The organism is Colwellia sp. MB3u-41 (assembly GCF_014076845.1).
Taxonomy (GTDB): domain Bacteria; phylum Pseudomonadota; class Gammaproteobacteria; order Enterobacterales; family Alteromonadaceae; genus Colwellia_A.
This window is the reverse complement of sequence record NZ_JACGUT010000058.1, coordinates 1-57,671: the sequence shown is the minus strand read 5'-3', so window position 1 is coordinate 57,671 and position 57,671 is coordinate 1. Positions and strand designations below refer to the sequence as shown.

General features: G+C 37.6%; 46 protein-coding genes and 1 pseudogene. 33 read left to right on the top strand and 14 right to left on the bottom strand.

What is annotated here, in order from left to right:
* Window positions 1-280 precede the first annotated feature (280 nt).
* Entirely contained in the window at window positions 281-628 is a 348-nt protein-coding gene (locus tag H4J73_RS05875) for a hypothetical protein (RefSeq protein ID WP_182223767.1), read from the top strand.
* 93 nt (window positions 629-721) lie between these two features.
* On the opposite strand, the gene H4J73_RS05870 is transcribed toward H4J73_RS05875, so the two are convergent.
* Together H4J73_RS05870 and H4J73_RS20200 are read right to left on the bottom strand one after the other, a co-directional pair.
* A complete protein-coding gene (locus H4J73_RS05870) occupies window positions 722-1,057 on the bottom strand; it encodes a DUF5335 family protein (protein WP_182181297.1) in 336 nt (111 codons plus the stop codon).
* A 450-nt stretch (window positions 1,058-1,507) separates the two neighbouring features.
* Window positions 1,508-2,059, bottom strand: coding sequence for a helix-hairpin-helix domain-containing protein (locus H4J73_RS20200; RefSeq protein WP_259366738.1), 552 nt, complete (start codon window positions 2,057-2,059; stop codon window positions 1,508-1,510).
* Between the two features lie 140 nt (window positions 2,060-2,199).
* On the opposite strand from H4J73_RS20200, the gene H4J73_RS05860 reads away from it, so the two are divergent.
* From H4J73_RS05860 to H4J73_RS05840, 5 genes are all read left to right on the top strand, one after another.
* Window positions 2,200-2,874: an HPP family protein gene (locus H4J73_RS05860; protein WP_182181296.1), complete on the top strand. Its 675-nt coding sequence runs from the start codon at window positions 2,200-2,202 to the stop codon at window positions 2,872-2,874.
* A gap of 62 nt (window positions 2,875-2,936) precedes the next feature.
* Window positions 2,937-4,178 carry a glutaredoxin domain-containing protein gene (locus H4J73_RS05855; protein ID WP_182223766.1) on the top strand — a complete coding sequence of 414 codons (1,242 nt, stop codon included), beginning with the start codon at window positions 2,937-2,939 and terminating at the stop codon, window positions 4,176-4,178.
* A 206-nt stretch (window positions 4,179-4,384) separates the two neighbouring features.
* On the top strand, window positions 4,385-4,840 hold the full coding sequence (locus tag H4J73_RS05850; RefSeq protein ID WP_182181294.1) for a cytochrome C: 456 nt from the start codon (window positions 4,385-4,387) through the stop codon (window positions 4,838-4,840).
* Between the two features lie 43 nt (window positions 4,841-4,883).
* Window positions 4,884-5,321 carry a universal stress protein gene (locus H4J73_RS05845; RefSeq protein ID WP_182181293.1) on the top strand — a complete coding sequence of 146 codons (438 nt, stop codon included), beginning with the start codon at window positions 4,884-4,886 and terminating at the stop codon, window positions 5,319-5,321.
* Window positions 5,322-5,716: 395 nt separating this feature from the next.
* On the top strand, window positions 5,717-8,431 hold the full coding sequence (locus tag H4J73_RS05840) for an HAD-IC family P-type ATPase (RefSeq protein WP_182223765.1): 2,715 nt from the start codon (window positions 5,717-5,719) through the stop codon (window positions 8,429-8,431).
* A gap of 61 nt (window positions 8,432-8,492) precedes the next feature.
* Here the strand turns inward: H4J73_RS05840 and H4J73_RS05835 are convergent, their stop codons facing one another.
* The 3 genes from H4J73_RS05835 to H4J73_RS05825 form a co-directional block, all read right to left on the bottom strand.
* Window positions 8,493-9,065 (bottom strand): DUF6363 domain-containing protein, encoded by a 573-nt coding sequence (locus tag H4J73_RS05835; RefSeq protein WP_182181291.1) that lies wholly within the window; start codon window positions 9,063-9,065, stop codon window positions 8,493-8,495.
* 54 nt (window positions 9,066-9,119) lie between these two features.
* Complete coding sequence (locus H4J73_RS05830; RefSeq protein ID WP_182181290.1) at window positions 9,120-9,374, bottom strand: hypothetical protein; 255 nt, start codon at window positions 9,372-9,374, stop codon at window positions 9,120-9,122.
* A gap of 239 nt (window positions 9,375-9,613) precedes the next feature.
* A complete protein-coding gene (locus tag H4J73_RS05825; protein WP_182181289.1) occupies window positions 9,614-9,934 on the bottom strand; it encodes a hypothetical protein in 321 nt (106 codons plus the stop codon).
* Between the two features lie 180 nt (window positions 9,935-10,114).
* On the opposite strand from H4J73_RS05825, the gene H4J73_RS05820 reads away from it, so the two are divergent.
* The 7 genes and pseudogenes from H4J73_RS05820 (at window position 10,115) to H4J73_RS05790 (ending at window position 23,220) form a co-directional block, all read left to right on the top strand.
* Window positions 10,115-10,318 carry a hypothetical protein gene (locus H4J73_RS05820; RefSeq protein ID WP_182181288.1) on the top strand — a complete coding sequence of 68 codons (204 nt, stop codon included), beginning with the start codon at window positions 10,115-10,117 and terminating at the stop codon, window positions 10,316-10,318.
* Window positions 10,319-10,580: 262 nt separating this feature from the next.
* Complete coding sequence (locus tag H4J73_RS05815) at window positions 10,581-11,318, top strand: helix-turn-helix domain-containing protein (RefSeq protein WP_182181287.1); 738 nt, start codon at window positions 10,581-10,583, stop codon at window positions 11,316-11,318.
* A gap of 272 nt (window positions 11,319-11,590) precedes the next feature.
* Window positions 11,591-12,847 carry a diguanylate cyclase gene (locus H4J73_RS05810; RefSeq protein ID WP_182181286.1) on the top strand — a complete coding sequence of 419 codons (1,257 nt, stop codon included), beginning with the start codon at window positions 11,591-11,593 and terminating at the stop codon, window positions 12,845-12,847.
* 266 nt (window positions 12,848-13,113) lie between these two features.
* Window positions 13,114-14,109 (top strand): universal stress protein, encoded by a 996-nt coding sequence (locus H4J73_RS05805; RefSeq protein WP_182181285.1) that lies wholly within the window; start codon window positions 13,114-13,116, stop codon window positions 14,107-14,109.
* Window positions 14,106-22,622 (top strand): GH36-type glycosyl hydrolase domain-containing protein, encoded by an 8,517-nt coding sequence (locus H4J73_RS05800; protein ID WP_182181284.1) that lies wholly within the window; start codon window positions 14,106-14,108, stop codon window positions 22,620-22,622. Before H4J73_RS05805 ends, H4J73_RS05800 begins: the two co-directional genes overlap by 4 nt.
* Before the next feature lie 227 nt (window positions 22,623-22,849).
* Window positions 22,850-23,041 (top strand): annotated as a pseudogene (locus H4J73_RS05795) (hypothetical protein); the annotation flags it as partial.
* On the top strand, window positions 23,038-23,220 hold the full coding sequence (locus H4J73_RS05790) for a hypothetical protein (protein ID WP_182181282.1): 183 nt from the start codon (window positions 23,038-23,040) through the stop codon (window positions 23,218-23,220). The pseudogene H4J73_RS05795 and the gene H4J73_RS05790, both read left to right, overlap by 4 nt.
* 133 nt (window positions 23,221-23,353) lie before the next feature.
* On the opposite strand, the gene H4J73_RS05785 is transcribed toward H4J73_RS05790, so the two are convergent.
* From H4J73_RS05785 to H4J73_RS05775, 3 genes are all read right to left on the bottom strand, one after another.
* Complete coding sequence (locus tag H4J73_RS05785) at window positions 23,354-24,274, bottom strand: universal stress protein (protein ID WP_182223436.1); 921 nt, start codon at window positions 24,272-24,274, stop codon at window positions 23,354-23,356.
* A 224-nt stretch (window positions 24,275-24,498) separates the two neighbouring features.
* Entirely contained in the window at window positions 24,499-28,077 is a 3,579-nt protein-coding gene (locus tag H4J73_RS05780) for a CheR family methyltransferase (RefSeq protein WP_182181280.1), read from the bottom strand.
* A 102-nt stretch (window positions 28,078-28,179) separates the two neighbouring features.
* Window positions 28,180-28,845: a response regulator transcription factor gene (locus H4J73_RS05775; protein ID WP_182181279.1), complete on the bottom strand. Its 666-nt coding sequence runs from the start codon at window positions 28,843-28,845 to the stop codon at window positions 28,180-28,182.
* Between the two features lie 380 nt (window positions 28,846-29,225).
* Here H4J73_RS05775 and lon point away from each other — a divergent pair, with 380 nt between their 5' ends.
* Window positions 29,226-31,682 (top strand): endopeptidase La, encoded by a 2,457-nt coding sequence (lon, locus tag H4J73_RS05770; protein ID WP_182181278.1) that lies wholly within the window; start codon window positions 29,226-29,228, stop codon window positions 31,680-31,682.
* 30 nt (window positions 31,683-31,712) lie between these two features.
* On the top strand, window positions 31,713-32,624 hold the full coding sequence (locus H4J73_RS05765) for a cation diffusion facilitator family transporter (protein ID WP_182181277.1): 912 nt from the start codon (window positions 31,713-31,715) through the stop codon (window positions 32,622-32,624).
* A gap of 383 nt (window positions 32,625-33,007) precedes the next feature.
* Here the strand turns inward: H4J73_RS05765 and H4J73_RS05760 are convergent, their stop codons facing one another.
* Window positions 33,008-33,475 (bottom strand): Hsp20/alpha crystallin family protein, encoded by a 468-nt coding sequence (locus tag H4J73_RS05760; RefSeq protein WP_182181276.1) that lies wholly within the window; start codon window positions 33,473-33,475, stop codon window positions 33,008-33,010.
* Window positions 33,476-34,478: 1,003 nt separating this feature from the next.
* On the opposite strand from H4J73_RS05760, the gene H4J73_RS05755 reads away from it, so the two are divergent.
* From H4J73_RS05755 to H4J73_RS05720, 8 genes are all read left to right on the top strand, one after another.
* Window positions 34,479-35,684 (top strand): efflux RND transporter periplasmic adaptor subunit, encoded by a 1,206-nt coding sequence (locus tag H4J73_RS05755; RefSeq protein ID WP_182181275.1) that lies wholly within the window; start codon window positions 34,479-34,481, stop codon window positions 35,682-35,684.
* Window positions 35,671-36,912, top strand: coding sequence for an ABC transporter permease (locus H4J73_RS05750; RefSeq protein ID WP_182181274.1), 1,242 nt, complete (start codon window positions 35,671-35,673; stop codon window positions 36,910-36,912). The genes H4J73_RS05755 and H4J73_RS05750 overlap by 14 nt, the downstream gene beginning before the upstream one ends.
* On the top strand, window positions 36,905-37,651 hold the full coding sequence (locus tag H4J73_RS05745; RefSeq protein ID WP_182181273.1) for an ABC transporter ATP-binding protein: 747 nt from the start codon (window positions 36,905-36,907) through the stop codon (window positions 37,649-37,651). Before H4J73_RS05750 ends, H4J73_RS05745 begins: the two co-directional genes overlap by 8 nt.
* A gap of 66 nt (window positions 37,652-37,717) precedes the next feature.
* Window positions 37,718-37,972: a hypothetical protein gene (locus H4J73_RS05740; RefSeq protein ID WP_182181272.1), complete on the top strand. Its 255-nt coding sequence runs from the start codon at window positions 37,718-37,720 to the stop codon at window positions 37,970-37,972.
* A gap of 179 nt (window positions 37,973-38,151) precedes the next feature.
* Window positions 38,152-38,322 (top strand): tetratricopeptide repeat protein, encoded by a 171-nt coding sequence (locus tag H4J73_RS05735; RefSeq protein ID WP_182181271.1) that lies wholly within the window; start codon window positions 38,152-38,154, stop codon window positions 38,320-38,322.
* A gap of 496 nt (window positions 38,323-38,818) precedes the next feature.
* Window positions 38,819-38,941 (top strand): potassium channel family protein, encoded by a 123-nt coding sequence (locus H4J73_RS20920; protein WP_182181270.1) that lies wholly within the window; start codon window positions 38,819-38,821, stop codon window positions 38,939-38,941.
* The gene (locus H4J73_RS05725) at window positions 38,938-39,081 is read left to right on the top strand and encodes a hypothetical protein (RefSeq protein ID WP_182181269.1); all 144 of its coding nucleotides are present in this window, start codon (window positions 38,938-38,940) and stop codon (window positions 39,079-39,081) included. The genes H4J73_RS20920 and H4J73_RS05725 overlap by 4 nt, the downstream gene beginning before the upstream one ends.
* Before the next feature lie 59 nt (window positions 39,082-39,140).
* Entirely contained in the window at window positions 39,141-40,154 is a 1,014-nt protein-coding gene (locus H4J73_RS05720; protein ID WP_259366652.1) for a phospholipase A, read from the top strand.
* A gap of 108 nt (window positions 40,155-40,262) precedes the next feature.
* Here the strand turns inward: H4J73_RS05720 and H4J73_RS05715 are convergent, their stop codons facing one another.
* Window positions 40,263-40,691, bottom strand: coding sequence for an organic hydroperoxide resistance protein (locus H4J73_RS05715; protein WP_182181435.1), 429 nt, complete (start codon window positions 40,689-40,691; stop codon window positions 40,263-40,265).
* 111 nt (window positions 40,692-40,802) lie between these two features.
* Between H4J73_RS05715 and H4J73_RS05710 the strand changes: the two genes are divergently transcribed.
* Together H4J73_RS05710 and H4J73_RS05705 are read left to right on the top strand one after the other, a co-directional pair.
* Complete coding sequence (locus H4J73_RS05710) at window positions 40,803-41,243, top strand: MarR family winged helix-turn-helix transcriptional regulator (protein ID WP_182181268.1); 441 nt, start codon at window positions 40,803-40,805, stop codon at window positions 41,241-41,243.
* 240 nt (window positions 41,244-41,483) lie between these two features.
* Window positions 41,484-43,757, top strand: coding sequence for an ABC transporter substrate-binding protein (locus H4J73_RS05705; RefSeq protein ID WP_182181267.1), 2,274 nt, complete (start codon window positions 41,484-41,486; stop codon window positions 43,755-43,757).
* A gap of 70 nt (window positions 43,758-43,827) precedes the next feature.
* Here H4J73_RS05705 and H4J73_RS05700 read toward each other — a convergent pair whose 3' ends face one another.
* Together H4J73_RS05700 and H4J73_RS05695 are read right to left on the bottom strand one after the other, a co-directional pair.
* Entirely contained in the window at window positions 43,828-44,463 is a 636-nt protein-coding gene (locus H4J73_RS05700; RefSeq protein WP_182181266.1) for an HPP family protein, read from the bottom strand.
* Window positions 44,464-44,596: 133 nt separating this feature from the next.
* On the bottom strand, window positions 44,597-44,983 hold the full coding sequence (locus H4J73_RS05695; protein WP_182181265.1) for a hypothetical protein: 387 nt from the start codon (window positions 44,981-44,983) through the stop codon (window positions 44,597-44,599).
* A 180-nt stretch (window positions 44,984-45,163) separates the two neighbouring features.
* Between H4J73_RS05695 and H4J73_RS05690 the strand changes: the two genes are divergently transcribed.
* Complete coding sequence (locus H4J73_RS05690) at window positions 45,164-45,301, top strand: LysR family transcriptional regulator (RefSeq protein ID WP_182181264.1); 138 nt, start codon at window positions 45,164-45,166, stop codon at window positions 45,299-45,301.
* Between the two features lie 57 nt (window positions 45,302-45,358).
* The gene (locus H4J73_RS05685; protein WP_182223435.1) at window positions 45,359-46,072 is read left to right on the top strand and encodes a LysR substrate-binding domain-containing protein; all 714 of its coding nucleotides are present in this window, start codon (window positions 45,359-45,361) and stop codon (window positions 46,070-46,072) included.
* 42 nt (window positions 46,073-46,114) lie between these two features.
* Here H4J73_RS05685 and H4J73_RS05680 read toward each other — a convergent pair whose 3' ends face one another.
* On the bottom strand, window positions 46,115-47,065 hold the full coding sequence (locus H4J73_RS05680; protein WP_182181262.1) for a LysR family transcriptional regulator: 951 nt from the start codon (window positions 47,063-47,065) through the stop codon (window positions 46,115-46,117).
* Between the two features lie 155 nt (window positions 47,066-47,220).
* Between H4J73_RS05680 and purE the strand changes: the two genes are divergently transcribed.
* From purE to H4J73_RS05655, 5 genes are all read left to right on the top strand, one after another.
* Entirely contained in the window at window positions 47,221-47,700 is a 480-nt protein-coding gene (gene purE / locus H4J73_RS05675; protein WP_182181261.1) for a 5-(carboxyamino)imidazole ribonucleotide mutase, read from the top strand.
* A complete protein-coding gene (locus tag H4J73_RS05670; RefSeq protein ID WP_182223434.1) occupies window positions 47,700-48,803 on the top strand; it encodes a 5-(carboxyamino)imidazole ribonucleotide synthase in 1,104 nt (367 codons plus the stop codon). The genes purE and H4J73_RS05670 overlap by 1 nt, the downstream gene beginning before the upstream one ends.
* Window positions 48,804-48,898: 95 nt before the next feature.
* The gene (locus H4J73_RS05665) at window positions 48,899-50,551 is read left to right on the top strand and encodes a SulP family inorganic anion transporter (protein ID WP_220460093.1); all 1,653 of its coding nucleotides are present in this window, start codon (window positions 48,899-48,901) and stop codon (window positions 50,549-50,551) included.
* A gap of 241 nt (window positions 50,552-50,792) precedes the next feature.
* The gene (locus tag H4J73_RS05660) at window positions 50,793-51,236 is read left to right on the top strand and encodes a SirB2 family protein (RefSeq protein WP_182181259.1); all 444 of its coding nucleotides are present in this window, start codon (window positions 50,793-50,795) and stop codon (window positions 51,234-51,236) included.
* 132 nt (window positions 51,237-51,368) lie between these two features.
* Window positions 51,369-51,842: a phosphate-starvation-inducible PsiE family protein gene (locus H4J73_RS05655; protein WP_310649666.1), complete on the top strand. Its 474-nt coding sequence runs from the start codon at window positions 51,369-51,371 to the stop codon at window positions 51,840-51,842.
* Between the two features lie 179 nt (window positions 51,843-52,021).
* Here H4J73_RS05655 and yghU read toward each other — a convergent pair whose 3' ends face one another.
* Window positions 52,022-52,897: a glutathione-dependent disulfide-bond oxidoreductase gene (yghU, locus tag H4J73_RS05650; protein WP_182223433.1), complete on the bottom strand. Its 876-nt coding sequence runs from the start codon at window positions 52,895-52,897 to the stop codon at window positions 52,022-52,024.
* A gap of 367 nt (window positions 52,898-53,264) precedes the next feature.
* On the opposite strand from yghU, the gene H4J73_RS05645 reads away from it, so the two are divergent.
* Window positions 53,265-57,632 carry a PAS domain S-box protein gene (locus tag H4J73_RS05645; protein ID WP_182223432.1) on the top strand — a complete coding sequence of 1,456 codons (4,368 nt, stop codon included), beginning with the start codon at window positions 53,265-53,267 and terminating at the stop codon, window positions 57,630-57,632.
* Window positions 57,633-57,671: the final 39 nt, after the last annotated feature.

Below are 57,671 nucleotides of genomic sequence, written 5' to 3'. Positions count from 1 at the left end.
ACATAGCAACAGGCCTTTGAGTAACATGGCTGAATGTTTCATCTGAAACCAGCTCAGCCCGCTTGCTGTTGATTTTTACTCGTCAGTTTAGATATTATTTTACTTATGTATTAGCTATTTTGATATGAACTGTGCACTTACTGACATTAATCAGTTCATGATCAAAAGTGTTTTGGTAAGTTTTGCGTGTGTCTCATCAATTGTTGATGTTACTTCATTTTAATCGGTTAAAAAATAAGACGTTTATTTATTTTAATTTTAACAAAGCTATGGAGCACTTATGAAATTTCGTATATTGAGAAACTTACCCTCTAACTTGGTTAAAGAAAGAGTACCCACTAAATATAAAGATCTTGCTGTTACCTGCGAATCGCAACTGCTAGATACCTGTTCTTTGATTATCTTCCCGCATGACAAACGAAATGTAGTGAAAAGTGGCCTGGTAGAAAAATCATTAAAGAGTCTTGGGGAATCGTCTGATCCTCAATTGGTTGTTGTAGGAAGTTGTTTTTCTGTTGAAGCGACAAACTTGCTTAATAGAAAAAAGGCGGTTTTCATCTCTTTGTTTGAGGATCATAGAAGAGACTCCTATCAAAATAAGCTTCATTTAGAACATGTGCGATATTAGTATACTATGTTGATCAACACACAAAGTTGATCAATATATAAAATTTGCTTTGCGTAAGGTGAAAGTAAATAAATCAACCTAATTATTGATGTATTACGGGCGCGGGACTAAAAACGGGTCTTTAAATTTAACAACATTCTTTTTAACATGATCATCAAGAATTTCGATTGCATTCATAACACCTTGGTCTTGTTGAAAAGAAATAGTTAATGGTGACTTTATCAAGTGAACCAGGTGGTCACACACAATTTTAACTGTATCTTTTTTATTGTCATAAATCAGCTCTATTAAGGTCATGTCTCGGGCTTTAAATAGATCTCCGATACTTTCTCCTATTATTTCCACGTGAATTGTTTTGTTCTCTAATTCTATTGAAAGCTGATTTAGCAAATATTGCCAATTGAAAGGTTCTATCTCATATTTTGTCATTTACTTATTTCCTTAATGATAGTTTGCCGGTATTAAACTAAATGATGTAATTGATCACTTGAGCAAGATCAGTCGAACGTTTATTTTTTGGATAAAGTGCCAAAAATATTAATGGTTTTGTTTATACAGCCTGCTTTGATGTTTCGTAAAATATTCGACATTCATACTCTCTACCCCTGACTACGCGTTTCCCTATGTTATTACCATGGGTCTTAGTTACAACGGTATGATGGCCTTATTGATGGTGATTATCATAGAAAAAAAATAACCACCCAATCAAAAACTTTGTCTAATTTATGCGCACGTTCGGTATTTGAATAAATAGCAGTAAAATGCCACTTTTCCTGTGTTACATGCAAAATAGGCAGCCATGCTTTATTTTCTAAATTAAATCGTTTAGGCGCAATAAGAGGTCATTTTTTTGCTTGAGCTTTAGTGCGGTATTGGGCATCAATTTTTAGTAACAGAGAAACACTCGGGCCAATTTTTTTTTTCATCGAATCTACTGGTATAGCCGCTGAGATTTTTATTTCGCTCATTAAAAATATTAGAAAGCCAGTCAGTTATTGCTTGTTGGCGTTTTTTTCCTAAATCTTCAACCTGGTTTAGTTGGCCTGTGTGAACGGCACTTTCCAGTTCTTCTAGTGTATTAACATGAAGTTTGTCATGAATTCTTTGAGCCAATTCTCTGCCAACTGTTGGGATCACCTGATATAAAGAGACAGGATCTGATGATCCTTGCAAGTTTTCTAGTTTTGACATTCGACCCGTGCTTATATGCTCGTAAATCAAATGAGCGATACCGGTACCGATAGTGGGAAGATGAATAAGTCCTTGGATACCTTGTTCTTCGAATAATACTCTAAGGTCTCGTGGTAAATTTTCTATTGTTTGAGCGGCATGCAAATAGGCTTGACAGCGAAAATAATTAGCGTCTTGTTCTTTGAGCAACGCCGCTATCTTACGAAGGTTTTGAGCAACTTTTTTATTAAAGGCTGTCATCAAAATCTCTCCATATTAATATAAATGACATTTACTATATAAGAAAATAATAACCGTGCACTGATTTAGATCAGTGTAAATTAGCGAAGATCACAACATCATCAACGCTCACTATTTGAAATACTCATCGAAGCGTGATTATGACTTATTGGATTTATAGCATGGGGTTACCGGTTCCTGTCAGAGATGACCGTTTAAGGATCAAAAAAGAAGTAGAACCATTATCAGCGTTTGCTAGAATGAAAAAACTTTCGGATGAGAAAAAGAATATTTATCAAGAATTAACGGATAATTCTGCTCCGTCCGATAAACATGTAAACGTTATTAATTTAACGTATCAAGACAATACCAAGGACAAGCGCAGATTAGTCCTTTTTGCTGAAGAAATAATGTCGCACCCAGTGGCGTCTTTATCAGAAAAAACGCTTTATGATGAGGCATGGAATAAGTTTCAGTTGCATAAATTTCATCATTTTCCGATATTAAGTGAATATAAATGGTTGATTGGCATTGTTTCCGACCGTGATATGTTAGCTCACGCTGTTCTTCATAAAACAGGAAATCAAGCCAAAAACCCAATTAAAGCGTTGATGAATAACTGGATTGTTACCGCTTCACCAAAAACGAATATTCGAGAAATTTGCCAAGTCATGCTTAGTCAATATTTAGGTGCAATGCCGATAACAAACGATTTAGGCGATTTGCTGGGGATCATAACGCGCAGTGACATTTTGAAAACGATAGTAAAAACGAACCCATTGAGTTTTGGGTTTAGTCCTTTAACGTTGGTAAATTTCACTTGTTTATCATTATAAAAAGGAATGAACAACCTATTTGACTGGGGTGTTATCAATGATATCTATAAGGTTTATTAACGTTGAAAAAAGCACGTAATGTCCAATTTTTTAAGAAAGATACTAGCTCGCTAGATACGAGAAAAACTGGCTATTCAACTCTATTATTAGTGTTTTTATTTATTAAATGTTACTTATTATTTGCCTTTTTATTTTTTACTATACCCACAGCCTATGCGATAGAAAATCAAACAAATGTTGTTGAAAAGCCTTTTCTTGAAGTGTTCGTTCGCGAGGGCTGCCCGCATTGTGCAGAGGCAAAAAAATTCTTACCTATTTTAGTAAACCATTATCCGCATTTACGTATAGTGATCCATTCAATTGACAATAATAGCGTTGCAAGGGAAGCGCTTATCTCACGTTCAAAAAAAGCGGGCGTATGGCCACCTGGCGTGCCAACATTTATTTTTGGCGATAAAATTCATGTTGGTTTTCATAGCGCTGAAGATACGGGTCCAGAATTAGTGGCACTCTTGAGTCGGGAAGGATCATCACAAATAAAAACAGTCATACAGCAACCACAACAGAGTATTGATTCTCAAGTGCTAGGGAATATAAGTGTTGATCGTTTTGGCTTACCCGTATTTACCTTCGTTATTGGCTTGCTTGATGGTTTTAATCCCTGCGCTATGTGGGTTTTACTATTTTTACTCTCGCTCTTAGTTCATTTACGCGACCGAAAGAAAATGGCCATTATCGCGGGTACTTTTGTGGTCGTTAGTGGTCTGGTTTACTATGCGTTTATAGCGGCTTGGCTAAACCTTTTTATGTATATTGGTCTATCAACAACAGTGGTGAGAATGTTGGGAGGGCTGGCGTTATTGATGGCTAGTTTAAATATCAGAGATTTTTTCAGTCAAAGAATAAAATTTTCACTCTCTATTCCCCAAACCGCAAAGCCGGGCCTATATTCGCAAATGAGAAAAATCATCAATGCTCATGCTTTATGGCTTTCGTTATTGGGAGTCATTGTTTTAGCGATTGTTGTCAATTTCATTGAATTATTGTGTACGGCAGGATTTCCGGCGTTGTATACGGCAATTTTGACTCAACAAGAGTTATCGATGCCGATGTATTACGGCTATATTGGTCTCTATATTTTGGGTTATATATTGGACGATACCCTAGCTGTTTCCATTGCGGTTATTGCGTTAAGTAGCCAAAAACTATCTATTGAGGCAGGCCAACGCTTAAAATTAATAAGTGGTAGCGTCATGTTCATCTTAGGACTTGTTATGTTGTTTCGTCCATCGTGGTTGAGTTGACCTTTATTTCCAAATACAACGTGTTCATTCGATAAAAGAACTTTATATTAAAAACTGATCTATATCAGTGTCACTCAAGTTTTTTGGCGTAGTCTACAACGAATGCTTTGTATTCCATTATTTCATGTTAAACGTAATGAGGTTAGTGTTCAGCCGCTATATGGACGGTAAATTCATCTAGCCCAAGCAATTATAATGAGGTATTTATGAAAACGTTAATTATCGGCATTTTTGTTTTATTTATTTTCACCATAGTCAGTTGTGATAATGGCCCTGATTCTCCTAGAGGATTTAGTTTACCGCAAGGAGACGTTGCCAAAGGTAAAGCGGTATTGTTGAAATATGAATGTTTGTCATGCCATGTTTTAGAAGGCGTGCAGCAACCTGATATTAAGAATACCGACAATATATCAGTTAAAATTGGAAGAAAAACGACTAAGGTAAAAACTTATGCGGAGCTTGTGACGGCTATTATTAACCCTTCTCATCGTTTTTCTAGGGGATATGCGTTTACGTTAATTCAAAAGGATGGTCAGTCCTTAATGAAAAATTTCAATGACGTCATGACGGTTGCAGAGTTGGTTGACTTAGTCGTTTTTTTACAACCTCATTATGAATTAGTACCTTACTCTTCGACTAGGTATGAATATTACGGTTATTAAACTTAAATTTTCAGATAACATCAATAATATGACAGGTAAAAAAATGACTAAACATCTATACATAGTAGGGATCGATGGCAGTGAATACTCTGAAAGAGCAGTGGAACGTGCAATTAATCTTGCTGATAAATCGGGTGACCGTGTCAAATTAATTTATGTTCTAAATTGGATAGGGCTACAGCCAATGATGTATGAAGGCATTGGGCCACCGATGATAACGAGAGAGGAAGAAGAAGCTCGAATTGAAGAGAACATCATTAAACCTTTGTTAAAAAAATATAACCACCTAAACGTTCAACTTGATAGTGAGCTTTCTTGGGGTGAACCCGCCGAAATATTGATCAACAAAGTTAAGCATGAGCATGCCAATATGTTATTTGTGGGACGAAGAGGTCGCTCACCCTTTATCGATGCTTTATTGGGCAGTGTTGCAAATAAACTTGCCCATCGTGTTGGTATACCCATTGTACTTGTTCCATGATACCTATTTACAAGGCATTGAGTCAGAAAGCGACAGACATATATATTGCTTTAGCTCCCGGGTAAACGCTAGCCAAAAGTTAGCATAAAGCGATATTACCGCTCGAACCAGAAACTTACCAGCGTATTGCCTGACAAAACTCAAGGCATGAATTTACGGTTGTGCTAACTTATAACATGAATGTTATTGCTATTTTCAGAGCCGTTATAGATGCCTATTCATCATTCATAACGCGTGTATTAACTCTCTGATTTAGTCATGTAGATGAATCGCTAGCGATGAGAGACTGCACGTTTAGCCATGACAAACATTGATGTTATCTATCCCAGCACCCTCATCTATAACACAAACTAAAAATCAATTTCACTTCAATTTTGCCTAGGGTTTTATTAATCATGCAACAAAAAACGGTTAAGGAGCTATTAGTGAATGCCCACAATATTCCTTTAGATGAGCTACTAGAAAAGCTTAGCGCCCGAGAGAACGGTTTAACTAGTGGTGATGTTAATCAACGTCGTGCGCAATTCGGCGCTAATATTTTGGTGGTAAAAAAATCAAAATCTGAAATGATTAAGTTTCTATTACAGTTTAAAAATTATTTTGCAGTGCTATTACTTATTGGTAGTTTACTTGCTTTTCTAGCTGAAAATATTGACCCCGCTCAAGGGAATATTTACATTGCTTATGCCCTGCTAAGCGTAGTTTTTCTCAATGCCACTTTTACTTATCTTCAAGAACGCCACAATGAACATATTATGGAAAGCTTCCAAGATATGTTGCCTCAAATGGTTAATGTCTTACGCGACAATAAAACGGTGAATATCAAAGCCGTTGATGTTGTTGTTGGAGATATTTTGTTGTTGGATGAAGGCGATAGAGTGTGTGCTGATGCACGTTTACTTGAACATAGTCAACTTAAGGTTGATATGAGTAGCTTAACTGGTGAGAGTGAACCACAACTGCGAGACCTTCAACCGTCTGATCAAAGCCTGCTTAAAAGTCGTAATATGGTGTTATCAGGAACACTCGTTCAAAGTGGTAATGGTAAAGCCGTTATTTGTGCAACGGGGATGAATACTCAATTTGGACAAGTGATTAAGCTAACCAAGGAAACAGAGCAAACTGAAACACCCATCCGTAAAGAACTGCGTCATTTTATTCGTATTATAGGATTGATCGCCATTGTACTGGGGATAAGTTTCTTTTTAATCAGCGTTGCTATGGGCAAAGGGCAAATTACCAGTTTAATTTTTGCTATCGGTATTATTGTCGCCAATGTGCCTGAAGGCTTGTTACCCACCGTAACATTATCACTGAGTATGGCGAGTCAACGCATGGCGAAGAAAAATGCGTTAATTAAAAGCCTTGAGAGTGTCGAAACGCTAGGCAGCACTACCGTAATTTGTACTGATAAAACGGGTACCCTTACTCAAAATAAGATCAGTGTTAGTAGTGTTGTACTTAATAATCAGATATTTTCATCACAAGATCGGAACATCTTAACGCAAGCTGGATATCATCAACTCTTTGAAATAATGACCCTGTGTAATAACGCCCACATGGTTAACATTGGTTACAGTGGCGACCCCACAGAAGTGGCCTTATTAAGTTATATTGAAGGCTTGTTTGGTAGAGAAACAGACCGAAGAGATAACAGGATTAGTGAGCTACCTTTTGACAGTGTGACTAAGCGAATGATCACCATCAATAAAATTGATCAGCAATCAAATTACCATGTACTTTTAAAAGGCGCGCCGGAAACCGTTTTAGCAAAATGCAGTTTATATTTTGACAGTGGCGAGTCTAAGCCACTGACCGATAGTTCACGCCTTACCATTTTGAATAACTTTAAAAAGTTAGCGTTACGTGGAGAGCGGGTATTAGCATTCGCGTCTAAAACGATATCGACACCTGAGCTAAACAATGAGACTGAGTTTGTTTTTATTGGTCTTGTTGGCATGATAGACCCCGCTCGTCCTGAAGTCCCCGATGCAATAAAACGCTGTCACGATGCGGGTATAAAACTTATTATGATCACGGGCGATTATGGTATTACCGCTGATGCTATTGCCCGTGAAATTGGTTTAATTAAGGGGGAAGGTTGCATTATTATTGGCGATGCATTAAGCCAAATGTCTGCCAACGAACTATCAACATTACTGAGTAAACCAGAAATTATTTTTGCGCGCACCAGTCCCGAACAAAAGCTACAGATAGTCAATGCGCTACAACAACAAGGAGAAGTCGTTTGCGTCACGGGAGATGGCGTTAATGATGCTCCTGCCTTAAAAAATGCCGATATAGGTGTCGCCATGGGTATAACAGGAACAGATGTTGCCAAAGAAGCCAGTAATATGGTGTTAATGGATGATAATTTTGCAACCATTGTCAGTGCGGTAGAAGAAGGTAGGACTATTTTTGAAAATATTAAGAAGTTTATTGCTTACATTCTGACCAGTAATGTCCCCGAAATTCTGCCCTTTATTGCTTATGTGGTGCTGGACTTCCCACTTGCCTTAACAATTGTGCTTATTTTGGCGATTGATTTGGGCACCGATGTTATACCTGCACTCGGCTTAGGTACAGAGCGCTCAGAGAGTGATGTGATGAAGAGGCGACCACGCCCTAGAGCCGAAAGATTACTCAGTCGAAATATGTTGATTATGAGCTATGGCATTGTTGGAATGTTACAAGCATTTGCTGGGTTTTTTAGTTTCTTTGTGGTGTTGCTCAATGGTGGTTGGCAGTGGGGAGAAGCGTTAGCAAATAACGATATTTTATATCGCACCGCAGTTACTGCCTTTTTTGCCTCAATTATTATTTGCCAAATTGCAGATGTGATTATATGCAGGACACGTCGGCAAAGTTTGTTTACCGTTGGTTTTCTGAGTAATCGCCTGGTATTACTTGGTATTGCAAGCGAAGTAAGCTTGCTAGCACTGATTAGTTATCACCCTGTTGCTAATGAGTTTTTTGCGACACAACCATTGGAGGTATGGCAACTTTTATTAAGTGTCCCATTCGCTATATTGATCATATTGGGTGATGAACTTAGACGTTATTTTGTCCGTCGAGAAAACAGCTTTGTACTTAAGTGGTTAACTTGGTGAATAGTAGATTGTCCGTATCTTGCAGGCTTTTTACTAAAGAAAGCAGCCTTTAAACAGGGCGTTAATTATTAACAATAGCTAATAAGAGCATGTTAACGTCGTTTTGCGAATCCATAATAAATTTTTTGCCAAGTTCCTTACCTAGTAGATAATCATGTTCAAGTGTTTTTGTATTTGTGGTCGCCATGTTTGATTTTAGTGGTTGCTGTGGCGCAATTTGAAACGTTGTGACACCTAGCGGCGGCTTATCAATAAATGCGATACCCTCATTATAAGTGTCGGCTAAATTTAAAATGGATCGGTGAATGTTGGGGGAGTGTCGATAGAGGAAACAACCAAGCTTCTTTTCTAGGCTACCTTTAGTTTCGCGGTAGCTTCCTATTCTTGAACGAATGATGACAATATCGGTTGCTCCTTCTAAGTAAGCCTTTTTTACGGGCATAGGATCACCAATTCCACCATCGATTACACGTATACCAGCAAGATATACCGGATTACGATACAAAAGCGGAACACAACAGGAACCCGTTAAAACATTAGTCGCATTCGGATAAAAATAATCAGGCTGACCCGTTTCAGTATTAGTGCAGACCACGATGAATTTTTTATCATTATCTGCAAGCTTTTTCATCATATCTACGGTGTTTAATGGGTGCTTTTAAGGCATTTTGTTGTCAGCCAGTCTAAGTTAATGGCCACCACGTAAATAATTCCAGCTACTAATAAAAGCACCTGAAGTTGCACAATGCATGAGAACACAATAGTTCCTGAGGTATTGTCCTGCTAAATGAGAAGCCAAACTCATAGAACCTGCAGACACGCCTAAATATAAGGTAAAAGGGTCGAAATTATTTTCATTGAAGCTGTAGAGCACTCCTGCTGCAAATATGTTAAGCATGCCAACACCTTCAACGACTAAAGCAACTTTTTTTGTTACTAGCATGATAACTGACGTTGCTCATTTGTCGCTTTGAAAAGGTTAATTGGCTCATTGGGTTACCTGTAATATCTTTCATCCTTTAACCATTGAATTCTCTTTTAAAAGGGGTAATTGAATCGGGTTAAAAGGAAGGTTTAGCCTGAAATTCTACTTGTCCCCTTCATTTTGAAGTGGTTTTAGGGTAGAGCACTAGTGATTGATTTTTATAAAAAATAAATGATTTGAATGAATATGCGTATGTATCATCCTTGAATTACCTTATGTATTTTACCCAGCTTTAATTTTACTGTGTCTACCAATACTGTGTTTGTTTTTGATGCCAGGTATCTTTTTTTACTTAACGCTTTGTCTATATTGCACATTATTTGTGCCCTATGGCCCATTATTCCATAAAGTTTCATTGCTTTGGCTTGTTTATAATCGATGAATGCCTCCAACCTCATGTCAAGTAATTGGTTGGTGGTTTTGTTTTTTAGTGAAGTTTTAGCTATTGAACGCTGATAACCCACAATAAATAAAGTAATAATGATAAATAATAAAAACATAATTGATGTAAATGTCATTTTTGTACTCCAATCACAAACTACGTTAAAATCGATTTTAAAATGTCGCGTTTAATTCAAAGTAGCGACTCGATAAAATTATTTTTTTCATCATGAGTTGGTCTTTCAAAATTCAGTTGATTAATTATCATCACTGCACACTCAGTTTTTAGCACGTTCTTAATTTTAAGTTATTTGTGTATGAAGTTAACTGACATTAATCAGTTAATTATATTTGATGCTTTATTTTATTGTGGGGTATCGGCCATATACACGCAGGCTCAACTTACTAGAAGATTAATATATGGTTCAATACCAGAAAAACTCATGCTAACCATAGGTAAACTTACCCAAGATAAAAAGCCAATGTTGTCATATGACGAACGCAGTGAAGAATTAGGTTAAATGGTACAAAACATCACTGATTAATTGAACTTCACATATTGTGACATTTTATTTTTACCAACACTGACATTTATTCTCAGCGAATAACAAGCTTAGTTATTATCAGTTATGTATTAATAAAGCACACCCGCGTGTTGAAAAATAGTCAGGTATCAGGTTTTACCCTATAAGCATATTTGAAATTATAGTTTAGGCTTGCTTTGTACTTGTTGAAAATTGATTTAATGTTATTTTAAAAAGATGTTCAGCATGAATCTTTAAGGTGAATTTTTCTAATAACAAGAGGGAAATTATGATTAATAATATAGGCAATACTGAGGTATTAAAGGATATTTGTAGTACGTGCATTAGGCATCATGGCTGTGTAGCACATAAAATAAAAAACACACTGTCTAATTTTCCAACGCCAAAGCATCAATTATTTAGAGCGAGTGACTACATATTTCATGTTGGTGATAAATTAGAAAACTTATATATTGTTAAATCAGGTTCTATTAAAACATTTATAATCAATCAGGTAGGTGAAGAGCAAATTTTAAATTTTCATGGCCCGGGTGACCTTTTGGGCATTGATGCACTGCCTTTTCATAAAAATATATGTACGGCTTTTTCGTTAGAAACTTCCTCAGTCTGTTCTATACCCATTGTTAAATTAGAAGAGGCATTGAAGCAATTAATACCGCCTTGGTTGTTTGAATTTGCTATTGATAAATTTAAACAAGAGAACAGTAATACTTATATGTTGGGCAAAAAAAATGCAAATAATCGAGTTGCCACCTTTTTACTTAAAGCTTCTGAAAATCATAGGGTTCTTGGCTGTTCAAATACTGAATTTGATTTAAGCATGTCACGTGATGATATTGGCAATTATTTAGGTTTGGCTTCAGAAACTGTCAGTCGTACATTAACAAATATGAAAAAAGATGGCTGTGTAAAACTAGATAGACGACATATAACAATCGTTGATACGCAACACTTGCAGATGTTAGCGGGGAGTTAAAGATTAAAAGTAAGCGGTATAATTACTTTATCACATAAATACTAAAACAATGACTGACAAAAGTCAGGTGGATAAAGTCATCGTAGTGTTATGTTGATATGAGTATTAGATCAATTTTATTCAGTTAGTGTTGTACGTTATTTCATAGATAAAATGTAAAAAATTTTGTTTTTTGAAAATATTTAGTCAAAAGTATAATATTTCAATTATTTCAATTATTTCAATTTTTTCAATTTTTTCAATTTTTTGAATAAATTGAGGAGTAGTAATTTATGCAAGATAAACACGTTCAAGGTTTACCAAATGATAATTGGTTCAATGAATTTGATTTTAACAAAATGGATGAAGATAGCCTTTTTTATACACTTAAACAAAATGTCGTTAATTGTATCGAACAATCAACCTGTGGCCTTAAATTGTTGAGTGAGCTTAATGATATAGTAGAAAAATATCGCCATGTCGCATGCCAAGTCATCTTTCAAGAAATGGCTGATTTACTTTTAAATCGTGATGAAGCTATGACCTGTTGGCAAGAAGTCAAACTACATGCCTTATGGTTAAACGAGCAAGTTGGCCGTCCATTACCTTTGGTTGCCATTATCTGTGACTATTTATCTACGCATATGAGCCAATTAATCCGCAATCCAAAACTTACCAGCCATCAACACTTTGATAGTCTAGTCAATCACTCTACCATTGATAGTCTCACTGGCTTGTTTAATCGAAACTGCTTTAATGACATCCTCATACATTTGCTTGCGTTAACGCAAAGGGAAGATACTGAGTTGTCTTTGGTATTTTTCGATTTGGATGACTTTAAATTTATCAATGACACTTACGGACATCAAGTGGGCGATTTGGTCTTGCATAAGTTTGGAAAATTATTATCGAATTCAATACGACAAAGCGACATTGCACTGCGCTATGGCGGCGAAGAATTTGTTATTCTTATGCCAAACACTGGTTATAAAGATGCGTTGATACTGAGTAATCGGATTCGTTCGAAAGTTAAGGAAAAGGTCTTTCTAGAAAATGGTTCCAAACTTCACGTTTCTATCAGTGGAGGATTAGCCGTTTATCCCACACATGCAAAAACGTCTGACGAACTTATTTTTTCTGCGGATAGTGCTTTATATCGAGCTAAAGGTGCGGGTAAAAATAATATTAAAGTGTTTAAAAATGAAAATCGCCATTATTTACGGGTACCATTGGTGAAAAAAATAAAGGTGAAAGAAATAAACTTTGATGGCGCTACCATTCAAGAGGCAACGTCTCAGAATATTTCTTTTGGTGGCGTGTCATTTGAAACGTCACAACATTATTGTGTGAATAATTCGATTCAAATAGCGATTAAATTTAATGGCAGAAATCCTACCTTAATGTTTGGTACGGTGGTGAGGGTTGATAAAACATCTGATAAGAGTTTTACCATTGCTGTATCGTTTTCATTTGGCGATATAGAAAAAATGGCTAAAAGAAAAATTGCTAAAATAATAGCACAACACGAAGAGAGTAATCGTTCGAGATAACACCCATAGCACTGTAAATACCCCCTCCATAACGACACAAATAACGGAAGCAACTTCGGCTATGTTGCTTTTGGTTAATCGTTACAAATTCCATTCCAATTAATAACATAAATTAACCATTTCAACCTTGTCTGATCATTATCAGTTCGGATATTTATCTCGTCAAATATACTGATAATTCATGCGAGTGTCAGGTGAAGTTAGCTTATTTATTATGCTTACACAAAACTTATTGACTCGTAAGCTTTTAGCGTTAAGGAGTTATTATGCAACATATTTTAGTTTGCCTTGATTTTTCTGAATTATCTAAACAGGTAATACCATTCGCGGTGACTTTAGCACGCGGTTTTGGTGCTAGAATTACCATTTTGCATGTGCTTGAAAAATCTGATTTAGACTTCAATGCGCCAATGGATTGCTTTGAGTGGGAAATGCAAAAGCATGAAGCTACACGTTACCTTAATACCATTCAATCTGAGATCAGAAATTGCGATGTTTTAGTCTCTGCAGAGATAATAGAAGGCCAACCTGCAGAACAGATTCACCATTGGATAAATACACACGATATTGACCTTACGGTACTTTGCAGTCATGGAACTAACGGACAAACACAGTGGCCGTTAGCAAGTACCGCTCAAAAATTAATTTCAGGAACCTCCAGCGCCATATTGCTCATACCTGCCAAATCACTGGCGACACACAAAAGGCATGACAATAATTCGACGCTTTTTTTTCGTAGATTATTAGTGCCTTTAGATGGTTCGAGTTGGGCTGAGAGTGCACTCGCCTATGCTGTTAATATCGCTAATTATCAGCACTGTGAAATGGTCCTTGCGCACGTGATTCCAGAATCAGGCATTACACAAATGGAGCCGCTAAATTCAGAGGGCTTAGCTCTTGCTGAAAATATAAGAGAGTACAACTGGAACGTTGCCTCGCACTATCTCGATAAAATAGAATCACGTTTAAAATCAACGACAGACATTCCAGTTAAAACATCATTGATTAATAATCATGGTGTTGCAGATGAATTAATTAACATTGTTGATGCTCAAGCAATTGATATGGTGATTATGTCAGCCCATGGAAGTTCTAACCACCAAGGCCAATATTGTGGCAAAACTGCCCTCGATTTTCTAGAAAATTGCCACGTGCCCGTTATGCTTTTACGTGGAAATATATCGGAGAGAAAATCAGTTGATAAACTCGATTATTCGCTACTAGAATCGTCGTCTCGCTTGCCCTTACAGGCGGCTTTATGACTTATGAGTTTGGAGCGTTAGATACGGGTTTTGTTGAAATAAAAGCACAAGAGTTGGCATTAGGTCACGTACTGTCTTCGAAAAAACCGAAGCCAATTCCATTGCTTATTGCCTTGCCTAAAATACCTAACTGGATAGAAAATGCTAAAAAGTCGTTTAATACTGCTGATATAAATACGGCAAAAGTAGCGGAATGGATATTTGATAATAGTTATGTGTTAGAGCGATCCCTCCAAAAAATAAAAATTGATATGCCTGAGGATTACTACAAGCTTTTACCGAGCACACAAAGTAGTAAAGGTCATGACCATTTACCGAGGGCTTATCATATAGCCAGTGGTTTACTCGCCGCTGGCGGTATACAAATAGCTATGCCGATATTGGTTGATTTTATTCAGGCATATCAAAAAGAATCACCTCTTGATATCGCTGAATTATGGGCATTACCTACGCTATTGCGCTTAGCGTGTATTGAGCTGGTTATGGCCAGTATAGTGCGTATTGTCCCCGAACTTAACTTACCTTATAAACCCAGCAAGGCAGGGCAATCAGCAGCCACTGCTATTGATGATATTGATTGTTTAGGGCGCGCATTACATTGTTTATCAGTAATTGAAACGATTCCATGGCGTACTTTTTTTGAACAAGTGAGTGTCGTCGAAAAGAAGTTGCGTAATGATCCCGCTGGTGTTTATGCTCAATTAGATTTTGAAAGTCGAGATAGATATTGTAAAAAAATTGAAAAATTAGCGCGTGCTACGTCTTACAGTGAACAAGATATAGCGCGTTGTACACTCGAACTGGCAGACGAAACTGAATCAAATAATGAAAGAGAGAGCCATGTAGGTTTCTGGTTGGTAGATGATGGACAAGTTGTTTTAGAAGAAAAAGTGAATTATTACCTTTCATGGAAGCAACGCGGTAAACGGTTACTACAAAAACACGCTATTACTGTGTACTTATCGCTATTAGTCTCGTTTATCGGCGTAACTGAATTTTTTGCCTGTTATTATTTGTACATTAACCACGCCAATATAGCGCAGTTAGTGCTTGGCTCGTTGTTGGCACTTATTCCTGCTTCTATGTTGGCAGTGTCTACATTGCATTGGACTTTAACCAGTTTACTACCACCACGCATTCTTAATAAACTCGATTTTGATAAAAAAATCAATCCAGATTTTCCTACGGCGATTGTCATACCGACCTTGCTCGGCAGTATTGAGGAAATTGACTCACTGCTTATACGCATTGAGCGACATTATTTATCAAATACCGATCCCGCGCTACATTTTGTGTTACTTACCGATTATTTGGATGCCTGCCAAGAAACTGAACCAACTGACAACCAATTTTTAGGGCATGTTCGTGAAGGTATCATAGGGCTTAATGACAAGTACCGTGCTAATGGAAAAGCTCCTTTTTACCTGTTACACAGAGATAGAAAATACAACGCGAGTGAACGTTGTTGGATGGGGTGGGAGCGCAAACGGGGAAAACTTGATGAACTTAATCACTTCTTACGCGATGAAAAATGTTCCGCGTTCAGTCTTAGTGAAGGTGATATTTCAGCCCTGCGCGCCATTCGCTTTGTTATTACCCTTGATAGCGATACGCAGTTAAGCCGAGGAATGGCGGCGCGTTTAATTGGTACGCTAGCTCACCCGTTAAATCGTGCTGTTTTTGATGATAAAACCGACAAGATAATCGCGGGATATAGCATCATTCAGCCGCGTATTGAAATAGCACCGTCGCGTGCAGAGAGTACATGGTTTTCACGATTAGCATCGGGTGACCGTGTTATAGATATATACAGCCAAGCGGTGTCTAATGTTTATCAAGACCTCTTTGGCTGTGGTATTTTTGTTGGCAAAGGTATTTATGATGTATCCGCATTTAGACGGTGTTTAGGGGGCTGTGTGCCAGAAAATACGGTGTTAAGTCATGACTTATTTGAAGGCATTAAAAGTCGTGTGGCGCTAGCCTCAGACATTGTACTTTATGAGGATTTTCCTAATCACTATTTAGCCTTTACACGTCGCTTACATCGATGGATACGCGGAGACTGGCAACTCCTTCCTTGGTTGAAACGTCAGGTTAGGCTAAGTGATAATAGCTATTGCCGAAATGACATTGATTTAATTGAGCGCTGGAAAATTTTTGATAATTTACGACGAAGTGTATTAGCCCCAGCTTTGCTTTTATGGCTAATGGTAGGTTGGATTTGGTTACCGGGTAACCCTTTAGTGTGGACGGCGTTAGCGCTTATTGCGCCGGTGGGTCACCAAATAGGTCATTTCATTATTGGCATTACTCGACATTTTCATTGGAATGACTTTGAAAATTTAGGCCCAAAAATATTATCCAATACAGGTCGTTGGCTTATGTTGATTGTTTTTCTGCCACACGAAGCCATTGTTGCCCTTGATGCGGTAATTAGAACACTCTTTAGAATAACAATCTCTCAACAAAATTTACTGCAATGGGTAAGTGCAGCGCATACAGATAAACATTTAAAAAATAAAGATTCTTCATGGTATTACTGGCGAGAAATGGCGCCAGGAATTTTATTAACTTGCTTGTTCGCGATTATTATTTTTTACACAAAGGTAGCCGCATTACCTATTGCGGCTCCTTTTTTAATACTTTGGTTGCTATCACCAGAAATTGCCCGGTTAATCAGCCAGCCAATACCTAAAACAGTCGAGCAATTAGATGAGCATGATGTTGTTTTTCTAAGGCGTCTATCTCGACGTACTTGGTTATTCTTTGAAACATTTGTTGGGCCTGCAGACCATTGGTTACCGCCTGATAACTACCAAGAAGACCCTCATGGTATTATTTCTCACCGAACGTCACCCACCAACATTGGCATGATGTTTCTATCAAATCTCACAGCTTGGGACTTTGGTTATATTGGGCCAACTGAACTTGTTTCACGCGTACTTGCGAGTCTCGATTCACTCTTAAAACTGGAGCACTACCGAGGGCATATTTTTAACTGGTACGATACCCAGACCCTAGAAGTACTGTTACCACGTTATGTATCAACGGTTGATAGTGGCAATTTGGCGGCGGCATTATTAACGCTTAATGAGGGATGTAAAACTATACAAAACAGCCCAGTATTTTCTCCTACACGTTGGGATGGTTTAATGGACACCATCGCACTTATTGAAGAGGCAGTAGCTAAACTCGATTGTGATAACAAAGAAGAATTTACAACACTGTGTGAGCATGCGGCCCAGATTCGTAATAAAGCGGCAACTGCGCGCGATAATACCGAGATTTGGTGGTTAACCATACAAGAGTTCTGTGAGTATGACTTTATTGAATTTGATCGCCATTTGGTAAATATCTTGGCGAAAAAATCATCTGCCCATGGGGTCACTGTTTTACGAAATATTCGTGTATGGGTAGGACGAGCACATGCACATTTACGTGATATGCAACGAGATCTGGACAGGTTATTTCCATGGTTAACCATGCTAACTTGTCCGAGCACCTCAGAGCATGAAGCCGATGCGCTGAAGTATCATGATGGCCTAATTATGTTACGCCGTATATTACGGCCAACACTGCCACTGGCCGAAATATCACCCGCGTGTGTCATGGCTAAAAAAATCATCCTAAATTTACGTGAAGAAAAACCGCATTTATGGAACGAAAATCCAGACAATGCCATTTCTGTATGGTTGACGACCCTCGATAATTCTCTCAATACGTCCATGCAAAATGCCTTAAAACTGGAAAAAAATCTGCGCACTATATCAAAAAAATGTCTTGCTGAAGTTGCCAGAATGGATTTTCGTTTGTTGTATGATGAATATACACAACTCTTTCATATTGGTTTCAATGACAGTGCTGGCGTGATGGATCCCCATCACTATGATTTATTGGCGTCAGAAGCTAGGCTAGCCAGTATTGTTGCTATGGGTAAGGGCGATATACCCACCAAACATTGGTTCGCATTGGGTCGTTCGATTACCAAAGTATCGGGTCAAAATGTATTGATATCTTGGGGGGGGACGATGTTTGAGTACCTAATGCCTCGCTTATTAATATGCAGTGCAGAAGGAACCTTACTTGCCCAAAGTGAACAGGTTGCCGTAGATGAACAAATTAGAAGTGGTGAAAAACGTTCAACACCTTGGGGAATATCTGAATCAGGTTATTCGACGGTAGATATTCAACATAATTATCAATATCGTGCGTTTGGTGTCCCGAGTTTAGGGTTCAAGCGTGGCCTAGAACTCGATACCGTTATTGCGCCTTATGCTACTGCGTTAGCACTGGCTATTTATCCTCAACGAGCCACTGATAACCTAAAACGACTCAGTAAATTGGGCATGTTAAACCTTTATGGTATGTATGAGGCAATAGATTATACCCCAAGCCGTTTACCTCTAAATCGTGATTTTACTATTGTTCGCTCACATATGGCGCATCACCAAGGCATGATATTTGTTGCGTTAGCTAATGTATTGTTTAAAGAGCCCCATGTAACGCGTTTTCAACGCAGTACTATTGTGCAAACGGTTGATCTGTTGTTGCATGAACAACTGGCGTTAGATAGTTCACTTGAATTTCCAACCGATGCTATCACCAAAGCGGAAGAAGCAATTGATTTTGAGGTACATAATCTACCTCATCTACCCACGTGGAAACCGGCATTGTGTGGTGCTTTTCCCGAAGTTCACGTATTGGGTAATGGTCGCCTCAATACGTTGATCACCGACTCTGGCGCGGGTGGACTTAACTGGCGACATAATGCGTTAACCCGTTGGTCGCCAGACACTACCCTTGAAAGCCAGGGCGTTTGGATATATCTGCGTGATGAAGACAGTGGTGAAATGTGGTCTGTTGGTCGGCTACCGATGAATAAAACCAATAAAAAGTACGATGTGGTTTTTCACTCACATATGGTTGAATTTCATCGACAAGATCATGGTATATCATTACGTATGGACTTAACCGTGTCGGCGAATGATGATGTTGAAATTCGCCGTATAACGTTAATTAATGATACCCAACAGGTACGTCGTCTTACCATAACAACGTATGCTGAAGTTGTGCTTACAGCACCCAGCGCTGATCAACGCCATCCGGCGTTTAGTAAGTTGTTTATTCATAGTGAACTCGCTAAAAGCATGAATGCGCTTGTATTTGAACGTCGTTCACGCGAGCCGAATGAAAAGCCTCCTGCGCTTATGCATCGCTTTTTGTGTGATAGCGATGCCGTAAAATTAACCAGTTTTGAAACAGACCGTGCGCACTTTATGGGTCGTAACGGCAGTTCACAAAATCCTCAAGGACTTCGTGATGGCTTGTCAGAATCTCTGGGTTGGACCTTAGACCCGATTATGTCTTTGCAAGCAACTGTAGAGCTGTCTGCATTTGCCACAGAAAAACTCGCTTTTGTTACTATTGCGAGTAGCTCGCGTCGGTCTTTGTTTGAGATAGCCCACTGTTATGAAGTGTTATCCTCTATTGATTTAGTGTTTCACGATGCGCTGTTCAAAGCCAGTTTAGGCATGAAAAACTGTGAATATGCAGTACCTTACTTACCCCAACTGCAAAACCTTTTATCCGTACTCATGCAATCACATGCAGCGCTTCGGGTAGAAGAAAGTGTCATTAAAAAAAATAAATTGAATCAGTCTGCACTTTGGGCTTTCGGCATTTCAGGTGATTTTCCCATTTTACTGTTCCGTTTACATGATGAAACTAACGTTGCTTTGCTTCGTGTGCTCATGTGTGCTCATCAGCAATGGCATATAAAAGGCCTAGAAATTGATTTTGTTATTATTCATGAGGGAAGTAGCGGCTATATTGACGAAATTAGTGACAAAGTTCAGGGGCTGTTACAGGACATTGGCGCAGAAACTCTACTTGGGCAACGCAGCGGGGTACATTTACTTCACCTAGGTCAAATGTCCCTTGAACAAGGAGATTTACTTAGAGCGAGCGCTCATGCGATTTTAAGTGACTATGATTCATTAGATAAACCAATAATATCACAAGATAGCAAAGAAAATTGCTTGCCAACGTTTGTCGCCACAGCAGCACAAATAGGCCCAACAGTAAGTCCGCCAGTTGAACGTCGTACTGATCTCGTTTGCTTTAATGGTACCGGCGGCTTTAGCCCTAAAGGTGATGAATATGTTATTTATTTAGCGCCAGATCAAACCACGCCAGCACCATGGTCTAACGTACTCGCCAATGAAAATTTTGGTTGTTTAGTGTCTGAAGCTGGTGGTGGTTACACTTGGGCTATTAATAGCGGTGAAAATAGACTCACCCATTGGGCAAACGACCCTGTTAAAGACTGCCCGAGCGAAGTGGTGTATATACGTGATGAAGAAACAGGCCAAGTTTGGACAGTTACGCCTGACCCCATTGGTACGGGTAACCTTTGTGAAATAACACACGGTGCAGGTTATAGTCAATGGCGCAGCAATTCACACCACTTAGAACAAGCGCTAACCGTAATGGTTGCCCATGAGGACCCTGTTAAAGTAACGCGCTTAGCATTGAAAAATACCCAAGGTAAAGCGCGACGTTTAACAGTTACCTATTATGCAGAACTAGTATTAGGTGCAGCACGCTCGAGCAGTGCGCCTCATATTGTGACGGAATTTGATCCCAAGACAAATGCACTACTCGCGAGAAATGTATGGAATGCGGCTTTCTCTGAACGAATGACTTTTTTGTGTTCAGATAGACAGGTTCATGGTTTCACCGGTGACAGATCTGAATTTTTGGGGAGAAAAGGTAGGTTTAGCACACCCGAAGCGTTAGAGCGTTGGGGGCTTAGCGGCTCCGTGGGCGCTAAATTTGATCCCTGTACAGCGTTACAAATACATGTTGATGTGCCTGCTAATGGGGCTGCAGAGGTATTGTTTTTATTTGGTCAAGGTGATGACCCAAAACACGCACAAGCGCTCATCGAAAAATGGCAGCAACCACAAACTCTCCCAGAAAATTGGAAAAAAGTGCGCGCACGCTGGTCACGTTTATTCAACTCACTGCAGGTTAAAACCCCAGAGCCTTCATTTGATTTAATGATGAATCAATGGCTACTCTATCAAACGTTAGTTTGTCGAATTTTTGCTCGCTGTGGATTGTATCAATCAAGTGGTGCTTATGGTTTTCGAGATCAACTACAAGATGTTATGGCATTGGTCTATGCAGAGCCAGCAATAGCACGTAAACATATCATAGAAAGTGCCGCGCACCAGTTTGATTTAGGCGACGTGCTGCATTGGTGGCATCCGCCAATGGGCAGAGGTGTGCGAACCCATTTTTCAGATGATTTGCTATGGCTGCCTTATGTCACCGCTTACTATGTCGACGTTACTGGGGATAAAACTATTTTTGATGAACAAATACCTTTTTTAACGGGTGAGCCTTTGGGCCACAGAGAAGAAAATCGATACACCCTATATGAGCGAACGTCAAAGGGCTATAGCTTATTTGAGCATTGTAAGCGTGCATTAAATCGCGGTATTAACTCGTCAGGTAAACATGGTTTGTTGTTGATGGGCGCTGGTGATTGGAATGACGGCATGGACCGTATTGGCGCGCGTGGACGAGGTGAGAGCATATGGTTATCTTGGTTTGCCATTGCGGTGATTGAATCCTTTACTGATATACATGAAATGTGGCCTGAAAAGCTGTCGGTAAATGTGTGGCGTGATCGCGCAAAAGAATTAGCGCAGGCCATTGAAAAATCAGGCTGGGATGGTAAATGGTATCGACGCGCTTATGACGATGAAGGTCAGCCGTGGGGCTCAGCAGGCTGTCAAGAATGCCGTATTGATTCCATCGCACAATCATGGGCTACCTTAAGTGGAGCAGGGGATCCTGAACGTGCTGCCCAAGCATTACAATCAGCACAAGATGAACTCGTCGACGAAGAGAATAAGGTTGTGCTCTTATTAACACCTCCCTTTGATGCGACCATGCGAGATCCGGGTTATATCAAAGCTTATCCTCCAGGCATAAGAGAAAATGGCGGACAATACACGCATGCTGCTATTTGGCTAGCGTGGGCGCTAACGCGTCAAGGTGACGGTGACGGTGCTATGCGTATTTTTCGGATGCTTAATCCGATTGAACATTCGTTAAATCAAGAGGACATGAACACCTATAAAATAGAGCCTTACGTCATCGCAGCTGACATTGGCAGTGTATCGCCACATGTCGGACGGGGTGGTTGGAGTTGGTATACGGGTTCATCGTCTTGGGCATATCGCTTAGGCGTCGAAGCCATTCTCGGTATTAACTTTAAAGCAAAACACCTTGCTATGAATCCCTGTATTCCCAAATCATGGCTTGGCTATAACGCAACGTTAACGCGTGATCATGGTGTAATAGAATTATGTGTTGAAGATAATCAAGGGGTAGGGCACGGCGTGGCTGAAATCACCGTGAATGGTGAAACAATTACTGGCAATAAAATACCATTACCGGTTAATGATGAAGTGCTTAATGTTGTCGTTAGATTAGGCTAGATTTGGTGAGATAAAATAAATGACTTATAGCAAAAAATGAATATTACAATATCTATTAGACAGGCTAAATCAGCATAGCAGTGAAAAACGTTGATGATTAATGTTGTGCTTGATTTTTCTCAGGAACCCAAAGCGCCATACGCATTCAAAGTGTTACAGCAACAAGTTGTGCTTTAAGTGCCTGTATTACTTGGGGAAATTATTAATTTAGTTCAGCCAGAGAACTTGTCTTTGGTGATATTATTAGATTACGCATGGGTGATGTGATGCCCGCGGGTGTGCAATTATTTAATGATGACTTTATCTCAATTGATAAGTCATTACTTACAGCAGAGTCACTATCTGTTACCAAAAAAGAGAGCGTAGTCGACTACATGAATACCATAATCAAACAGGGGGAATGCAAGTGTTGGTTATGAATACGGGACAACATACTGGTTTTAATGCCGTTATTGCCAAAGTATCACAAAAAGAACGGAGTCATTTTCATAAAATGGTTATACGCATTGGTAATTTTCTTATTGCGCTCATTCTGGGCTTGGTCACACTTATTCTGATTGATGTTTATAAAATGTTAACTAACAAAACTACGTTATGATGTAAGGCTAAATGCTTAAAATTCCCCTACGTAATACTAGTCGCTACTAAAAATGCGGTGCTTCATAGTATTGTTAGATTACTTTAGGGAAAAATAGCTACCTATAATTTAAACCTAAATTAAATATGTGGCTTTAATAACTCGGTTTTATCGCCAAAATATCACAATTTACTTGGTCTAATATATTTTCCGCCGTTGTGCCGACAAAACCCGAATGTAGTCGTACACCCATAATCAAGAGATCAATATCTTTGTCTTTGGAAATATCAATAAGATGAGCAGAAGCTATTCCATGGACTAAATAGGTGTTTTTCTCATCTAAGCCATAATGCTCTATTAAATGGGCAAATTCACTTTCGTGATATTCCTGTTGCTGATCTTGATATAGTTGATAATCTTCTGTAGAAAGATGAAAACCGAAAAGACCACTTCCCATTGATGGTCCTATTTCTTGACCAATCGGATCATAAGCATGGGTAACGTGAGCAACCGCGTTAAAAAATTCTGACATCATCGCGTTAGTATCAAGAATATCCTTATCTAAATTTGTGCGTTCGTCTTCAACTTTCTTCAAATCTACAGCAGCCATTACATTGTTATAGGCAGTAGTTGAGTGGGATTTTGCTAGCAACAAAGGTACGGGACAAGCTTTTAATAATTGCCAGTCGTTTGGTGTAAAAAGTAATCGCTCAAGCAAAGGATGTGGATGAGTCGATTTAATGACTATATCAGCATGGCATTGTGTCACTTTTTTTAGAATTTCAGCATAAAGCGGTTTATGCCATCTAACTTCGGAGCTTACTGATATATTTTCTTGGGTAACTTGGGAAAGATAAGTATTAAGCCAGCGTTGTTTTGTTTTCAAATAATGATGAATAATTTCTTCTCGCGGATGCTCTTTATTAAACCATTTAGGGGTAAGGCCACTCTGATGTACCACCAAAAATAACTCTATGCTTGCATCAAATTTTTTTGCAAATTGAATCGCTCTAACCAAGGCAGGTTGTTCGTCAATGGTAGGATCCATAATGACAAGAATATGTTGTATTTTCATCGTAACGCCTCTTTCATTAATTAACTTCCCCCATTGTCGTTCATTGAGACCAATGTTCGTTTGGGTGCTCTTGCTTTGTTTATTAATAATAACATCGAGGGTAATTAAATCATTTAATATTGGGCTAAGACTACTGTGTATTAGGGGTTTTTCTGACTTATGTCAGTTGTTGAAAAGTTTATTACGGTACTTCAGAGCATACGCTTGCATACTTAGTTGCTTCATTAAAATATACAACGAATCGTTGTACCTTTATTTGGCGATGACTCAATGAATAAACTGGCATTGATACTGGACGCACGATACTGCATGATATTTAAGCCAATACCTAAATCCGTTTTATTTTCATCTAGGTCAATACCAATACCATTATCATAAATCACCAGCATCATTTGCTTTAAATGTGTTTTCAATTTTAACGTGATCTCTGACGCTTTTGAGTGTTTTATTGCATTATTAATCGCTTCTTGTGCTATGCGGTAAACTTGAGTGGCAGTGGTGTTATCTGAAACTTTTAATATTGTTGAGAACTCAACTTGGCTTTTCATGTTGGCTTTATCAACCATTTTCATTAATTGAATTAATGCTTCCTGCAGTTTTTGAGGCGGGAATAAAACGGGAGATAAACCATGGCTTACATGACGAGTTTCCCCTATGGCTAAGCTTATTTGCTCTATTATCTGCTCTAATGTTTTACTACTTTTATCATCGGTATTTTTTATATTTCGCTTTAAGTCACTGGCCAATAAGTTAATGCCTGTTAAGCGTTGCCCCAAGTTGTCGTGCACGTCATGGCCTATTTTTTCTTGTTCTAGGGTACTGATATCAACGATGGCTTTCTTTAACAAGGTTAATTCGCTTAAATCATTAATAATACTAATAAAAACCTTATCATTGGCCGTTGCCGTGGTTGTTAATCGAATAGGAAATTGACTACCATTTTTTCTAATCGCCTTTAATTTTTTTGGGGCTAGTGTTACTATTTTACGGCCAATATTAAGATCAGTATTTCGTCTCTCTTTTGTATTTTCAATAAATACAATGGGCACTAATTTCTCAATGTTTTTTCCTAAAATTTCAACTGCGCGATAACCAAACATATATTCTGCTGCTTGATTAAAATCGGTTATTACGTTCTTATCATCCATAACAACAATGGCTTCTGAGGCATATTTCATTATGCTAGTCAGTCGTATCTCACGGTCATTAAGTGCTTTTGTGCGTTCTTGCACGCATTGCTCTAAGTGCTTTTTTTTGTGGTAACTTTCTGTGACTTCAACAAAGGTGATGACAATGCCATTGATATGGTCATCAACCGTGCGATAGGGCACTATTCGTCTTAAATAACAACGACTTTTCTTACTATCACCTAAAGTCCAAACGTCTTTTTCAATCGGGGTCAGTTTATCGAGTACTTGGCGGGCGTCGGTCAGTAGATCGTTATTAGTCACCTTCGCGGAAAAATCACTAATCGAGCGGCCTATGTCACTTTCTCGTAAGTTCAGTAATTCACCTATTGCGGGGTTAAATAACCTGATTTGTAATTTTCTATCAAGAAAAATCGTTGCAATATCAGTGCTAGACAGTAAGTTTTGGGTATCATCACAACTTTTTTCTAACTCCTCGACTTTAAATTGTAATTCACTATTGACGGTGTTGAGCTCTTCGTTCATTGATTGCAATTCTTCTTTTGAGGTTTCAAGTTCCTCATTGGCTGATTGCAATTCTTCATTCATCGACATGACTTCTTCGTTTGATGCTTTGAGCTCTTCGTTAGAACTTTCAAGCTCTTCAACTGTACTTTGTAAATCTTCTCGTGTTGCGTTTAGCTCATATTCTAGTTGTTCAATAATGCTTGAGTCATTGCTCGATAAACTAAATGTTGTTGAAGGTATGACTTTATTACTGGCAGAGCCTTGCTTTTCTTCAAAAGTAATTAGCAGTAAATCACTCGGAAATTTAGGATCAAATACCGGCCGCACCGTTATTGTACAAGGTACATAGTGGCCATTACGTTTAACTTTAGCGTCAAGGTCGACAATGGGTTGATTTTCTTTAAGTACATAATCGACAGCGGTTCGAATGCGAGCGCGCAAACCTTCACGCAGTAATGTTATTATATCGTGAGTTGGCGTGCCTTTAGGAAACTCTAAAAAATTAACAGTCGGCCCTTGAAAATGTAATATTTCATAAACGCGATTAATGAGTACCGCTGCGGGCGCATATTCTTCTAAAAGATCTCTGTTAACAAGTTCGGCAAATCGAGCTGGTGGCGTGGCATGATAAGTCATTGTTTTATAATTATGTTTCGTTGTGAAGTTTTGATGTGTATTACGCTCAATAGGAAAATTAATCGACATTTTATTTGTCGCTTTAATTGACTTAAATAACCGCCATTTTTTAGAGAGTGTTTCAAATTTATTTTTATTATTACCTAATGATTCTGAAGGGCCAAGCATTAAAACCCCGCCGGGTTTTAGCGCAAAGTGAAAGGTATTGAGCACATTGCTTTGTAATTCAGGTTGAAAATAAATGAAGAGGTTGCGACAACTAATGAAATCAAGACGTGAGAAAGGTGTATCACTGATCAGGTTTTGTGTCGCAAAAATAATCGTTTCACGTACAACTTTTTTAACTTGATATTCGTCTTTAGCCGTTAATTCAAAAAAACGGGCTAAACGATCAGAGCCAATATCTCCAACAATACTTTTAGCGTAGCGGCCTTCACGGGCAACTTTTAATGATTGCTCATCAATATCACTGGCAAAAATTTGAGCAGAGACTGGTTTGTGAGCTTGCTCAAACGCTTCAAAAACCAACATAGTGATGGTGTATACCTCTTCACCAGTAGCGCAAGCAGGTACCCAGATACGCAAAGGGTTTTCTTCTGAGCATTGTAAAATGAGTTGAGGTAAAACCTCATCAGCGATAACTTGAAATGCTTCGTTGTCTCGAAAAAAAGCGGTTACTCCAATTAATAAATCTCTATTTAATGCGGTAGCTTCTTCAGGGTTAGCCTTTAAAAAAGCGTAATATTCTTCGAGAGTATTTGACTGATTAACGCACATACGTCGCTGAATACGTCGTAGTAGCATATTTTTTCGGTAACCACTAAAATCATACTTAATGCGCGTACGCAAATAAGCCAATATGCGGAACATACTTTTCAGTATATCTTCTGTAATGGTATTAGTTGTTGTTTCTAAATAAGGATGCGATGCATATTCAATCAGCATCGCTGGCATATCCTTAGGTGAGGCAATCATATCAACTAAACCAGTATCAATTGCATTTTGCGGCATTTGAGCGTAATGAGTGGTCAATGGATCTTGCACCAGAATGAGACCACCGGCAACTTTAATATCTCGAAAGCTTAACGTACCGTGACAACCGGTGCCTGATAATATTATCGCAACACTACGTTCACTTTGGTCCTTAGCTAGGCTGGTTAAAAAATGTTCGATAACATTCCAGCATTGGCGAGGGGAGGAGATATTATTGAGTTGTAAATGTTGGTTCGAAATAGAGACTTCTTTACCTGGGGGTAAAATATAAACGTGATCTGCTTTGACCAGCATATTGTCTTCAATTTCGAGTACTGGCATGTTGATTTTTGTCGCCAGTAGGGGAGCCATTAAACTTTGATTATTGGGATCTAAGTGAGGGAGCAGTACAAAGGCTATACCAGTATTTTTAGGCATCTTGGAAAAAAAAGCTCTAAAGGCATCAAGACCACCTGCAGACGCGCCCATACCTATAATAAGGCTAGGTTTATTTTTATTATTTATACTGTTTATTGACATTTGATACTCAATAGCTCTTTCTAAAACACCTTCGGTAGTAGGGTAAGTATAACGAGTTATGAATTTTATTAATATAACAAGATATTGTTGTATAAGTGTTATTTAATCTTTTTCTAGCGCCCACATTATTGCGGCCCTAATCAATTGTGTACCTGAGGTTAATGATAGTTTGTCTTTTATATGGCGCCGATGTGTTTCAATTGTTTTAACACTCAGTTTTAAGTTATTCGCAATGTCTTTAGTCTTTATTCCTTTACTTATTAAATCAAAGACTTGTAATTCTCGGTCGGTAAGTTTTGTCAGGATATTATTTTTGTCATAGAGTAGATAATTTGACTGAAATTGCTGGTTTAACAAATTTTCAGCAATTTCTGGTTTAACAAATATTTGGCTTTTTACGACCTCTCTGATGCCGAGTAATAATTTTTGTGCTGAGTCTTGTTTGTTAATATAGCCTGAAGCGCCATTATTTATAGCACGTTCTGCATAAAGCTCGTCATCATGCATTGATAAAGCAATTATCTGCATTTGTGGTTTCCAATAATGAAATTGTTTTATTAAATCAAGGCCATTACCGTCGGGTAATGAAATATCAACAATGGCGACATCGGGGTTTAAAAAGGGTCGCATTTTAAGTGCTTCATCAACGTTGCTTGCTTCGCCGCATAATGTTAGGTCAACCTCACCATCAATTAGTTGTCGTAAGCCTTGGCGAACCAATTCATGGTCATCAACAATAAATACTTTGGTGATACTAGGTTTACTCATCAGCTATCTCCTTAAGCTTAATGAAAATATTAATAAAGGTCATTACCAAAATCACCCAATGGTATTGTAACATACTTTATCACTATCCGTAATTGGACATATTACCAAAATAATAAAGTGGATAAACTGATAAATGTCAGTGAGTCTTTCAATGCTCCCGCCTAAAATAAATGATACGCCTACCCGTAAATAATTAAATGGGACATTAGTCGTAAGGTGATATTTTAAATTCAACATTTTCAAATTTAAATTCAAGATGTTATGACGATATTGTTCAAATTAATTACATATTAAGAAGTCATTTAAAAGGCAAAGGGTCATCGAGAGATAAAAGTGACCTAGTCACCTTTCATGCTTTGCACAAAAAAAAAGGAGTCACTATGTCAGACATAAAAGTTGATAACCATAACGGCAATGAACCTATCAATGTTACTCAACCCGATAAAAACTGGTTGTTTATTCCCAGTGAATTACCTGTATTGCCGATACGTAATACCGTACTTTTTCCTTATAATGTCATTTCTATTTCGGTTGGACAAGCGAGATCAATTAAACTTTTAGAAGATGTTTTTTCAAGTAACAAGTTATTAGCTATTGTTACTTATAAGGATCCTAATACTGAAGAACCTGGCCCTGATGAACTTTATTCTATCGGGTGTATTGCTCAAGTTATTAGAACCACGCAAGGCGAAAACGGTCATATTAATGTTTTATTGCAAGGCTTAGAAAAGTGCTCTGTTGATCATTGGTCAAAAGACCAGCTCTATTTAAAAGCTGAAATAAATAAGCTGGAAGACATTGAACCGGAAGATGGCGATTTTGAGGCAGAGGCCGTACGCATTAATTTACTGAAATCATTTACTCAGTTGATAACTATTCTTTCATACTTACCCGACACGTTAGTTCATACACTGACACAAACTTCAAATTACCGCCAGCTAACCTATTTGATTAGTTCGAGTATGCGATTAAAAGTAAAAGATGCGCAAGAAATTCTCGAAGAGTCTGATGTGTTAGCCAATATGTTAAAATTGATTGATTTGGTTCAGCATGAAATGAACATTCTGGAGTTAGGTCAAAAAATACAAACAGAAGCCCATGGTGAGATGGACAAAGCACAAAGAGACTATGTATTACGACATCAAATCAAAGCGATTCAACGAGAATTAGGCGAAGAAAATGGCCAAAATATAAAAATAGAAGAATATAGAAAAAAAATTGAAGAGAGCGGCATGTCAACTGAAGCGAATAGACAAGCGTTACAAGAGTTGTCTCGTTTAGAGCGTATTCCCGAAACGTCTTCAGAGTCAGGAATAACAATGACCTATCTTGATTGGTTGACCGCTTTACCGTGGAATAAAATAACTGAAGATGTATTGGATATAGAAAAGGCCCAAAAAACACTTGATGAAGATCATTATGGGTTAGATAAAATAAAAATTAGGATTTTGGAATATTTGGCTGTGCGTCAACTTCGTCATCAGCGAAGATCCAAACAAGACGACAACTATGATGGTAGTGATGATAAGTCAGTAAAAATACGACAAGACCGAGAAGGTGTAATATTGTGTTTCGTTGGGCCTCCCGGCATTGGCAAAACATCATTAGGTCATTCAATTGCTCATGCTTTGGGACGTAAATTGATCACCATAAGTTTGGGTGGCATACGTGATGAGGCCGAAATTCGCGGTCACCGGCGAACTTACATTGGCGCTATGCCAGGTAGATTCATCAAGGCATTGCGTGATGTAGGTACTAAAAATCCTGTTATTTTATTAGATGAAGTAGACAAAGTTGGTGGGGATTCACGCGGAGATCCGTCAGCGGCATTATTAGAAGTATTGGATCCGGAGCAAAACAAGGCATTTCGTGATCACTATTTAGAAGTGCCCTTTGATTTTAGTCAACTGATGTTCATTGCTACGGCAAATCAACTTGATTCAATTCCTGGGCCTTTGCGTGACCGCTTGGAAGTGATCACTTTATCGGGTTATACCGATGATGAAAAATTTAATATTGCTCAACGTTATTTACTACCAAGACAATTACGAGAAAACAGTTTGCGACCCGAAGAGTTAAAGATAAGTAAAAATGCTATGTTGCGAATTATTCGTGAATATACGCGAGAAGCAGGGGTACGAAGCCTTGATCGTCGCTTAGGATCAATTTGCCGTAAGCTAGTGATAAAATTAGCAAAAAATGAGAATGAATCACTACATGTTAATTGTACTATGCTAGAAAATTTAATTGGTAAGCCTGCTTTCTCTTATGATATTGCGCAACGTACAGAACGTTATGGTGTGGCAACGGGGCTTGCGGTAACGTCGGTGGGCGGAGAAATTTTGTTCATTGAAGCGAGTGCAATGCCAGGTAAAAAAGGCTTGAGCATCACCGGACAGCTTGGTGATGTAATGCGTGAATCAGCCGAAGCCGCATTAAGTTATGTACGTTCACATGCCACGGCATTAGGTATAGAAAATAAGGTATTCGAAACAACCGATATCCATGTACACATTCCTGCGGGTGCTATTCCAAAAGATGGTCCTTCTGCGGGCGTTGCTTTAGTGACGGTGCTCGTTTCATTGTTAACGAAACGTCCGGTATGCAATGACGTAGGGATGACCGGAGAAATTACCTTACGTGGTTTAGTTTTACCTGTTGGCGGTATTAAAGACAAAATATTAGCAGCACACCGAGCAGGCTTAACCACGGTGATTTTACCTAAATATAATGAAAAAGATTTAAGTGATTTACCGCAGTCAATACAGAATAAAATGACTTTTATTTTAGCTGAACATGTCGATACTGTGTTGAAAAATGCATTTGTAAGCCATTAATAATTTTGAATGTGTGACTAGGTTCAATGTATGAGGTTGGCATTAGTTACCCGAGTTATAGAGTTATATATTTTGAATAATAACGCTCAAAGAGATGAAAACGTTCAGCGAGTTATATTGATTGAAGGCTCTGTTAACTTTGTAGTTCTGGTAGCAAAGTTACTCGTAGGTTTGTCTACAGGGTCACTTGCGATTGTTGGCGATTCCATTCACTCTTTAACCGATGTCATCAATAATGTGGTCGCGTGGGTTATTTGTAGAGTATCAAGCTCACCTCCAGATCGTGAACATCCATACGGGCACCGTAAGTTTGAAACTTTAGCTGTTTTCTGCCTTGCTTCTTTATTAGTTGTACTTTCATTTGAGCTTGGTATTCACGCGATTAATAAAGATGAAACAGAAATAGAAAATTCAACGTGGGGTTTAGGGATTATGTTTGCCGTGTTAACCGCAAACATAATATTGGCAACTTGGCAGCATAAATGTGCTAGAAAATTAAAATCGGATATATTACTTGCAGATGCAACACATACTTTTTCCGATGTATTAACAACGATTGTCGTTATCGCTGGATGGCAATTTTCTGCAATGGGTTATCTTTGGTTAGATAGCGTTTGCGCGCTAGGCGTTTCATTTTTAGTACTTTATCTCGCCTTTGGTCTATTTAGAAGGGTTTTGCCAACGCTCGTGGATCAGTTTGCTTTAGATCCTGAATTATTATCCAACTCCATTAAAGAGGTTCAGGGTGTGTGCGAAGTTAATCGAGTACGTTCTCGCTGGATTGGAAGAGAAAAGTCAGTTGATTTAGTCATTTCAGTTAATCCAGAGTTATCAACAATAGACTCGCACAATATAGCAACAAATGTGGAAACGCATATTGAGAAAAAATACGGTGTATATGATATTTCAATTCATGTTGAGCCAATGCTTAAAAACACATAATAAAGGCAGAAAAAGCATGTCAAAAAAAATTGGTTTACTCACTACACTGTTGTCATTTAAAGTAGTTAATGTAGGTGTAAAGACTGTTTTTATCTAACGTGCATCGACCATAAAAACTGTGATGCCAAAATTTCCTGCATAGCCCTAGATAAATTATTGATGGAAATAGAAATGAAAAATTGCTCTTGTTACAAGCGCTATTAGCGTGGTTTTGTAAATAAACGTGCCGATGACTTTTTAGTGAGAGCCTCTAAAAATGTTAACGTATAATATTGAGTTATCGTATATTGGCGAGTTAGATACACTGCAGCCAAAAAGATATCCGCTAAAGGGAGCGTTACTTTAGCGAATACTTTAGTCGATCTAAAAATTATCTTGTTTGCTTAATCGACTTTTATTTCTATTTTCTTTTGAGCTGCTGCACCAATCTTAGGCACAATAACTTCCAATACTCCCTTATTGCAATGAGCTTCGATTTTTTTAGACTCACTAGAGGCATCAGGTAGGTTTATACAACGATAAAAACTACCAAAACTACGTTCAACACGACGATAATTTTGTTTGTTTTCTTCTATTTTTGATTCCCGTTTACCTTCAATGATCAAGTTTCCATTTTCCATGGTTACTTTGATATCTTTTGGATCAACACCTGGAATGTCAGCTTTAACGATATATCGGTTGTCTCGTTGTTCTATATCAGTGGCAGGGTGCCAATCTGTTGAAAGAAGATCTGACTGTCGACTAAATATAGGCAAGTCACGGCCAAAAAATTGATTCATCTCATCTGATAACTGAGAGAACATAGGAAGTTGTGGCATGGTGGATAATGGTTGATGTTTAAATAATGACATAATAATCTCCAAATTAATGTTAATTAGGCAGTTATGGCTTGCATCAATAACTACGTATAAAATAAATAACATAGAACCAATTACTTGGTTTAAATAGTAGTTTTTACCCTATGTTAAGCGCTGTTCAACGAAAATGTAAACACCGCTACTATCGAAATTGAGATTATCATTTAGGTTTATAATTTCCCTGATAAATGTCACTTGTTTGTTTTAAAAGAACGCCATTGCCGCGGAAGCGGTTTAGTTCAATGGTGGTGCAGATGCCCTTGAACAAGGATAATATTGCATTGATATTGGTGTCTATTGTCGAATTAAATTATCAGTAATTTGGAATGGCCAAACGTTCGCTATACCACAGAGATAGACGCGCTTAAATCTAGTCAACACAACATGTTAGATTAGTATTATTAAGAGGCTGGTTACTTAGAATGTGGGGGGGGGGCAAGTCTCTTCCCAACCGCACGACTAAATTATACATTCAGATACCGAAAGGCTGATTCGTGATGAATCAGCTTTTTTTGTTGTTACTCATTGGTCTCTATTGTTTACTCGTTATTCCTGAGCAGGTTAGCTATTTAGGAATATGTTTTATAAGATTGAGCGATATCTTTATCTGGGTCATTGAATAAATACTATAAGTTTATAAAATGTCACAGCAAACATCACTAAATGATAAACTTATATAGAGCAAAATGAAGGCTACTTAATTTTGTTTACGATTGCTATACCCATACTACATTATGCTTATATTAACTAAATAGAATAAGTTATTGCTTCTGAACTTGTTTAAGGTCAATTCATCATCTAATAAATAAGAAAGCTGAGATGAAATTGCCTACAATGCTTATCTGTTTGGTGGTGAAATCAAAATTATACCCTTTATTACAGATGTTTTTAGTCTAAAGCATGATCAGTTTAATCGCTATGGGCCGTCTGTATAAAAATTATATTCGTTTCATCTCGTTTAATCGAGCTGATTTAGTAGATTTATAACGAGGCTTAAATGCGCATAATCTATAGTGTTATCATTGTCGTGGTTTTCGCGGCTTTATTGGTCGGTATCCCAAAATGGCTCGGGCCAGTTCTGCCTGCATTAACAATTAAACTGATGCCACTTGAGTTGCGCATTGTCGCCAGTGGAGAGGTGCGGTATCAATCATTAGCACGCATTGGTAGCGAACTTACAGGTACGGTAAAGAATCGCTATGTACGAGAAGGTGATCAGGTTAATAAAGGTGATTTGCTCATTGAACTTAATCATGAAGGGTTACCATCGCGCTTAGCCCAACAGCAAACATTACTGCAACAATTATACATAATTAGTAGGCCACAAGCACAAGCTGCTTTAGTTGAGGCGAATCATAATTTACGTCAATCCAGTCGTGAAGCAAGGCGTCGCGAAGCTCTAGCCCAGAAAAACCTGTTGTCTATCGAACAGGTTGAGCAAGCACAGCGCACGGAACTCAATGCAAAAACATCATTAACTTATGCACAGCTAACAGCTGATTCCTTAGCAGCGAACAGCACTGAAGAGCAGTTACTCCAGCAACGTGTTAATAGTGCAAAAGCTGATCTTGCTAAAACCCTTATTTATGCACCTTTTGCCGGACGTATACAAACTCGTAATGTTGAGCCAGGTGATCTCGTACAACCGGGCAAGGTCTTGTTAGAAATTGCTCGTAGTGATGGTCAAAATCGTGAAGGTATTGCGAACGATGGTCTCGAGGTTGTTATTGCATTGGATGAGAAAAATTTTGCTCCCCTGCGATTAGGCCAATCGGTTCAGTTGATTGCTGATGCTTGGCCAGAGGTTTCAGTGGCAGGTATTGTCAGCTTTATCGCTCCAGCAGTTGATAGTGGACGTGGTACTATTGATGTACACATTAAAGTACTAGCTGCCCCCTCTGATAAGCAACATACTTTTCTTCAAGGCATGACCATTTCTGCCAATATTATCGCGGCAGAAAGAGAGCAAACTTTAGTGTTACCTAATGATTACCTCTATAGTTCAAGTGGCAAGACACATGTTTTTCGCTGGACAAACGGCGCTGTTAACAAAACTGAGGTGGTGCTGGGCTTACGTAATTCAACTCACAGTGAAATCGTTTCAGGCTTGGCAGAAGGTGATGTTGTCGTTCAAGCAGACAATCTGATTAATGGTCAGCGCGCTCGTGTAGATTTTGAACAGGTAAAACATGTCATTCGTTAACCGAATTTCCAGTCTAGGTGATTCACTTTGGATTGAATGGCGCATTGCATTACGTTTTCTTGCTGATAACCCGCTTCAAACATTATTAATTAGTGTCGCAATTTCGGTAGGTGCAGCTGTTATCGTATTTATCACAGCATTGATTATGGGGCTGCAAAGTAACATCATCGAAAAAACTTTAGGGACACAAGCGCATATTCGTATTGAAGCCACACAGCAACACAATAATTTATCAGTAATCCCTGAGGGAAAGTATATATGGGTTTTAGAAAACCCTCGGGCACAGCGTTTACAAACCATTAATAACTGGCAAGAAGTGCGCGATACACTCGATAAGTATGCAGCGTTTACTACTGTCTCACCACTCATCTCAGGGCCAGCATTTGCGCAAAAAGGAACAGCGCGTGCCTCTGTAGGCCTAATGGGCATAGATCCTGAGCGCTATACCGGTATTATAAAACTCAAAGACTATCTTATCGAAGGGGACTTTAGTGTTGCAGCCAGTGATGTATTGATTGGTAGCCAATTGGCAGATGATTTAGGTCTGCGAACGGGTGATAAATTACGGTTAGATGCTGGTGATAATCGCGAGTCAGTAATGGAGGTAGCTGGTGTTTTTGAATTGGGTGTGCGTGAACTCGACAGCCGATATGTTTATACCAGCTTAAAGCAAGCGCAAACTTTACTTAATTTACCCGGTGGTATTACGATTTTAGAGTTAAAAATTTCTGATGTATTCAGCGCTGAATATTGGGCGCTGCGCACTAAAAGGTTAACAGGCTTAAATGTTCAAAGCTGGATGGAAAGTAATGCACAGTTGCTTAATGCGCTGAAATCTCAAAGCATGACCACGCAGATGATCCGTGTCTTTGTTGCTTTATCAGTGATCTTTGGCATTGCCAGTGTGCTTGCCGTGAGTGTAGCGCAGCGTACACGTGAAATTGGTATTTTACGTGCTATGGGGAGTTCGCAGAAACAAATACTGAGGATCTTTCTCTGGCAGGGCGGGGTTCTTGGTTTAGCGGGATCATTATTAGGAGTATTGGTTGGCTATACCTTGGTGCAAGTATTTAACTCTATTGACGATCGCTTATTTTTAATTCGTTTGGAGCCTTCAATGTCATTATCAGCAATTATTATTGCGACTGCTGCAGGTGTCATTGCTGCTATGGTACCGGCTAGGCGCGCTGCGAAATATGATCCTGCGGTGGCGATTCGCTATGTCTAAGTTGAACTCGCTTAAAAGCATAGTAGACCAAAAAATCGTGTTGCAGTTACGCAACCTAAATAAAATTTTTAATACTAATACACCGTTAGAAAATCATGTTTTACATGATATTTCGTTGCAGATCAGTCCTGGTGAACTAGTCGCTTTAGTGGGTACTTCTGGTTCTGGTAAAAGTACGCTACTCAATATAATGGGATTGCTCGATATATCTTCATCGGGCGAACTCTGTATTCAAGGGAATTCAATTCAAGGTATGAGTGAACAAAAGCGCACACAGTTACGCAGTGAATCGATTGGTTTTGTGTTTCAGTTTCACCATTTGATCAGTGCCTTCAGTGTGCTAGATAATGTACTGATGCCTTTGATGTTACGTTATGGCAAGCCTTCTGTAGAACAGACTTCCTATGCAGAGTATTTATTAAACGAGGTTGGGTTAGCTAACTTTAAGCATCAGAAAACTAACCGTTTATCGGGCGGACAACAGCAGCGTGTCGCTATTGCACGTGCTTTGGTCACTCGTCCTGCGTTGATTTTGGCTGATGAACCAACGGGTAACCTAGATACTCAAACAGCGGATGAAGTTTTTAGCCTCTTTGAACGTTTTAATGTCGAGCATCAATGTGCGATTATCATTGTTACCCATGATCCACGTTTAAGCTCTCGATGTCTGCGGACGGTTTGTTTAACTGATGGACGTATTGTTTATGATGGTGCTTCAGTAGATTTTAAAATACCTTAACTCATTCCAACGATTGATCTTCATTACAGAACATCGATTACAGGGTGCTTACGGGATAATCAGTTTATGCTTGAGCAGCTAGCCGCGTTTTATCAAAGCTCTGCGGTAGATAAACATCGATTGTTTGTTGCTACCACAAACAGAGTTACAAAGGTTTACCCTAAAGATAACTATGTAAAAACATTCATTGAAACATTAAATAAAAAGCCAAAACAGGGGCTTGATTTTGATTTAGTGACTTTTGGTGCAGATGAAAATCACCATACAATGCCAATTTTAAGTTTTATAAGGGCTTACGTTCTATTTTTGATGGTTATATGATTGACGATCAGACAAGGTTTCGGCCTGCACCTGAGGTTAAATTGCATGTTGAGAAAATATCGAAGAAGTTAGGGGCTAATTTTTTACTTTATGAGAGCATTATTGATTGGTTTGGTTACGACCGACTTTATAATAGTTAATTTGGTATTGATGTTGATAGAGCTATCGAGTTTTTTCTATTGAATACGCAATATTATCCATTATCAGCCAAAGCATGGGATAGCCTAGGAGAGGCATATTTAGTCAAGGGTGAAAAAGAGCGGGCATTGAGTTTATATAAAAAATCATTTGAGTTAAATCCAAACAATAACAATGCTAACGAAAAAATTAAATTATTAAACAGTGACTAATAAGAACAATAAATAGTGGGCTAGCAGTTGTTGCAAGTACTTTAGCTCATTATTCGCAGCTTTTTAGTGATTAATTATGTTTGAAAAACGTACATTTAATGACTTTGGTTTTCATTTATTGGATATAAGCTATCAAGGGATTTCTTTGAAGTCCTAAATATTAGTCGTACGGTTACGTTGTATTACTCATATTAATAGATATGGCTTACAATGTTGTAGGCTTTCTAAAATGGCCCTGCGCCAACGGCATTTATTATATTGCCTTTGGTTGGCGCTTTTTTTGTAGATATTTCGAATGTATTTATCATCAAGATAGCATTAAGTTTTTAAGTAGCATTGGCGTTAAGCGAGGGAACTGAAAGCGGCATGTGGTCTCAGCTTTCGCCATTACAAAGGTATGAATATGGAATTTACGTTAATTTTTATTATGTTATTTATGTTGTCACTTTATTTAGTTGGCTCTTTATTGATTTTTTTGGCTTTATAGATAATTATTTTGGAAAAAATTGTAACGAGAATAGAAAAGTGGAATAAATTTAATGGTCTATACTGGTCTCTAATCACTGCTACCACAGTCGGTTATGGTGACATAAATCCAACAAAAAATTATCTAAAGTGATTTCAATTATAATTGCCTTTATTGGTTTGGTCTTAACGGGGATCATTATTGCTGTCGCGCTTAAAGTGGCTTTATTATCGCTGGAACGTCATGCTGATCAACAAGTTATTGAGCGAATTAAAGCGGTATCTAACCGTTAAATTATAATGTCACTGTTGAAAATTTCTCTATTGTTAGCCTTATTTAAAGGAAGACCAGAATGCAAAGATCGATACTATTGGCATTAATGTTGCTTCTTGCAACAGCCTCCTTAATCGCTAAAGCAGATAAAGCATTGTGTGTCATGAACTTTTTTGCAACAGGCAACGCGGGTATGACACTGGCCGAGATCAGAGCCGCTTGTGTAGGTGATGTTGTTAAGCAACAAAAAGATATTGAACAAACTGAGTTACAGACGAGAACAGGCAGTATTACTGATAGAATAAAACGTGAGAAAACAACTGAGTTTGAGCCATATGTGCTTACCCCTCATAAAATGAATTATGTGCTGCCAGCCATTACAACCAACCGAGTAAATAAAGACGCCTATAGAATATTTGAAGGCTATGAAGAAAATTTGGAAAATGTTGAATCTAAATTTCAGCTTAGTCTAAAAGTGCCTTTAAATCATGAACGTATTTTTATAGAAGGTGATGGACTTTACGCCGCTTTTACCCTTAAGGCTTGGTGGCAAATTTATGCAAGTGGAATATCTAAACCCTTTAGAGAAACCAATTACCAACCTGAAATTTTTTATCTTGCGCCGCTCAATTGGCATCCTTTTGGTGGCAACACCGGTTTCATCGTTGGCGTCGAGCACCAATCAAATGGTCGTGCTCAAGGTCTATCACGTAGCTGGAATCGTGCTTATACTCATTTTCTTTTTGAAAAAGAAAATTTTGCATTATCATTAAAACCTTGGATAAGATTATCTGAAGAGAAAAAAGGCTTTGACGGTGATCCTGATGGAGATGATAATCCTGACATTGCAGACTATATGGGTAATGTTGAGTTAGGGATGGTTTATAAATGGAATGATCTAGAATTCAACTTTAAAGGGCGGCAAAATTTCAGTACGCATTATGGCGCTGCTGAATTTGGTTTTACTTTCCCTTTATGGGGTAAATTAAGAGGGTATGCCACTGTATTCAATGGTTATGGTGAAAGTCTTATCGATTATAACTATAGTCAAACAAGGGTTGGTATTGGGATTTCATTGAGCGATATCTTGTAACGAGCTGTCTTTAACGTATTTAAGATAACCTTTATTCTCTTTGTATAGAAATAAAAAAACACGCGTTTGCTAAGAGTAAAGCGTGTTTTTAATGATTGATGTGGACTCTTAAATAACAGAAAGTTCGACAACAATATTGCCGCGCGTTGCATTTGAGTACGGACATACTTTATGCGCTTTATCTACCATTGTTTGTGCCTGTGCTTTATCCATATCACCTAATGATATCGCTAACTTAACCGCGATACCAAAACCGCCTTCAATAGCACCAATAGATACTTCTGAATTAATATAAGTTTCGCTAGGTAAACTGCGTTTTTCTTCACCAGCAACAAATTTAAGTGCGCCAATGAAGCAAGCCGCATAGCCTGCCGCAAATAGTTGCTCAGGATTTGTGCCTTGACCGTCATCACCCCCTAAACCTTTAGGGGTCGAGAGTGTAAGGTCTAAACGGCCATCGTCAGATTTTGCTTTACCTTCACGACCACCGGTTGCAGTTGCTTTTGCTGTGTAAGCAATGTTTTGTAATTCGTTCATCATTAACTCCAAGTAATCATCATTTGGTTTGTGTGCAAAATAATAGACTAAACAAATACTGATTGCAAATGCTTTGTATGCAAATTAATATATAACATTAAGGAGTAACTTATGCCATTTGAACAATTAAAACTCAAAAACCAGCTGTGTCATCGTTTATATATGGCATCCAATAGTCTTATTCGTGCCTATCGTGAGCCACTAAAGGCGCTAAATATTACTTATCCACAATATGTCGTTATGATGGCATTGTGGGAAGAAGATAAAATAACGATTTCTGCGCTTTTAGAGAGAACAATGATTGACGGCGGGGCAATGACACAAATTTTAAAGAAAATGACGGATAAATGCTTACTAAACATTATTAAAGATGACGACGATAAACGAAAGCGCCTGGTTGAGTTAACAACACAAGGGCAAGTATTAAAAGCAAAGGCGGCAAATATTCCTCATCGCATTCGCTGCGAGTTTAATAGTATCGATAGCATACAAGCCAATCAGCTTATGCAATTACTCGATTTAGTTGTCGATGATCTAACCGATAAAACATAAAGCCTTAGGGATAATTACGGTAGTGTGTGGTAGGTAGAATTGGCTCTTCGTCTTAAAAAATAAAGACTTTTTTGTGCTTAAGTTTATTTTCTTTTCTTGGTGCTGAATGACACTTTTAAATCATTAAAATTATTAGTTAATTTAAAAACTCAACTATAATTTATTTTCATAAGTTGTCATTAGAATTTCGCTATATAACTATAAAAGGTCTTTAAGATGCCATTTTGTCGAAGTGAGCTAATGAAATATAGTAGCCTATGCCTTTTTTTATTAATTTCACCACCATTATTCGCCCTTGAAAAAGTTTCATTACAGCTAAAATGGATGCATCAATTTCAATTTGCAGGTTACTACATTGCGAAAGAAAAAGGTTTTTATGCGGATGAAGGATTTGATGTTGAAATAAGAGAGCGAGACCTTAAATCATCACCCTTTGACGATGTTGACAGTGGTAAAGCTGATTATGGTATTGCTGACTCTAGTGTTGTTTTATATAGGCTTAAAGGTAAACCTGTTGTTATTGCGTCAACCGTTTTTCAAGAAAGCCCATTAGTTTTTATGTCGTTAAAAAGTAAGAATATTACCAGTATTTATGATTTAGCCGACAAACGTATTATGTTTAGACGAAGTCTTGATGATGCTGGCTTAATGGCAATGATGACACTTATTGGAATCGACAGTGATGACTATATTCATATTCCTCACAATTTTGACGATATGGCGCTGATTAAAGATGATGTTGATGTAATGTCAGCTTATAAAACAGATCAAGTCTTAAATTATAAAGATATGGGGATTGCGACTAATATTCTTGATCCGAGTAGTTATGGTATAGATTTTTATGGTGATTTAATTTTTACCCATGAATCAACGGTTAGAAATAAACCAGAAAGAGTCAAAGCTTTTGTAAGGGCAAGTTTAAAAGGGTGGGAGTATGCATTAGACCACCCCGAGGAGTCTGTTGATTTAATTATTGAAAAATATAATAAAAAAGCAGTTAGGAAACACCTTTTACTCGAAGCAGAAGCGACCAAAAACGTTATTAAATTGAATTACGTCCCCTTAGGCACTATGCACGAGCAACGGTTTAAACGCATTGCTGATATTTACAAGAACTTAGCGTTAGTGGCAAATTCAAGCTCACTCGATGGCTTAACATTAAACAGTTATGAAAATTCAGGCCGCCGTTTCACGACTCAAACGATTTTTGTTATGTTGGGCAGCGTAATACTATTAATATTCATTCTTATTGTCGTGATCGTTTTTAATTATAAGCTCAATAAATTAGTCAAAGATAAAACCAAAAAACTTTTATTAAATAATATTGAATTGGCCAATAATATCGAGCAAATTAATGAAAAAAATAGCCAATTAGAAGTCGCTAAATTAGACGCTGATAACGCTAATAAAGTGAAGTCATTATTTTTAGCCAACATGAGCCATGAAATTAGAACTCCAATGAATGGTATATATGGCAGCTTACAACTCTTAAATAAAAAAACAGAAGTGAAAGAGGATAAAGTGCTTATTGACCAAGCGCTATTTTCTACAAAATGCCTACTGACTATTATTAACGATATTCTTGATATTTCTAAAATGGAAGAAGGAAAATTAGAATTTGATGTTATTTCATTTGATTTAATTGAGTTAACTAAGTGTGTTATTACTGATTTGTCACAAAACAGTGAACTACAAGCAACAAAAATTAGTTTGAAAACGGGTAATACCTCTCAAAATTGGTTTGGTGATCCTACACGTATACGACAGATTTTACTGAATATTTTGTCTAATTCTGTAAAGTTTACTAAAAATGGCACCATAGATGTGTTTATTGAAAGCAGGGAAGATAATTTGCTCTCTATTGAGGTTAAAGACTCTGGTATCGGTATGAATGAATCACAGCTTAGTCAATTATTTCAACGTTTTGAACAAGCAGATAAATCAATCACCCGTAAATATGGTGGCACCGGTTTAGGTATGGCTATAACTCATGCACTCATCGACTTGATGAAAGGTACGATTAATGTGTCAAGTGTTGAAGGAGAGGGAACCTGTTTTAGGTTTTTTTTACCGCTAGTTAAGGCTTATAGCAAAGATTTTACTGAGATTAATGAGACAACGTCACGGCAATTAACCCCCGACCTTGCTGACTATACGATAATGATTGTTGAAGATAATAAAATCAATCAAATGGTCCTAAAAAAAATGCTGAGTGACACTAACGCTAATCTGCTGGTCGTTGAAAATGGTTTGATGGCGGTTAATGCCTCTAAAGAAACGAAAATAGATTTAATTTTAATGGATGTTCAAATGCCGGTGATGGATGGAGTAACGGCTTGTAAAATAATTAAACAGCTTGCTAAGTGCCCACCTATTATAGCGTTAACGGCGAATGTTATGGCACAAGACATCACCTATTATTTACACTCTGGGTTTGATGCTCATTTAGGAAAGCCATTAGAGTTAGCTCATTTATATCAAATGTTAAGCCAGCAATTGCTAACCGAATCGTAGTATTGGTCGGGGTTGGGATGATTGTCACAAGATTACTTTATTCATCGATAACGAATGACATCTATATTAACTAACACCATAATGATAAAGGAGGATCCATCGTGATCGCCTTTATAATATCAGTACGTGAAATAATACCGACTACTTTGCCGTTTGGCTCTAAGATCGGAGTTGTATGCAAACGATTATTTATTTGCAGTAACGCAATACGCCTGATCTCGGTTACAGGTTCCGCCGTATAAATTTTTGATTGCTCATTTAAAAATAAATTAGCGACACTTTTTGTTTTAAGATTTTTGCCTATAGTTGACCCATGCTTTAAAAGATATTCATAAAGCTGTTGCCTAGACAAACTGCCAACCAGTTGCTGTTGAGTATTAACAATTGGAAATTCTTGATACGCTAACCGTGTAAACTTATTGATCACCTCTGTTAATAAATCATTGGCTGATATGACTTCAACAGGTGAAGTCATAATTTGATAAGCATGACAAATTAATGCTTTTTCATCAGGTTTACCAATGGTGTCATTATAAGCATCAATCGCTTTAGGTGAGGGAGAATATCCTTTTTTATGTAAGGGCGAAAATTCATCAAGTTGTTGAAAAATATTTGTTTGTTCTGAACTTTTCGACTTTTGAACATGATAAAGCTCTTCAAGAGGACCAGAAAAGCTTCTGCCATTAGGTGTGTATATTGCAAACATTATTATCTCCCTTTTACTTATAAATAAAGTTAAATATAAACGCCGATAGATATTATTGACTGATTTTCATGATAAAAGATGAATATGATGGTTGAAAATAAAATTTAACAGCGTTTGTTGATTGAAGGTAATATCAATTCACTATTAATTCTATTCGCTCTAATTCAATACGGGTAGACAATTCAATGTCATTTTTTGGTGACCAAGTTGGATAATTTTTTTGTTGACGCTTAACTTTTTTCAAAAAGCTCAACCTTGCTCTTGATAAGGCGATATTGACCGCCGACATAACGGAGTTTTGATTATCGCTAACAACAATATCAGGCATACCTTTACTATAAATAACAACTCGGCAGTTTTTATCTTTTCCACCTTTTGGCCCGTTAATATCATCAAGGGTCACTTTTATTACTTGTACTCGGTTATAAAATTTATTGAACATACGACGTGCTTTTTGTCTTATCTGTAACAAATTTTCTGTTGAAAGCTTAATTTTTAGATCTGTAATTGTTAATTCCATATTTACCTCGTTTAATGAAGAATAATAATTTGTATTAATATTGATGACCTTCTTAAGTTATAACTAACTATCTAACCCAATAAAAGTCGATTGTAATTGCTTTTTTATCAATTTAAAGTTGATAAGTATTTTGAGGTGCGTATAAATCGTACGACTGATAATAAAAATTTAAGAGGCATTATGGCTAAACTCAATTATCATCATTTGCAATATTTTTATGCAATAGCTACACATGGCAGCATCGCTAAGGCAGCAATAGTTATGCATATAACCCCACAAACGCTTAGTGCGCAGTTAACTTTATTAGAAACACAATGAGGTTATAACTTATTTGATCGCAAGGGTAAGCGTTTAGTGCTCAATGACATGGGACTTATGACGTTTAGCTACGCACAAGAAATATTTAGTTTAGGAGACGAATTAGTACATTCTTTGAAAAATCATTCCACTGACTTTTCTTTTCGTTTTTCAATTGGCGTTACTGATGTTATTCCAAAGGTGTTTTCATTTCACTTATTAAAAACAGTCTACGCGATGAACAATTCGATAAAATTAGTTTGTAAAGAAACAAGTTTAGACGTTTTGTTAGGTGAACTTGCGGTAAATAAATTAGATGCGGTTTTAAGTGATACTTCATTACCCACTGGTTCGTCATTAAAAGCCTACAGCCACCTAGTGGGTAAATGTGGCATGAGTTTTTTTGCGCATCAAGACTTGGCTCAAGTCTTAGCTATTAATTTTCCTCAATCACTTAATGGTCAGCCTTTCTTTACGGCCGGTGAAGGCTCTAATCAACACCTTAGTGTGCTTTTTTGGTTTAATGAACTCAATATATTACCTAAAATAATAGGTGAGTTTGATGATTCGGTGTTAACTAAATATTTTGGTCAAGCGGGTTATGGTGTTTTTTGCGCGCCTACGATGATTGAAAATCATGTGATAGCGCAGTTTGATGTTGAAATCATTGGCAGAACCACTGAAATTACTGAACATTATTATTTAATATCACCTGAGCGAAAAGTAAGACATCCCGCGGTTCAACATTTGCTTTCACAAGGGAAAAAGCTGTTTACTAAGTCAATAGCTTAGCCTTTGATGCATAACTCAACATCAAAACCAAAGTGGTTTAATTTAGCTGTATAAAATATCGTTTTTGATCATTTCTTTTTGCAGCAATGAACGGCCATTGGTTTCAATGTGATTAAGAAACTCCGTGGCAATTAATGTCTGGCGTTTTGATTTAGACCAAACAAAAAACCAATGGGCATTAATGGGTAATTCTTTTATTGGTAAACGCACCAAGCCACTTTGGCCGCCATACATTAAGGTATGTGCTGATAATATTGATATACCTAGCTTTGACATAACTAAATGTTTAATCGCTTCATTACTTTCAATGGTCATTTTAACGTTGAGTTTTACGTTCTGTTGTTTTAAAAAGGCTTCAATGGCATAACGCGTACCAGAGCCTTGTTCTCGCATTAAAAAAGGTTCCTTGCATAAATCCTCTAAGGTTAAGTTTTTCTTGTTAGCAATAGGATGATCTTCATGTGCTATTGCCACTAGCGGGTTTACCAGAAATTCAATAGATTGTGTTTCGATATCTGATGGTGGATGACTAAACACATAGAAGTCGTCAACACCTTGCTTTAACCGTTCAATCGTTTGCGCTCTATTGCCAATATTTAGCTGTATATCAATATCAGGGTATCGTTCTAAAAAAGGACCTAATAAATGCGGAATAAAATATTTAGAGGTGGTAACAACAGCTAACCGTAATGTGCCTGATTTGAAATCTTTAATATTTCCTATCGCCATATCAAGGCGCGCAAAACTATCAAGCACTTCTACCGCTGTTTTAATTAACTCTAATCCAATATCGGTAAATAATACTTTTCTGTTTGAATAATTATAAAGCGGTGAACCCATCGCTTGTGCTAGCTTTTTCATTTGTATTGATACGGTGGGTTGCGTTAAAAAAAGTGCTTTCGCCGCTTCTTTAATACTGCCTTTATCGTGTACAGCCAATAATATTTCAAGTTGTCTGATGGTGCCAATATGTGCATGAAGTCTGGATTTCATCTTTTTACCATTAAAATAGATGTTTATCTATTTATGATATAGGTAAAATCAATTTTTATCTATCTATGTTTTTTGTCATAATAAGTAAAAAATTAAGAGCTGTTTACAGTTAATTTAATACTGTACTCACACAATAAATAATAAGGTAATTTACAATGAATAAGATGAAAGTCGCGATTATTATGGGTTCTCAGTCTGATTGGCCAGTCATGAAAAATGCGGTTACTGTGCTTGAAGCCTTAGGTATTGAATATAAAGCGATGGTTGTTTCAGCACATCGTACACCAGAGCGTTTGTATGAATTTGCTGAAAATGCAGAAAAAGACTACAGCGTTATTATTGCTGGTGCCGGTGGCGCAGCGCATTTGCCGGGTATGGCGGCAGCGTTAACTTGGTTACCTGTTATTGGTGTGCCGGTAATGAGCAAAGCGCTTAAAGGCATGGATAGTTTATTATCTATTGTACAAATGCCTAAAGGGGTTGCGGTTGCTACACAGGGCATTGGAGAAGCAGGTGCTTTTAATGCGGGGTTAATGGCCTCACAAATCCTTGCAACGAGTAATGTTGAGCTGCAAGGCAAGTTAAAAGCATGGCGAGCAAAACAAAGTGAAAGCGTTTCGTGGGAGGTTGAATAATGCGCATAGCCATTGTTGGTTGTGGTCAACTTTCTCGTATGTTAGCACTCGCTGGCCTTCCTTTAGGTATAAAGTTCAGCTTTATTAATGATACTAGTGAGCAAATTACTGACTGTGTTGACGGTTTAGGTCGCGTTGTTTTCTTACCTGATAATTGGCAGAAAGAGCAAAATATTCATAAGCTCTATAATCTTTTGGGAAAGCCTGATTGTATTACGGTTGAAAAAGAGCAAGTTGATGTAAAGCTATTAGAAGCCTTACAAGCATATTGTGATATTTTACCTAACCCAAAAGCGATTATTGCCTGCCAGCATAGATATCGTGAAAAACAACTGTTAGAAAAATTAGCTATTCCTACTGCTGCTTTTGTATATTCGGTTTCCGCTAAAGTAGCATTGGATACCTTACAACTGCCTGTGGTGGTTAAATCTTGCAATGATGGTTACGATGGTAAAAATCAGTGGGTTATAAAAACCTTAGCCGACGTTGAACACTTTGATCGTTTACACATTCAAGACTATATTATTGAAGCATGGATGACGTTTGAACGAGAAGTTTCATTGGTCTCAGTTCGGGCTAAAAATGGCGATATTGAACATTATTCTTTAACCGACAATATTAATGAAAACGGCATTTTAAAACAATCAATCGCGCCAGCTACAGACCCAGACAATACCTTAACAGTCAAAGCGCAAGGCTATATGGAAAGCTTACTCAACGAAGTTGACTATGTTGGTGTGATGGCGATGGAATGTTTTGTTATTAACGGCGACTTAGTGATCAATGAATTAGCTCCTCGAGTTCACAACAGTGGACATTGGACTCAAGCAGGAAGTGTAACTTGTCAGTTTGAAAATCATGTTAGAGCAATTGCCGGCCTAGCACTAGGTAGTACAGAGTTGCTGGGCACTTCGGGTATGATTAACCTTATTGGTAATAAACAACCGCCATTTGAAGGACTTTCAGCGTTCTCAACATTACACTGGTACAATAAATCTGTTAAACCCGAACGCAAACTCGGCCATGTTAACTTTTTTGATAGAGACCGAGCAAGTCTCGTTACAAAAATGGATGATTTCAAGCAAGCAGTGAATGATCAGTAATGTAATGGACCGGTCGTAGCAATATAAGGGCTTTCTGGGTTTGTTCGAGATATGAAACATTCATTAGCGTGCACTATTTTGTAGGAAGAATTTTAATGTTGTTTGGACATCGTTTTAAAGATATGAACCTCAAAGGCGATCTGTTTGGTGGGGTAACCACCGCAGTTATTTCCTTACCCTTAGCGCTTGCTTTTGGTGTGGCATCAGGCGCTGGTGCAGAAGCGGGGCTGTGGGGCGCAATAATGGTTGGCTTTTTTGCCGCTTTATTTGGCGGTTCTTCTAGCCTTATCTCAGAGCCTACCGGTCCGATGACCGTTATTATGACGGCCGTATTAACAACCATGATGGCTAAGTATCCAGAAACAGGCTTGGCTATTTCATTTACTATCGTAATGATGGCTGGCGCTTTTCAAATATTGCTGGGTACACTTAAGTTAGGTAAATACATTACGTTAATGCCCTACAGTGTTATTTCTGGTTTTATGTCGGGTATTGGTGTGATTTTAATTATCATGCAGTTGTCTCCGCTGCTTGGACAAGCGAGTCCTGTGGGTGGAGTAACGGGCACTTTATTGTCATTACCTACTCTTTTATCTAACATTAAATTTAGTGAGCTATTTTTAGCTTTACTCACCTTAGGCATTTTGTTTTTCTTACCAAAAAGATACCGAAAATATGTGCCAGCGCAACTTGTTGCATTAGTGTCGGTAACCCTTATCTCTATGTTGTTATTTAACAACGAAGATATTCGCCGAATTGGTGAAATACCGGCAGGTTTACCGTCTTTAGTTATTCCACACTTTAATACTGAAATTTTTACGACCATGGTGATTGATGCCTTGGTGCTCGGCACACTCGGCTGTATTGATACTTTACTGACTGCAGTGATTGGTGATTCATTAACACGTAAAGAGCACGACCCCGACAAAGAACTGCGTGGTCAAGGTATCGCTAATATGATTTCTGGTTTGTTTGGCGCTTTACCGGGGGCTGGCGCAACGATGGGAACGGTGACTAACATTCAAGTAGGAGCGCGTTCACCCTTGTCGGGCATTATTCGTGCTTTAGTGCTTGCACTTGTCGTATTAGTGGCCGCTGGCTTAACAGAACCCATCCCCATGGCTGTTCTGGCTGGTATCGCCGTGTATGTAGGTTTTAATATTCTTGATTGGAGTTTTATTCAACGCGCACATAAAGTCAGTATTCAAGGCATGGCGATAATGTATGGAGTTATGTTACTCACTGTTTTTGTTGATTTAATTGTTGCTGTTGGTTTAGGTGTCTTTATCTCTAACATTATTGTTATTGAACGATTGAGTCGAGAGCAAGCACGCCAAGTTAAAGCGATAAGTGATAGTGATGGCGACGACGTGCCTCTGAACAGTCGTGAACGAAAACTCCTTGAAAAAGCCAATGGCAAAGTGTTGTTTTTCTACCTGTCTGGACCGATGATCTTTAGTGTATCCAAAGCAATATCTCGCCAGCATACGCGGGTTGCTGAATACGATGTCATGATCCTTGATTTAACTGATGTGCCAATGATTGATGAAACGGTTGGTCTTGCACTTGAAAACGCGGTAAAAGATGCGCTTGACGCACAATGTGAAGTGTTTTTATTGTGTCCTAATGAGCAAACGCGTCAACAGCTCGAAAAATGTAATGTTTTAGATTTAGTGCCTAATAAGAATATTTACTCCTTTCGTGACGAAGCATTGCAAGCGGCGTTAACTCGCGTAGAAAGTCATTAATCTCAATAACTGATATTCACCGCTAATATGGCCATGCGTATTTAGAGTACGTTGACCGCACTTGAAGTCATTACACAAAATGTAAAAACTTTAGGTAACAGGTACAATTAATGCGTGAATAAGGTGGGGGGGTGAGATAAATTTAACAAAATAATGCAGGAGATAGCGTTTCCTGGATAAAATAAATATATACTGACCGCCTCGGTCATAAATAAACAATAAATTTTTAGGGATCAACAACATGTACATGATAGTTAAGCACGCCCATCTCACCATAATTATGCTTACGTTTATCTTTTTTATTATTAACTTTGTGTTGATGATGAGAGGGTCTGAGAAGGTTAATAATAAACTGCTAAAGATTGGACCACATATTTTATATACGCTATTTGTTGTCACTTTTATTTATATGATTAGTGTTAATCCACTTAATTTATATCCATTTGTTAATGGTTGGGCATCGTCTAAATTAGCAGGCTTTGTTATCTATATACTCTCTATTACTTTGGCGCTTAAGTGGGCAAAATCAACATTATGGCGTATTGTTGGCTTAGTTAGTGCCGTATTTTGGCTCACGATGAGCGCAAGACTTGGTTTTGCTGATCACCTGAAATCAAAAGGCGCTAGCGAAGACATTAATGCTTATATTGATTTTGGGCAGTCTATGTTGACCACCCTCTGCTAATTTTGTCCATGTCGATTGTAGACGTTTAATTTGATAGACCAACATTGGTATTAAAAGCTAAGTGTTGGTTTTATTGATGTAATGAACTTACCTTGCTTGCGCTGTACAACAATAAAATTAATAACAGGAAAAATAATGAAACACGAGGAACTACCAGAAAATCACGCAGACCCGCTGCTAAAGTTATTGCATCGTTCTATTCGATTTGCAATAAGAATACTGGCCTTATTGATGGTATTAGTGATCTATTGGAGTATTGCTGATGTTGTTTATGTTTTATATTTAAAATTGTCTACACCGCCATACTTTCTCTTAAATATTGAAGACATTCTTCAAACGTTTGGCGCTTTTATGGTGGTATTGATCGCCGTTGAAATTTTTATCAATATTCGGTTATATCTTGGTTCTAATGTTATCCCCGTTGAGTTAGTGGTTGCCACGGCACTGATGGCAGTTGCTCGTAAAATTATTGTATTAGATCTCAAGTTTGTCTCTGCTGAGCAGATAGTAGGTCTTGCGTTGGTTACTATTGCTCTTGGAGTAACATATTGGTTAATAAAGAAGAACAATAAAGATCCTGAAGAAATAATTAAAATAGAAAGATAAAATCAGCTCTTTTTATCGGACTCATTAAACCAACACGTTTTGAACGTGTTGGTTTTTTTTATTCGTAAAATACGAATTAAATGCCATAAATATTCGAGTTTAATAATAATAAAAATCGAATACTACGTTGACACATAGATAAATAAAATTTAAATCACGCGACTCAAATATCAACCGGTTTATTCTTTTATATCGGCCACTTTGTCTTGAGTTTTGAATTCAAAATCACTTGCATCATGGCGTTCATGTAACTGCTGATCTAACTCTCCCCAAGTACGATTAACCATTAAGCCACGTTTAACGGCTGCTCGTTCGCCAATTTCTTCTGTCCACCTTACTAAGTTTACATAAGATTGAGTTTGTAAAAACTCAGCAGCTTCATAGACTTTATTTTGAACTAATGCGCCGTACCATGGCCATATAGCGATATCAGCAATGGTATATTGATCACCACAAATATATTTATTATTGGCTAAATGGCGGTCTAATACGTCGAGTTGTCGTTTGACTTCCAGTGTAAATCGTTCTATCGGATATTCAAATTTTTCTGGTGCGTATGCGTAAAAATGTCCAAAGCCACCGCCCAAATAAGGGCCACTTCCTACCTGCCAAAATAGCCAGGATAAACATTGTGATTTGAGGAAAGGTTCTTTAGGTAAAAAAGCATCAAATTTCTCTGCTAAATAGAGCAGTATCGCGCCAGACTCGAAAATAGGGAGTTTATTATTGCCACTATTGTCAACTAAAGCAGGTATCTTAGAGTTTGGATTTATTGCGACAAATCCTGAACTAAATTGATCTCCTTCCATAATGTCAATTAAATGGGCGTCATATTCAGCTTCTTTGATCTGTAATGCTAATAACTCTTCCAATAAAATGGTTATTTTAACGCCATTCGGAGTGGCCAAAGAATATAATTGTAAAGGGTGTTTACCGACAGGTAACTTTGCTTGATGAGTTTCCCCTGCGATAGGGCGATTAATACTGGCGAACTTACCACCACTGTCTTTATTCCATTCCCATATTTTTGGCGGCACATAGCTATATTTAGACATTTTTATCTCCGTAATTATTATGTAGGCTTTAAGGTTATCATTAATTGATATTGATATTTTTATCGATATTAGCAATAAATATAATAATAATATGCTTACCAAATATTAAAGATATATCATTATCATTAATAATCATGATTTCAATTTCTATCAGGTGTTTATCTTAAAATATTCTATAGTTATATACTTTAGTGTGGATATTGCTTACAAAAAAGTGAACAAGCATGGACGTGTCATTAACTTATCAACAGAATGAACTTCATCTATTTATTTTTATATATAGAATTGGTTAAATTAAGCCATTGGCAACATTATATATAAATTAAAAGTGTCCTTATCTCTAAAAATAATAATGGATTATATAATCATGTCACGATACGTAAATTTATATAAATTTCCTCTATATATTATCTCTGTTATTGTATTGCTATTTTTAATCGGCTCAACAATCATTGGTTGGGATAGCCATAATAAAGTTGAAAAAGCGCTAAAATCTCAAGCAATAGCTACGTTAAAAGTAAGTGTACAAAAGAGTCATTACTTATTAAAAAACATCTGGATAAAGTCTAACTTTTCTTCAATAAAGTCTTGGTCAACTTCCGCTACTATTACTAAGCAAATAAAACAGGTAGTTATTGAACAATCGACAGGAAGTTTAACTTCGTTAGATAAAGCCACTCGGCGATTAACGGCGCTTATAGACCCTTATCTTTTTGTTAAAGGTAACGAGGGCTATTATATAATTTCACCTGAGTATAAAAATATTACCGCTAAATTAGATCATTTAGTTGGACAGCGAAATATTATTGCTGATGAATATTTACCGGAACTTGCCAAAGCTTTTAATGGTCAAATTATTTTTATTCCTTCTATTTTATCCGCAATACCTTTACCCAATTCTGCTAGGGAATTACAGGAACAATATCCAACCACTTTTATTGTGGCTCCGATATTTGATCAAAAAAAACAGGTTGTTGCTGTTATTGCAATTCGTATAGATCCATTGGGCAGTTTTTCTAATATTGTTCAGCAATATCAACAGTGGCAGTCAGGAAAAACCTATTTTTTTGATGCTAAAGCTCGTTTATTAACGGCAAATCATTTTGAGTCAGAACTTAAGTCTACGGGTTCACTTATGAAAGGACAAGCTAGCGCATTGGCTAGATCTTTAACTCAGTCAGTTAAGTCAAAGAATAACCCAAGCTCTCAAACAGCATCATATATCCAACAGGGACAATCAGTATTGCAAGAAGAAGATGCTTATAGTCTGCATACGTATCTAGATTATCAGGGAGAGTCTGTCGTTGGTGTTTGGCTATGGGATAGTGAGTTAGGCTTAGGGGTAGGGGCAGAGGTCGATGAGGTAGACGTACTTCAATCGCAACAAGAAATAGTTTCTGGCTTTTTCTGGCAGTTATTAGAAACAGCTTTAATGAGTATCTTTATATTAGTCATTGGTTTTTATTGGCAAAAGCGCCGTGCGGCCGTTACCTTCGATCCAGAACATTATCTTTACCCAATGCTGAACAATGCCCCTGATGCAATAATATCTTTTAACTCAAAGGGGGAAATTATACGATTTAATAAAGTGGCGAGTTTGTTGTTTTCTGTTAATAAAAAATGGGCTGAAGCGATGTTTTTTGACGATTTTTTTATGTTACATGAAAAGAAATATCTACAAAAATGGATCCAACAAATAGCAAGTGATAGCAATACCTGTGACAGTTTTAGAATTATGCAAGCTAGAGCTAAAGATGCGAGAGAGTTTCCAGCCCGCGTTGCGATAAGTAGCTATAAAAACCAGCAAGAGAATATTTTTACTGCCATTGTTTCTGATTTAAGTACGATAAAACAATTGGAAGGTCGATTGTTGGTACTTGAAAGTGCGGTTGAGCAAAGTCGCTCTGCTATTTTGATAACTGACTTTTTGGGGAAGATTGTTTACGTTAACAAAGCCTTTACTGAAACAACGGGTTATTCAAAAACTGAAGTTTTAGGAAAAAATGCAAAAATTTTAGATTCAGGACATAAAATCGCCGAAAAATATCAGCAACTTTGGCAAAAAATTATCGATGGTAATCATTGGAGTGGTCAGTTATACAACAAGAAAAAAGACGGAAGTTGCTACTGGGGTACTACGGATATTTCACCCATACGAGACCGGAATGGAAAAACAGACCACTTCTTAACGATAAACCAAGATATTAGTGTACAAAAAAGTAATGAAGATAAGCTGTTGAAGCAACAATTATTTCTAAAAGAAGCCGAACGTATTGCTCATTTAGGTTGTTGGGAAAAAGTGCTAAAGAACAATACCATTCAGTGGTCTGATGGTATGTTTATATTGATGGGTATTGATCGAACAACGCCACTGACATCAGAACTTATTGTCAGTTTAGTTCATCCAGATGACCGTTATCAATTTAGAATACATCAACTTAAAGCGTTAAATAAATTAGAGGTATATAGCTTTGAATGTCGAGTGATATTAGAAAACAAGCAATTAAGATACATCAAGACATCTACCGAAGTTAGGCGTGATGTCAATGGTGAAGCCATTAGCTTGTTGGGTATAGTCAAAGATATAACCAGTATCAAGCAAAATGAAATAGAACGCGAAATACTCGATGCAGAAAAAGAACAGTCTCGCCAAGCGACTTTAAATGTATTGCTTGATGTTAAATATCAGCGCAACAGAACAGAAAAAACATTAGCTGACTTAAAAGAGTCTCAACATGAATTAGAACAAGCACGTTTAACCGCTGAAGCGGCAAGTGATTCTAAGTCACAGTTTTTAGCGACAATGAGTCATGAAATTAGAACACCCATGAATGGTGTAGTAGGGATGTTAGAGCTCCTTGAACAATCTGAACTTGATGAAGATCAATACCATTTAGCGAACGTTGCTAAAGATTCTGCATGGGCATTATTACAAATTATTAATGATGTCTTAGATTTTTCAAAAATAGAAGCGGGAAAAATGACCTTAGAGTCAATACCGTTTACTTGGACAGAAATTATTGAAGGTGCATCAGAGCTCCTTTCATCACAATTACAGAACAAAAAATTATTGCTAGTTTGCTCATCTAATCAACACATGACCGATTCTATGTTGGGTGATCCCGTTAGGTTACGGCAAATTGTGCTTAATTTGTTAGGTAATGCGATTAAATTTACGCCTAGCAATAATGAACGTCAAAGCCTTATTGAGGTAAAACTTGATTACTTAGATAACAGTCAAAATAAGAAAATTTTTCGTTTAACGGTCAAAGACAACGGCATCGGTATTAGTGAGGACCAAAAAAAGCAATTATTTGATGCTTTTACTCAAGCTGATAACAGCATTCATCGTGAATTTGGTGGTACGGGGTTAGGCTTATCTATTTGTTCAAAACTAGCTATTTTGATGGGAGGAGAAATTAGCTGCCAGGGCACTATTGGTCATGGAACAGAGTTTCATGTTGACTTACCTTTAATGCCGGCTCAAAAAAACCAGGCATCAACGTTAAGCGTTGAACTCTATAATTTGAATATATTACTCGTTGCTCATGATGAATTAACCGATGTTATTTTACAAAAAGGGCTAACAGCACTTGGCGCGCACTGTTATTTAGCCGCGAGCTCTTCAACAAAAATACCACAACTCATTGCCGATGGAAATTATGATCTTATTATTATTTCTGCAGAGCAAGTGATTAGCCTTTGGCCAGCAGTTAAAGAGCAGTTACTGCCCACCAGTGGCGACGCTATCAACGTGCTAGTCCTTGAACGTTGGCATAATTTTGATCTGCTACTTCCTCATGAAAATATCACCATAATTGCGAGTAATCCGTTCTTACCACAAAAAATTTATTGGTCTATTGCCCGTATTATGGGCAATAAAAACCCACTTATAAATGATCGAAAACTTGAGGTCAAAAACTTAACTATTCCAATTATTACAGAGGCACAAACCGATAATAAACTGATTTTAATTGTTGAAGATAACCTTTACAACCAACAGGTCTTAGAACGCCAACTAAATTTATTTGGTTATGCGGTTATTATTGCTAATCATGGACAAGAAGCGCTTGATCAAATGAAAGAATATTCTTTTTCACTGATCATGACTGACTGTCAAATGCCGATAATGGATGGCTTTGAGTTTGCTAGAAGAGTACGAGAAAGTGAGCCAGAGGGGGGAGCTCAGATCCCAATCATTGCAATTACCGCCAACGCTATGCGAGATGAAGCCGAGCACTGTATAAAACTGGGTATGAATGATTACGTAACTAAGCCGTTGAAATTAAATGATTTAAATTCATTACTTAATAAATGGTTAACCAAGAAGGGACTAGATGATGAATTTGAAATAGATGCCCCTGCTGAAATAACCGATGATGAAGCGAGTGAACTGTCAAATCAACCGGCTATTAATATAGCGGCATTAACCGCATGTTTTGGCGACGATAAATCAGCACAGCAAAGTTTTTTAAAATTTTATCAAGAGCATAGTAAACCATTAATAGCTGAATTAGCAGAAAATATAGCGAATGAAGATTGGAAAAGTGTTGCTGACCTTGCGCACAAACTTAAGTCTTCTACTCGCGGTGCTGGAGCGATATTATTAGCCCATTATTGTGAAAAATTAGAGCTACTCGTTATAGAAGGAAATACACAAGAAATCTTAAAGATAAGTGATAAATTATATTTTGAATTTAATCGTGTATTTGACGATATAGAATTAAATTTTTAACTGACTAATGACTAATGACTAATGACTAATGACTAATAC

What these genes read in the sequence shown, in the direction of transcription:
- H4J73_RS05820 (WP_182181288.1), top strand. Translation starts at nt 10,115, where the DNA reads ATGAAGTTAACTGACATTAATCAGTTAATTATATTTGATGCTTTATTT.
- H4J73_RS05825 (WP_182181289.1), bottom strand. Translation starts at nt 9,934, where the DNA reads ATGACATTTACATCAATTATGTTTTTATTATTTATCATTATTACTTTA.
- H4J73_RS05680 (WP_182181262.1), bottom strand. Translation starts at nt 47,065, where the DNA reads ATGAAATCCAGACTTCATGCACATATTGGCACCATCAGACAACTTGAA.
- H4J73_RS05705 (WP_182181267.1), top strand. Translation starts at nt 41,484, where the DNA reads ATGAAATATAGTAGCCTATGCCTTTTTTTATTAATTTCACCACCATTA.
- lon (WP_182181278.1), top strand. Translation starts at nt 29,226, where the DNA reads ATGTCAGACATAAAAGTTGATAACCATAACGGCAATGAACCTATCAAT.
- purE (WP_182181261.1), top strand. Translation starts at nt 47,221, where the DNA reads ATGAATAAGATGAAAGTCGCGATTATTATGGGTTCTCAGTCTGATTGG.
- H4J73_RS05740 (WP_182181272.1), top strand. Translation starts at nt 37,718, where the DNA reads ATGCTTGAGCAGCTAGCCGCGTTTTATCAAAGCTCTGCGGTAGATAAA.
- H4J73_RS05720 (WP_259366652.1), top strand. Translation starts at nt 39,141, where the DNA reads ATGCAAAGATCGATACTATTGGCATTAATGTTGCTTCTTGCAACAGCC.
- H4J73_RS05860 (WP_182181296.1), top strand. Translation starts at nt 2,200, where the DNA reads ATGACTTATTGGATTTATAGCATGGGGTTACCGGTTCCTGTCAGAGAT.
- H4J73_RS05810 (WP_182181286.1), top strand. Translation starts at nt 11,591, where the DNA reads ATGCAAGATAAACACGTTCAAGGTTTACCAAATGATAATTGGTTCAAT.
- H4J73_RS05785 (WP_182223436.1), bottom strand. Translation starts at nt 24,274, where the DNA reads ATGAAAATACAACATATTCTTGTCATTATGGATCCTACCATTGACGAA.
- H4J73_RS05830 (WP_182181290.1), bottom strand. Translation starts at nt 9,374, where the DNA reads ATGCTAGTAACAAAAAAAGTTGCTTTAGTCGTTGAAGGTGTTGGCATG.
- H4J73_RS05840 (WP_182223765.1), top strand. Translation starts at nt 5,717, where the DNA reads ATGCAACAAAAAACGGTTAAGGAGCTATTAGTGAATGCCCACAATATT.
- H4J73_RS05780 (WP_182181280.1), bottom strand. Translation starts at nt 28,077, where the DNA reads ATGTCAATAAACAGTATAAATAATAAAAATAAACCTAGCCTTATTATA.
- H4J73_RS05870 (WP_182181297.1), bottom strand. Translation starts at nt 1,057, where the DNA reads ATGACAAAATATGAGATAGAACCTTTCAATTGGCAATATTTGCTAAAT.
- H4J73_RS05760 (WP_182181276.1), bottom strand. Translation starts at nt 33,475, where the DNA reads ATGTCATTATTTAAACATCAACCATTATCCACCATGCCACAACTTCCT.
- H4J73_RS05685 (WP_182223435.1), top strand. Translation starts at nt 45,359, where the DNA reads ATGACGTTTAGCTACGCACAAGAAATATTTAGTTTAGGAGACGAATTA.
- H4J73_RS05875 (WP_182223767.1), top strand. Translation starts at nt 281, where the DNA reads ATGAAATTTCGTATATTGAGAAACTTACCCTCTAACTTGGTTAAAGAA.
- H4J73_RS05710 (WP_182181268.1), top strand. Translation starts at nt 40,803, where the DNA reads ATGCCATTTGAACAATTAAAACTCAAAAACCAGCTGTGTCATCGTTTA.
- H4J73_RS05715 (WP_182181435.1), bottom strand. Translation starts at nt 40,691, where the DNA reads ATGAACGAATTACAAAACATTGCTTACACAGCAAAAGCAACTGCAACC.
- H4J73_RS05835 (WP_182181291.1), bottom strand. Translation starts at nt 9,065, where the DNA reads ATGATGAAAAAGCTTGCAGATAATGATAAAAAATTCATCGTGGTCTGC.
- H4J73_RS05765 (WP_182181277.1), top strand. Translation starts at nt 31,713, where the DNA reads ATGAGGTTGGCATTAGTTACCCGAGTTATAGAGTTATATATTTTGAAT.
- H4J73_RS05800 (WP_182181284.1), top strand. Translation starts at nt 14,106, where the DNA reads ATGACTTATGAGTTTGGAGCGTTAGATACGGGTTTTGTTGAAATAAAA.
- H4J73_RS05660 (WP_182181259.1), top strand. Translation starts at nt 50,793, where the DNA reads ATGTACATGATAGTTAAGCACGCCCATCTCACCATAATTATGCTTACG.
- H4J73_RS05700 (WP_182181266.1), bottom strand. Translation starts at nt 44,463, where the DNA reads ATGTTTGCAATATACACACCTAATGGCAGAAGCTTTTCTGGTCCTCTT.
- H4J73_RS05755 (WP_182181275.1), top strand. Translation starts at nt 34,479, where the DNA reads ATGCGCATAATCTATAGTGTTATCATTGTCGTGGTTTTCGCGGCTTTA.
- H4J73_RS05790 (WP_182181282.1), top strand. Translation starts at nt 23,038, where the DNA reads ATGAATACGGGACAACATACTGGTTTTAATGCCGTTATTGCCAAAGTA.
- H4J73_RS05850 (WP_182181294.1), top strand. Translation starts at nt 4,385, where the DNA reads ATGAAAACGTTAATTATCGGCATTTTTGTTTTATTTATTTTCACCATA.
- H4J73_RS05665 (WP_220460093.1), top strand. Translation starts at nt 48,899, where the DNA reads ATGTTGTTTGGACATCGTTTTAAAGATATGAACCTCAAAGGCGATCTG.
- H4J73_RS05775 (WP_182181279.1), bottom strand. Translation starts at nt 28,845, where the DNA reads ATGAGTAAACCTAGTATCACCAAAGTATTTATTGTTGATGACCATGAA.
- yghU (WP_182223433.1), bottom strand. Translation starts at nt 52,897, where the DNA reads ATGTCTAAATATAGCTATGTGCCGCCAAAAATATGGGAATGGAATAAA.
- H4J73_RS05645 (WP_182223432.1), top strand. Translation starts at nt 53,265, where the DNA reads ATGTCACGATACGTAAATTTATATAAATTTCCTCTATATATTATCTCT.
- H4J73_RS05695 (WP_182181265.1), bottom strand. Translation starts at nt 44,983, where the DNA reads ATGGAATTAACAATTACAGATCTAAAAATTAAGCTTTCAACAGAAAAT.
- H4J73_RS05845 (WP_182181293.1), top strand. Translation starts at nt 4,884, where the DNA reads ATGACTAAACATCTATACATAGTAGGGATCGATGGCAGTGAATACTCT.
- H4J73_RS05805 (WP_182181285.1), top strand. Translation starts at nt 13,114, where the DNA reads ATGCAACATATTTTAGTTTGCCTTGATTTTTCTGAATTATCTAAACAG.
- H4J73_RS05750 (WP_182181274.1), top strand. Translation starts at nt 35,671, where the DNA reads ATGTCATTCGTTAACCGAATTTCCAGTCTAGGTGATTCACTTTGGATT.
- H4J73_RS05745 (WP_182181273.1), top strand. Translation starts at nt 36,905, where the DNA reads ATGTCTAAGTTGAACTCGCTTAAAAGCATAGTAGACCAAAAAATCGTG.
- H4J73_RS20200 (WP_259366738.1), bottom strand. Translation starts at nt 2,059, where the DNA reads ATGACAGCCTTTAATAAAAAAGTTGCTCAAAACCTTCGTAAGATAGCG.
- H4J73_RS05670 (WP_182223434.1), top strand. Translation starts at nt 47,700, where the DNA reads ATGCGCATAGCCATTGTTGGTTGTGGTCAACTTTCTCGTATGTTAGCA.
- H4J73_RS05690 (WP_182181264.1), top strand. Translation starts at nt 45,164, where the DNA reads ATGGCTAAACTCAATTATCATCATTTGCAATATTTTTATGCAATAGCT.